At 24.5% G+C, this 47,780-nt stretch carries 55 protein-coding genes, 3 tRNA genes and 1 riboswitch (1 of these 59 only partly in view); of the genes, 51 read left to right on the top strand and 7 right to left on the bottom strand.

Going from position 1 to position 47,780, the window contains the following annotated elements:
• Positions 1-24: 24 nt before the first annotated feature.
• From BUE91_RS01720 to BUE91_RS01685, 8 genes are all read left to right on the top strand, one after another.
• A complete protein-coding gene (locus BUE91_RS01720; protein ID WP_143605274.1) occupies positions 25-1,119 on the top strand; it encodes a hypothetical protein in 1,095 nt (364 codons plus the stop codon).
• A gap of 137 nt (positions 1,120-1,256) precedes the next feature.
• Positions 1,257-1,709, top strand: a complete 453-nt coding sequence (rpiB, locus tag BUE91_RS01715) for a ribose 5-phosphate isomerase B (RefSeq protein WP_066900759.1) — start codon at positions 1,257-1,259, stop codon at positions 1,707-1,709.
• Complete coding sequence (locus tag BUE91_RS01710; RefSeq protein WP_073507747.1) at positions 1,709-2,047, top strand: histidine triad nucleotide-binding protein; 339 nt, start codon at positions 1,709-1,711, stop codon at positions 2,045-2,047. The genes rpiB and BUE91_RS01710 overlap by 1 nt, the downstream gene beginning before the upstream one ends.
• Positions 2,047-2,811: a TrmH family RNA methyltransferase gene (locus tag BUE91_RS01705; RefSeq protein WP_073507746.1), complete on the top strand. Its 765-nt coding sequence runs from the start codon at positions 2,047-2,049 to the stop codon at positions 2,809-2,811. Before BUE91_RS01710 ends, BUE91_RS01705 begins: the two co-directional genes overlap by 1 nt.
• A gap of 204 nt (positions 2,812-3,015) precedes the next feature.
• Positions 3,016-4,059 (top strand): alcohol dehydrogenase AdhP, encoded by a 1,044-nt coding sequence (adhP, locus tag BUE91_RS01700; protein ID WP_066900753.1) that lies wholly within the window; start codon positions 3,016-3,018, stop codon positions 4,057-4,059.
• 96 nt (positions 4,060-4,155) lie between these two features.
• Positions 4,156-4,857: an ABC transporter ATP-binding protein gene (locus tag BUE91_RS01695; RefSeq protein WP_073507745.1), complete on the top strand. Its 702-nt coding sequence runs from the start codon at positions 4,156-4,158 to the stop codon at positions 4,855-4,857.
• Positions 4,858-4,868: 11 nt separating this feature from the next.
• Positions 4,869-5,927: a patatin-like phospholipase family protein gene (locus BUE91_RS01690; RefSeq protein ID WP_073507744.1), complete on the top strand. Its 1,059-nt coding sequence runs from the start codon at positions 4,869-4,871 to the stop codon at positions 5,925-5,927.
• A 10-nt stretch (positions 5,928-5,937) separates the two neighbouring features.
• Entirely contained in the window at positions 5,938-6,429 is a 492-nt protein-coding gene (locus BUE91_RS01685; protein WP_073507743.1) for a J domain-containing protein, read from the top strand.
• Positions 6,430-6,478: 49 nt separating this feature from the next.
• On the opposite strand, the gene BUE91_RS01680 is transcribed toward BUE91_RS01685, so the two are convergent.
• From BUE91_RS01680 to BUE91_RS01665, 4 genes are all read right to left on the bottom strand, one after another.
• On the bottom strand, positions 6,479-6,910 hold the full coding sequence (locus BUE91_RS01680) for a hypothetical protein (RefSeq protein WP_073507742.1): 432 nt from the start codon (positions 6,908-6,910) through the stop codon (positions 6,479-6,481).
• Positions 6,910-7,521 carry a Panacea domain-containing protein gene (locus tag BUE91_RS01675; protein ID WP_073507741.1) on the bottom strand — a complete coding sequence of 204 codons (612 nt, stop codon included), beginning with the start codon at positions 7,519-7,521 and terminating at the stop codon, positions 6,910-6,912. Before BUE91_RS01675 ends, BUE91_RS01680 begins: the two co-directional genes overlap by 1 nt.
• A gap of 250 nt (positions 7,522-7,771) precedes the next feature.
• Positions 7,772-7,848: transfer RNA gene (locus BUE91_RS01670), tRNA-Arg, on the bottom strand.
• An 11-nt stretch (positions 7,849-7,859) separates the two neighbouring features.
• Positions 7,860-7,953: transfer RNA gene (locus tag BUE91_RS01665), tRNA-Ser, on the bottom strand.
• A gap of 95 nt (positions 7,954-8,048) precedes the next feature.
• On the opposite strand from BUE91_RS01665, the gene BUE91_RS01660 reads away from it, so the two are divergent.
• Together BUE91_RS01660 and acpS are read left to right on the top strand one after the other, a co-directional pair.
• The gene (locus BUE91_RS01660; protein WP_073507740.1) at positions 8,049-8,819 is read left to right on the top strand and encodes a TatD family hydrolase; all 771 of its coding nucleotides are present in this window, start codon (positions 8,049-8,051) and stop codon (positions 8,817-8,819) included.
• Positions 8,807-9,151: a holo-ACP synthase gene (gene acpS, locus BUE91_RS01655; RefSeq protein ID WP_066900740.1), complete on the top strand. Its 345-nt coding sequence runs from the start codon at positions 8,807-8,809 to the stop codon at positions 9,149-9,151. Before BUE91_RS01660 ends, acpS begins: the two co-directional genes overlap by 13 nt.
• 104 nt (positions 9,152-9,255) lie before the next feature.
• Here the strand turns inward: acpS and BUE91_RS01650 are convergent, their stop codons facing one another.
• Complete coding sequence (locus BUE91_RS01650; protein WP_073507739.1) at positions 9,256-10,011, bottom strand: IclR family transcriptional regulator; 756 nt, start codon at positions 10,009-10,011, stop codon at positions 9,256-9,258.
• 125 nt (positions 10,012-10,136) lie between these two features.
• Here BUE91_RS01650 and BUE91_RS01645 point away from each other — a divergent pair, with 125 nt between their 5' ends.
• From BUE91_RS01645 to dnaN, 15 genes are all read left to right on the top strand, one after another.
• Positions 10,137-11,315, top strand: coding sequence for a M20 metallopeptidase family protein (locus BUE91_RS01645; RefSeq protein WP_073507738.1), 1,179 nt, complete (start codon positions 10,137-10,139; stop codon positions 11,313-11,315).
• On the top strand, positions 11,305-12,672 hold the full coding sequence (rlmD, locus tag BUE91_RS01640; protein ID WP_073507737.1) for a 23S rRNA (uracil(1939)-C(5))-methyltransferase RlmD: 1,368 nt from the start codon (positions 11,305-11,307) through the stop codon (positions 12,670-12,672). The genes BUE91_RS01645 and rlmD overlap by 11 nt, the downstream gene beginning before the upstream one ends.
• A gap of 133 nt (positions 12,673-12,805) precedes the next feature.
• A complete protein-coding gene (locus BUE91_RS07265; RefSeq protein ID WP_219335343.1) occupies positions 12,806-13,126 on the top strand; it encodes an ATP-binding protein in 321 nt (106 codons plus the stop codon).
• A 2-nt stretch (positions 13,127-13,128) separates the two neighbouring features.
• Positions 13,129-13,389, top strand: a complete 261-nt coding sequence (locus tag BUE91_RS07260; RefSeq protein WP_219335342.1) for a winged helix-turn-helix domain-containing protein — start codon at positions 13,129-13,131, stop codon at positions 13,387-13,389.
• 320 nt (positions 13,390-13,709) lie between these two features.
• On the top strand, positions 13,710-15,146 hold the full coding sequence (locus BUE91_RS01630) for an AAA family ATPase (RefSeq protein ID WP_073507736.1): 1,437 nt from the start codon (positions 13,710-13,712) through the stop codon (positions 15,144-15,146).
• Between the two features lie 126 nt (positions 15,147-15,272).
• Positions 15,273-15,419 carry a hypothetical protein gene (locus BUE91_RS07040; RefSeq protein ID WP_156470631.1) on the top strand — a complete coding sequence of 49 codons (147 nt, stop codon included), beginning with the start codon at positions 15,273-15,275 and terminating at the stop codon, positions 15,417-15,419.
• Positions 15,420-15,476: 57 nt separating this feature from the next.
• Positions 15,477-15,773, top strand: a complete 297-nt coding sequence (locus BUE91_RS01625) for an LlaJI family restriction endonuclease (RefSeq protein ID WP_073507735.1) — start codon at positions 15,477-15,479, stop codon at positions 15,771-15,773.
• Positions 15,721-16,035 carry an LlaJI family restriction endonuclease gene (locus tag BUE91_RS07670; protein ID WP_083573714.1) on the top strand — a complete coding sequence of 105 codons (315 nt, stop codon included), beginning with the start codon at positions 15,721-15,723 and terminating at the stop codon, positions 16,033-16,035. Before BUE91_RS01625 ends, BUE91_RS07670 begins: the two co-directional genes overlap by 53 nt.
• Positions 16,005-16,598 carry an LlaJI family restriction endonuclease gene (locus BUE91_RS01615; RefSeq protein ID WP_073507733.1) on the top strand — a complete coding sequence of 198 codons (594 nt, stop codon included), beginning with the start codon at positions 16,005-16,007 and terminating at the stop codon, positions 16,596-16,598. The genes BUE91_RS07670 and BUE91_RS01615 overlap by 31 nt, the downstream gene beginning before the upstream one ends.
• Before the next feature lie 535 nt (positions 16,599-17,133).
• Complete coding sequence (locus tag BUE91_RS01610) at positions 17,134-17,865, top strand: ATP-binding cassette domain-containing protein (RefSeq protein ID WP_073507732.1); 732 nt, start codon at positions 17,134-17,136, stop codon at positions 17,863-17,865.
• Entirely contained in the window at positions 17,865-19,382 is a 1,518-nt protein-coding gene (locus BUE91_RS01605) for an ABC transporter permease/substrate-binding protein (RefSeq protein ID WP_073507731.1), read from the top strand. Before BUE91_RS01610 ends, BUE91_RS01605 begins: the two co-directional genes overlap by 1 nt.
• A 12-nt stretch (positions 19,383-19,394) precedes the next feature.
• Positions 19,395-19,997, top strand: a complete 603-nt coding sequence (plsY, locus tag BUE91_RS01600) for a glycerol-3-phosphate 1-O-acyltransferase PlsY (RefSeq protein ID WP_073507730.1) — start codon at positions 19,395-19,397, stop codon at positions 19,995-19,997.
• A gap of 8 nt (positions 19,998-20,005) precedes the next feature.
• Positions 20,006-21,007 carry an NAD(P)H-dependent glycerol-3-phosphate dehydrogenase gene (locus tag BUE91_RS01595; protein ID WP_073507729.1) on the top strand — a complete coding sequence of 334 codons (1,002 nt, stop codon included), beginning with the start codon at positions 20,006-20,008 and terminating at the stop codon, positions 21,005-21,007.
• A gap of 10 nt (positions 21,008-21,017) precedes the next feature.
• Positions 21,018-21,863, top strand: a complete 846-nt coding sequence (locus BUE91_RS01590; RefSeq protein ID WP_066900714.1) for a sigma-70 family RNA polymerase sigma factor — start codon at positions 21,018-21,020, stop codon at positions 21,861-21,863.
• 15 nt (positions 21,864-21,878) lie between these two features.
• Positions 21,879-22,994 carry a DNA polymerase III subunit beta gene (gene dnaN / locus BUE91_RS01585; protein ID WP_066900712.1) on the top strand — a complete coding sequence of 372 codons (1,116 nt, stop codon included), beginning with the start codon at positions 21,879-21,881 and terminating at the stop codon, positions 22,992-22,994.
• Positions 22,995-23,050: 56 nt separating this feature from the next.
• Here dnaN and BUE91_RS01580 read toward each other — a convergent pair whose 3' ends face one another.
• On the bottom strand, positions 23,051-23,524 hold the full coding sequence (locus BUE91_RS01580) for a hypothetical protein (RefSeq protein ID WP_073507728.1): 474 nt from the start codon (positions 23,522-23,524) through the stop codon (positions 23,051-23,053).
• A 15-nt stretch (positions 23,525-23,539) separates the two neighbouring features.
• Positions 23,540-24,265 carry an HAD family hydrolase gene (locus BUE91_RS01575; RefSeq protein WP_073507727.1) on the bottom strand — a complete coding sequence of 242 codons (726 nt, stop codon included), beginning with the start codon at positions 24,263-24,265 and terminating at the stop codon, positions 23,540-23,542.
• Between the two features lie 150 nt (positions 24,266-24,415).
• Between BUE91_RS01575 and BUE91_RS01570 the strand changes: the two genes are divergently transcribed.
• The 26 genes from BUE91_RS01570 to BUE91_RS01445 form a co-directional block, all read left to right on the top strand.
• Positions 24,416-24,628 (top strand): DUF1858 domain-containing protein, encoded by a 213-nt coding sequence (locus tag BUE91_RS01570; protein ID WP_066900771.1) that lies wholly within the window; start codon positions 24,416-24,418, stop codon positions 24,626-24,628.
• 1 nt (position 24,629) lies between these two features.
• A complete protein-coding gene (locus tag BUE91_RS01565) occupies positions 24,630-25,262 on the top strand; it encodes a helix-turn-helix domain-containing protein (RefSeq protein WP_066900706.1) in 633 nt (210 codons plus the stop codon).
• Positions 25,255-26,616 carry a phosphoglucosamine mutase gene (gene glmM / locus BUE91_RS01560; protein WP_073507726.1) on the top strand — a complete coding sequence of 454 codons (1,362 nt, stop codon included), beginning with the start codon at positions 25,255-25,257 and terminating at the stop codon, positions 26,614-26,616. Before BUE91_RS01565 ends, glmM begins: the two co-directional genes overlap by 8 nt.
• A complete protein-coding gene (locus BUE91_RS01555; RefSeq protein WP_073507725.1) occupies positions 26,613-27,320 on the top strand; it encodes a class I SAM-dependent DNA methyltransferase in 708 nt (235 codons plus the stop codon). Before glmM ends, BUE91_RS01555 begins: the two co-directional genes overlap by 4 nt.
• 7 nt (positions 27,321-27,327) lie before the next feature.
• The gene (locus BUE91_RS01550) at positions 27,328-27,738 is read left to right on the top strand and encodes a hypothetical protein (RefSeq protein ID WP_073507724.1); all 411 of its coding nucleotides are present in this window, start codon (positions 27,328-27,330) and stop codon (positions 27,736-27,738) included.
• Positions 27,710-28,147 (top strand): dUTP diphosphatase, encoded by a 438-nt coding sequence (gene dut, locus BUE91_RS01545; RefSeq protein WP_066900700.1) that lies wholly within the window; start codon positions 27,710-27,712, stop codon positions 28,145-28,147. Before BUE91_RS01550 ends, dut begins: the two co-directional genes overlap by 29 nt.
• A 49-nt stretch (positions 28,148-28,196) precedes the next feature.
• A complete protein-coding gene (locus BUE91_RS01540; protein ID WP_066900698.1) occupies positions 28,197-28,910 on the top strand; it encodes a tRNA1(Val) (adenine(37)-N6)-methyltransferase in 714 nt (237 codons plus the stop codon).
• Positions 28,882-29,589, top strand: a complete 708-nt coding sequence (gene uppS, locus BUE91_RS01535; protein WP_425319018.1) for a polyprenyl diphosphate synthase — start codon at positions 28,882-28,884, stop codon at positions 29,587-29,589. Before BUE91_RS01540 ends, uppS begins: the two co-directional genes overlap by 29 nt.
• On the top strand, positions 29,583-30,503 hold the full coding sequence (locus tag BUE91_RS01530; RefSeq protein WP_073507723.1) for a phosphatidate cytidylyltransferase: 921 nt from the start codon (positions 29,583-29,585) through the stop codon (positions 30,501-30,503). Before uppS ends, BUE91_RS01530 begins: the two co-directional genes overlap by 7 nt.
• Positions 30,504-30,512: 9 nt before the next feature.
• Positions 30,513-31,913: an ATP-binding protein gene (locus BUE91_RS01525; protein WP_073507722.1), complete on the top strand. Its 1,401-nt coding sequence runs from the start codon at positions 30,513-30,515 to the stop codon at positions 31,911-31,913.
• A 1-nt stretch (position 31,914) separates the two neighbouring features.
• Positions 31,915-32,976, top strand: a complete 1,062-nt coding sequence (locus BUE91_RS01520) for a hypothetical protein (protein WP_073507721.1) — start codon at positions 31,915-31,917, stop codon at positions 32,974-32,976.
• A 66-nt stretch (positions 32,977-33,042) separates the two neighbouring features.
• The gene (rph, locus tag BUE91_RS01515; protein WP_066900690.1) at positions 33,043-33,738 is read left to right on the top strand and encodes a ribonuclease PH; all 696 of its coding nucleotides are present in this window, start codon (positions 33,043-33,045) and stop codon (positions 33,736-33,738) included.
• Between the two features lie 7 nt (positions 33,739-33,745).
• Complete coding sequence (gene rlmN / locus BUE91_RS01510; RefSeq protein ID WP_073507720.1) at positions 33,746-34,807, top strand: dual-specificity RNA methyltransferase RlmN; 1,062 nt, start codon at positions 33,746-33,748, stop codon at positions 34,805-34,807.
• Positions 34,791-36,788, top strand: a complete 1,998-nt coding sequence (locus BUE91_RS01505; RefSeq protein ID WP_073507719.1) for a transglycosylase domain-containing protein — start codon at positions 34,791-34,793, stop codon at positions 36,786-36,788. Before rlmN ends, BUE91_RS01505 begins: the two co-directional genes overlap by 17 nt.
• Before the next feature lie 90 nt (positions 36,789-36,878).
• Positions 36,879-37,051: riboswitch (Lysine riboswitch) on the top strand.
• A gap of 66 nt (positions 37,052-37,117) precedes the next feature.
• Positions 37,118-38,650: an ABC transporter substrate-binding protein/permease gene (locus BUE91_RS01500; protein WP_073507718.1), complete on the top strand. Its 1,533-nt coding sequence runs from the start codon at positions 37,118-37,120 to the stop codon at positions 38,648-38,650.
• Between the two features lie 2 nt (positions 38,651-38,652).
• Positions 38,653-39,384 (top strand): amino acid ABC transporter ATP-binding protein, encoded by a 732-nt coding sequence (locus BUE91_RS01495; RefSeq protein ID WP_066900683.1) that lies wholly within the window; start codon positions 38,653-38,655, stop codon positions 39,382-39,384.
• A gap of 80 nt (positions 39,385-39,464) precedes the next feature.
• A complete protein-coding gene (locus tag BUE91_RS01490; RefSeq protein ID WP_073507717.1) occupies positions 39,465-41,291 on the top strand; it encodes an OmpA family protein in 1,827 nt (608 codons plus the stop codon).
• 74 nt (positions 41,292-41,365) lie between these two features.
• Positions 41,366-41,448 (top strand) — tRNA-Leu (locus BUE91_RS01485).
• Positions 41,449-41,470: 22 nt separating this feature from the next.
• Positions 41,471-42,253, top strand: coding sequence for a hypothetical protein (locus BUE91_RS01480; protein WP_073507716.1), 783 nt, complete (start codon positions 41,471-41,473; stop codon positions 42,251-42,253).
• Positions 42,254-42,259: 6 nt separating this feature from the next.
• Positions 42,260-42,955 carry a tRNA (guanosine(46)-N7)-methyltransferase TrmB gene (gene trmB, locus BUE91_RS01475; RefSeq protein WP_073507715.1) on the top strand — a complete coding sequence of 232 codons (696 nt, stop codon included), beginning with the start codon at positions 42,260-42,262 and terminating at the stop codon, positions 42,953-42,955.
• A gap of 173 nt (positions 42,956-43,128) precedes the next feature.
• The gene (locus BUE91_RS01470; RefSeq protein ID WP_066900677.1) at positions 43,129-45,267 is read left to right on the top strand and encodes a transcriptional regulator; all 2,139 of its coding nucleotides are present in this window, start codon (positions 43,129-43,131) and stop codon (positions 45,265-45,267) included.
• A 14-nt stretch (positions 45,268-45,281) separates the two neighbouring features.
• Positions 45,282-45,713, top strand: coding sequence for a hypothetical protein (locus BUE91_RS01465; RefSeq protein ID WP_066900675.1), 432 nt, complete (start codon positions 45,282-45,284; stop codon positions 45,711-45,713).
• Positions 45,714-45,721: 8 nt separating this feature from the next.
• Complete coding sequence (locus tag BUE91_RS01460; RefSeq protein ID WP_073507714.1) at positions 45,722-46,468, top strand: hypothetical protein; 747 nt, start codon at positions 45,722-45,724, stop codon at positions 46,466-46,468.
• A 1-nt stretch (position 46,469) separates the two neighbouring features.
• Positions 46,470-47,156 (top strand): FHA domain-containing protein, encoded by a 687-nt coding sequence (locus tag BUE91_RS01455; protein ID WP_073507713.1) that lies wholly within the window; start codon positions 46,470-46,472, stop codon positions 47,154-47,156.
• Positions 47,157-47,167: 11 nt separating this feature from the next.
• Positions 47,168-47,677, top strand: coding sequence for an FHA domain-containing protein (locus BUE91_RS01450; RefSeq protein ID WP_066900669.1), 510 nt, complete (start codon positions 47,168-47,170; stop codon positions 47,675-47,677).
• On the top strand, positions 47,677-47,780 hold the beginning of the coding sequence (locus BUE91_RS01445) for a coiled-coil domain-containing protein (protein ID WP_073507712.1). It continues 1,660 nt past the right edge of the window; only the first 104 of its 1,764 coding nucleotides appear in the window; the start codon lies at positions 47,677-47,679; its stop codon lies beyond the right edge, outside the window. Before BUE91_RS01450 ends, BUE91_RS01445 begins: the two co-directional genes overlap by 1 nt.

Below are 47,780 nucleotides of genomic sequence, written 5' to 3'. Positions count from 1 at the left end.
AGATGGTAGTGGAAGGGGAGATTGATGAAGAGAATATTTTTATTAATCATGATATCAAGCTTAACACTATCTAGTAGTGAGATATTTGATTTTAATAACTCAAAGAAGGTAAAGGTTGAATTAAGTTCTAACATACATAGTGAAATTTCTTCATATTCATCTAATGAACAAATACGATATAGTAAGGACTTTAATGGATCAGTAACTTTATATGAATTTTTAAAACTATCAGGAGGAATAGGTTTAAATAAGCTTAATGATAAAGTATCATTAAATACATTAGAAACATGGTTATCATTTGGATTAAATTTTAAAGAGTTTGGTAATGCTGAATTAAAATTAGAGTATAATAAAATAAGGTTTAAGTATGAGTATAATAAAAAGATAAAAGATTTGGGTATAAATGTTAAAGGTGGATATAGTTCATTTTATGTAGATTATAATTTTGGAGTTTCAAATAGTCAAAAACAAAAAGAAAATAGATATGAGTTAGATACTAAGTTAAAGTATGATTTTGGTAAAAATTTTAAATTAGTTAGTGATTTTGATTTATGGTTATCTATGTGGCATTCAAATACAAATGGAAGATTAATTCCATACTATCTATTAATTGGTACAGGAGTGGATTACAAAAATGATTTGTTAAAAGGTGAAGATTACAAGGGTACATTAATATCTGGTATATATTCTAATTACTATAGTAAAAGAAACCAAAATATTACTGTTAATAGCAATAATATGAGTAATAGCAGTGGAGGAAGTAATGATAATGTTACTTATGCAATAGAATCTGAATATTATAATGGATTTGTAGTTGAAACATATATAGGATATGAATTTGAGAAAAAATTAGGAAATGATTCTAGTATAAGTGTTCTGGGAAAATTATCTGCTTATTTAGATAATAGATATGAGATTAAAAAAGCAGCACAAAATAATGAAGGTATTCAATATAGAATGGATGCTGAACTAACACCAAGAATAAAATTGGAGTATAAGTTTAATAATAGAATTAGTATAGACATGGAATATTTTAGTAGTATAGGATTTATAGACACTGGATATATAGGAACTAATAATAAAATAAGAACAGGAGTGAAATATACTTGGGAAAAATAGGTTAAAATGTAAAAAAAATGTTAAATGATTTAGATTATAAAAATTTTTTAAATTAACAAAAAATGTTGTTATTTCTTTAAAATTCAATTTATATATGTTAAAATTAGTTTATATTAAATAAACGAAAGGTGATGAATATGAAGATTGCAATAGGAAATGATCATTCAGGTGTTGATTTTAAAAATCAATTAGTAGATTATTTATTATCAAAAGGAATTGAAGTATTAAATATAGGGACTGATAGCATAGATTCTGTAGATTATCCAGATATAGCTAAAGGAGTTTCAAAAAATATATTAGATAAAAATGCAGATTTTGGAATATTGATATGTGGAACAGGTATAGGAATATCAATAGCTGCAAATAGAATATCTGGAATTAGAGCAGCTTTGGTTACAAATGAATTATGTGCAAGATTATCAAGACAACATAATGATGCAAACATATTAGTATTAGGTGCAAGAGTTACAGGAATTGAACTTGCAAAATCGTGTATAGATGCCTTTTTAAGCTCTGATTTTGAAGGTGGTAGACATAGTGATAGGGTTTCAAAAATTGAGTGTTCTTGTGGAAATGGAGTGATAGAATAATGTCAACTATATTTAAAAAAATAATAGATAAAGAATTACCTGCTAAAATAGTATATGAAGATGACGAGTTTTTAGCTTTTGAAGATATTTTTCCCGCAGCTAAAATTCATGTACTAGTAATACCTAAAAAAGAAATTAAAAATTTAGATGATGCGACTGAAGAAGATGTAATTTTATTAGGAAAATTACAATTAACAGTAGCAAAAGTCGCAAGATTACTTGGTGTAAATGAAAGTGGATATAGGGTTGTAACTAATATTAATTCTGATGCAGGTCAAACAGTATATCATATTCATTATCATATATTGGCTGGAGAAAAACTAGGAGTAATGGCCTAATGAAAGATGTAATAGTAAGTACAGATAATAGATATTATAAATTAATTAAGAAACTAAATGATAAGAAATATAGAGATGAATCAGGTGTATTTTTAGCTGAGGGAGAAAAATTTTTAGAAGAAAAGAATAATTTTTCTAAAGTTATAGTAAAAGAAAGTAAGTATACATATTATGAAAATAAGTATAATATATCAAAATATGAAAATTTAACTGTACTTTCTGATAAATTATTTGATAGTATTACTACTCAGACTAATAGTCAAGGAATATTGTTTATATATTCTAAACATTTATCTAATTTACATGAATTATCTGGAGATTTAATTATTTTAGATGCTATACAAGATCCTGGAAATATTGGAACTATTATTAGAACATTAGTAGCTACTAATTATAGGACACTTATATTAACTAAATCATCGGTTGATGTTTATTCACCTAAGGTTATTAGGGCAACTATGGGGGGCATATTTAATGTTAATGTCATATATGAAGAAAAAGAAAATATTATAAAATTTTTGAAAGATAATGAATATAATATTGTTTCTACAGCTTTAATTAAAGAAAGTATAGATTATAGGGAAATTAAATTACAAAAAGATAAGAATGCATATATTTTTGGTAATGAAGGTGGAGGAGTTTCAGATGAGTTTCTAGAAATTTCACATCAAAAAGCAATAATACCTATATATGGTAAAATTGAATCTTTAAATGTATCTATAGCACTCGGTGTTTTCCTTTACAAAATGAGAGAGATTGGTTAACACTGAATTTGGTTTTTAAGTTAAATAAAAAGAAAAAATCTAAAACACAGGTATTTACTTGTGTTTTTTTCTTATAGAATTATCTATTGCTATTTATAGTTAAATAATTAACACTGAATTTTAAAATTTTCTATTTGAATATTCAGTGTTAGTATGGTATATTATTAGTGAAAATATTATTTTGTTTGAAAGGATGATGCTAAAATGAGAGCAGTAGTAGTTAATAAAGAATCAAATGGTGTTGAAGTAGTTGAAAAAGTATTAAGACCATTAAAAGCAGGAGAAGCTTTAGTAGATGTTGAATATTGTGGAGTTTGTCATACAGATTTACATGTTGCACATGGAGATTTTGGTAAAGTATCTGGAAGAGTATTAGGACATGAAGGAATAGGGATAGTAAGAGAAGTTGCTGAAGGTGTTACTTCATTAGTTCCAGGAGATAGAGTTTCTATAGCATGGTTCTTTGAAGGATGTGGAAGATGTGAATATTGTGTTACAGGAAATGAAACTTTATGTCAATCTGTTAAAAATGCTGGGTATTCAGCAGATGGTGGAATGGCTGAAGAGTGTATAGTTACAGCTGATTATGCAGTTAAAGTTCCTGAAGGATTAGATCCAGCTCAAGCAAGTTCAATTACATGTGCAGGAGTAACTACATATAAAGCGATTAAAGTAGGAAGACCTCAACCTGGACAATGGGTAGTAATTTGGGGAGCAGGAGGACTTGGAAACTTAGCAGTTCAATATGCTAAAAAAGTATTTAATACTCGTGTAATTGCAGTAGATATTAATGATGATAAATTAGCTTTAGCTAAAGAAGTTGGAGCTGATTATGTAATAAATGGATTAAAAGAAGATCCAGTTAAGAAAATTATGGAATTAACAGAAATTGGAGCACATATTTCAGTTGTTACAGCTGTATCTAAAGTTGCTTTCAATCAAGCTATAGATTCTGCAAGACCAGCAGGAAGAGTAGTTGCAGTAGGATTACCTTCAGAAACTATGGATGTTTCAATTGTTGCAACAGTATTGAAAGGAATAGAAATCATAGGATCATTAGTAGGAACAAGAGAAGATCTTAAAGAAGCATTTGATTTTGGAGCTATGGGATTAGTAGTACCAGTAGTTCAAACTAGACCAATTGAAGATGCATTAGATATATTTGATGAAATGGAAAAAGGAACTATTCAAGGACGTATGGTTATTGATTTCAAAAAACATGAATGTGGTTGTGGATGTAAACATTAATATTAATGTATTAGGCTAGATTTTTCTAGCCTTTTTTATTGAATTATACATTTAAATAATGCTATAATTGAATATATTATCTGAAAGGGGTATTTCATGAGTTATATTAAAATCGAAAATCTTAAAAAAAAATATATAATTGGAGAAAATGAAATAATAGCTAATAATGATATAAATTTTGAGATAAATAAAGGTGAATTTGTTGTAATACTAGGTTCTTCTGGTGCAGGAAAATCAACTTTATTAAATATTTTAGGTGGAATGGATATAGCTGATTCAGGAAATATATTTATAGATAATAAGAATATTGCTAATTACACTAGAGAAGAATTAACAAGGTATAGAAGAAATGATGTTGGATTTATATTTCAATTCTATAATTTATTACCTAATTTAACTGCTAAAGAAAATATTGAATTAGCATCAGAATTAGTAAAAGAGGATATAGATGTTACAGAAGTTCTTAAAGATTTAGGACTTGAAAATAGAATGAATAATTTTCCTTCGCAATTATCAGGGGGAGAACAACAGAGAGTTTCTATTGCAAGAGCTATTGCCAAAAATCCTAAAATATTATTATGTGATGAGCCAACAGGTGCTTTAGATTTTAATACAGGTAAACAAGTATTGAAGATATTAGTAAATTTAAGTTTGGAAAAGAATGTTACAGTAATAGTTGTGACACATAATTCTGAAATAGCTAAAGTGGCGGATAAGATAATATATATGCAAGATGCTAAAGTGAAAGAAATAGTAATAAATGAAACTAAATTAGATGTTTCTGAAATAAAGTGGTAAAGGTGAAATAAATGAGAATATTAAGTTTAGATGGTGGAGGATTAAAGGGTATATATACAATAATGATGTTAGATAAAATACAAAAGGATTTTAATATTGAGTATCATGAATATTTTGATATTATTATAGGTACAAGTACAGGTTCTATTATTGCTACATTATTGGCTTCAGGTATACAACCCAAAGAGATATTAAAGATATATAATGATTGCTATAAAGAAATTTTTAATGAAAAATCAAATGGAAAAAAAGCTTTATTTGGTTCTTTGTATAAAAATCATAATTTAGAGAATGTAGTAAAAAAATATATTAATGATTTAGATTATTCAGATTTAAAAACTAAATTGGTGATAACAAGTGTTAATTTAAGTGACTCAAAAATTAATATTGTTAAAAGTTATGATGAAGTTATAAAGAATAAAAATGAACAATTTTCTTTAAAAGATGCTATAATTTCTTCTGCAGCTGCACCTGGATATTTTTCACCACATATATTTAAAAACAAAATGTATGTAGATGGATCATTATTTTCAAATAATCCATCATTAATAGGACTTGCAGAATCATTTAATCTAGGAGTAAATAGTTTAAAAGAAGTTAAAATACTTTCTCTTGGTACAGGTAAAGAAAAACTTAAATTCAATAAGGCAGATATTTCTAATGCTAATATAAGAAAGATGTTTAAAATTAATTCTTTTTTAGATAATATGATTATGAAATTTTTGAAAATTGATGAAAAAGATTCTGGATTGATTTCAATGGCTTTTCCATTAATTAAAACAACAATGAAAACATCAGTAGAAAATACAGAATACATTTTAAGTAAAATTCTAGAGGAAAAGAATTATGTAAGAATTAATGATGTTTCTAGAGATTTAAAAATAGATGAAATTCCTACTGAATTAATAGGTAAAATAGATGAATATTACATTAATCATCATCATTATGATAAATTAAAAATATTCTTTGAAGAAGAATTATCTGAATTTGAGATAATAAAGAAAAAAAGTTGGTTTAAGAGACAAATGTATATTTTATCTGAAAAAATAAGAGAATTTTCAATGAATTGAGAGGTATAAAATGAGAAATATTATAGCAATATTATTTGGATTATTTGCTATGTCATTTTTTAGAAAGAGTAATAATACTACTTTAACTGGAGTATTATTAAGAATCATGTTTATTTTAATTGGAATAGTACTTTTTATTCCAGTGATAACTTTTGCAGTATTTGTTATTTTTATAGCATATATAATTATTAAATTTTCTGGAATAAAATTTAACACTACAACATATACAGAACAAGATTTCAATAATTTTTATAATAATAGAAATGGTAACAATTTTTATCAATATGATCAAACAAATTACGAATATGAAAAAGCTTGTGAATATTTGGGAATTAGTCCTTCTGATTCTTTTGATGTTAAGAAAAAGGGTAGGAATACGATGCTAAAAAAATATCACCCAGATTTTTTTAAAGATAAAAATGAAAAAGAAAAAGCCACTGAAATTACAAACAAAATAAATAATGCGTGGCAAATAATTGAAAAGTATGAAAATATAAAATGAAAAAGGGCTTTAAGCCCTTTATATATTATTAAATGCTCAAGGAGTATTTTTAATACAAACTTGAGCATTTAGGATTATATTTTTTAAATTTTTCTGGGTCAATACTGTATTCAGTATAATTACCCTTTTTCTTCACATCTTCGATTTTTTTTAATATTTTCTTTTTTAGATCTTCATCTATGTTTCTATTATCTAATTTAGTTATGTCTATATCATCACTTAACATTAAAGAATGAGCTTCGGAATAATTTATAAAAGATGGGACTTTAAAATTACATTTGATATAATTATCATCATCTAATATATAATAATTAGGATTTTCTTCACCGTCTGGGTAAACTTTATATTCTTTTTTTAATATTGATGAAATAGAATAGAATATTATTAAATTATTATCTTGATATCCTATGAAATGCTGGTGAGGATTTAGAGATTTAGTTGGATCAGTTGAATATTTGATTTTAAATATACATATATCCATTAAGAAAAAATCAGCTCCCCGTTATAAACTTCTAAAAATATGTATTCCTCATTTGTAACATTATTTTCTAGTTGTTTTATAATTTCATCTGTAATTTCAAGTTCATTTTTAAAATAATAGTATTTAACTTCATTTACAACTTTTAATTTCAAGTTATCAAAATCAATATTTTTGTAACAAGAGTAAATTTTTCTCATTAATTTTTTTTCTTTTTCATCGATTCTTGAAAAATCAATATATCCATTTTTATGTTGCTCTATCCAAATACTATGATTATGTGTTTCATCTGATAAAGCGTTAGCAGTTTTATCTGAATATACAAAATTTATGATATCTATTACTTTTTTAACTTTATCATCAAATTCTATGGATTTACTTGATTTTATTTCTTTACAATCATGATATCTATAATCCACATATATACTTTTTATTACAGGACCATTATCCCATTTTGTAAATTTATCATCTATTAAATTTTCATCATACAGAGTGTAATACATTAGATTAGAAAAATACAATAATTTATTTAATTTTACATTACCATCATAAGTTCCGAAACACAAACTTGGATTTTTTTCTAATATCCATTTACTTATTTCAAATGCTTTCATACAATTACACCTCCAATATTTTCTAATTAATTATATCTTTTTAGTATAAAAATGTCAATTTTAAATATGGTTATATAAAATTCTAAAAAATATAATTTTTGTGGTTTTAGTTTAATGATATCACTGTTTAGAAAATTATTAAAGAAAATAGAAACATTGTTGAAAGGTAATTTAGAAATATGAAAATAATATCAACAAATATAAAAAAGAGCTTTAAGCTCTTTATATATTAAGTGGTTTAATGTTTTAATGGCGTACCTAGTAGGAGTCGAACCCACAACCTTTTGATCCGTAGTCAAATGCTCTATCCAGTTGAGCTACAGGTACATACGAAAAAATGGCGGACAAGGTGGGATTTGAACCCACGATCCAGGTTTATGCCCGGATGCTTCCTTAGCAGGGAAGTGTATTCGGCCTCTCTACCACTTATCCACACGTTCTTTCATCTCAATAAGTATACTATAATTTTTTTGCATTGTCAATAAAAAATATGATATTATATATATAAAAAATGAAAGTAGGTCTTTATGAAAAATTTAATTGATACTCATTTACATATATACAGTGAACTATATTTAAATAATAGAGAAACGATAATAAATGAAATGAAAGAAAAATTAGATTTAGCTGTAAATGTATCATGTGATATGGAAAGTATCCTTGAATGTATTAAATATGCTGATAAATATGATTTTATGTATGCTACAGTAGGATATCATCCTTGTGATATATCTAAGTTCGATAAAAAAGATTTTGAAGAAATGTTAAATTTAGCAATTAATCATCCAAAAGTTGTAGCAATAGGAGAAATAGGTTTGGATTACTATTGGATGAATGACCCTAAAGAAGAACAAGAAAAATATTTTAGATTGCAAATAGAAAATGCGATAAAGATAGATATACCTGTAGTTATTCATACTAGAGATTCATTAGAAGATACTATTAGAATAATAAATGATTATCCTAAATTAAGAGGTATATTTCATTGTTATTCTGGTAGTTATGATATGATAGAACATTTATTAGATAGATTTTATGTAGGTGTAGGTGGAACTGTAACATTTAAAAATAATAAAATAACCCATGAATTAATAAAAAAAATAAGTTTAGATAAAATAGTACTTGAAACAGATTCGCCATATTTAACTCCAGCACCTTTTAGAGGTAAGTTAAATAATCCAATTTATGTTTCATATGTTGCAGAAAAAATTGCTGAATTAAAAGAAGTGGACGTAGAGGAAGTAAAAAGAAAAACTACTGAAAATGCTTTGAAGGTGTATAATATATGTTTAAAATAGGAGTAGACATAGTTGATGTAAAAAGAATAGAGAAAGCAATAAAAAAAAGTGATCATTTTTTAAAAACAGTATTTAGTGATAAAGAAATAGAGTATTGTGAAAAAAAAATAAATAAATATGAATCATATAGTGCAAGATTTGCTGCAAAAGAAGCATATTTAAAAGCTTTGGGTACTGGAATAACTGATATTAGTTTAAATAAAATTGAAATAATTAATTCCGAATCAGGTAAACCATTTTTATATGTAAATGGAAAATTAATTGATGGAGATATTTCTTTAAGTCATACTGAAACACTCGCTATTGCAAATGTTATATTAATAAATAATTAAAGTGATGGTTTATAAATGTATTTATTAAATATTAAATAAACTAAAAACCAGAGACATGTCTCTGGTTTAAATTTTTTTTTGTGTCACCTTAATAAATGTTACTTTTATGATATATCATAACCTAATTTTTTAGATATTTTTTTAGAACATTCTTTAATTTTTTCAACGAAGAAAGCTTTGGAATTTTCTTTTTCTGAAAGTGGTATAGAAATACTTAAAGAACCACATACTTCATCTTTTGCATTAAAAATAGGACAACCAATACAATATAATCCAAGTTCATATTCTTCATATTCTACAGAATATCCATTTTTCTTTACAAGTTTAAGATTATCCATTAATATATCAAGATTAACTATAGTTCTTGCTGTATATTTTATTATATCAGTTTGATTCCAAATATTAATGATGTCTTCTTCACTGCAGTAAGCAAGTATTGCTTTACCTGCTGATGTACAGTGCATAGGAGCACGTCTACCTATTTTTGACCATTCCATATTATTTGAAGTGTTTTCAGGTGAAAATTTATCGATATATAATATTTGACTTCCATCTCTAATAACTAAATGTATAGTTTGATTTGTTTCGACTGCAAGCTTTGTAATATAGCTTTTTGCTGGTTGAGTAAAGTCAATATTTTGAATGATCCTATTTCCAACTCTAAACATTTTAAATGTCAGACAATATTGTCCTTTTTTATTTTGTTTAACATATCCATTTTCCTTTAATGAATGTAGTATACGGAAAGTAGTCGTCTTATTTAATTTACTTTTTTTACATAACTCAGATAATGAAAAATTTGTTCCTTGAGATAGTATTTCAAGTAAATTCATAGCTCTATCAATTGATTGTACGTACATAATTTAATACACTCCCTTCTTCATAATTATATATTATAAATATCTTAAAATCAAGTATTTACGCATACTTAGTTGATAAACAATTTTATTTGTGTTAAAATATGAAGAAAATGGAGTGAAGGATTATGAATGATTTTATAAAAAAAATAGTGGATGATATTTATGAAGAAATAGTGCTTCATAGAAGGTATTTACATGAAAATCCAGAGTTAAGTGAATGTGAATATAATACATCAAAATATATAGAAGAATTTTTAAAAAAACAAAATATAGAATATGAGAGAGTTGCAGATACTGGAATATATGCGTATATAAAAAATGGAAAAGGTAAAACAGTTGCATTTAGAGCAGATATGGACGCATTACCAATATTAGAAGAAAGTGATTTTGAGATTCAATCGAAAAATAAAGGTGTAATGCATGCTTGTGGGCATGATGTACATACAAGTGTACAATTAGGAGTAGCTAAAATTTTATCTGAAAACTTGGATAAATGGAAAGGAAATGTTAAATTTTTCTTTCAACCAGCTGAAGAAACTATAGGTGGTGCGAAAAGAATGCTTGAAGAAGGAGTTAATGATGATTTTAAAGCAGATGCTATTTTTGCATTTCATGTTGCACCAGAAATAGAAGCAGGGAAAATTGGTATAAAATATGGGAAATTACATGCCACTTCATCAACTTTTAAAATAACTATAAATGGGTTTGCATCGCATGCAGCATTAGCTTATCTAGGGATAGATACTGTAGTTGTAGGGTCAAAGGTTGTAGAATATTTACAATCTTTAATTAGTAGAAGAATAGATGCAAGAGAATGCGCTTTAATAACTGTAGGAACATTTAATGCTGGAACTGCACAAAATATTGTTGCAGATAAGGCTGTATTAACTGGAACTATTAGAACACTTACTCTTGATTTAAAAAAATGGTTAGTAGATGAAATAAAAAATAATTTACCTAAATTTGTTGAAAGTATGGGAGCTACAGTAGATATTGATTTTAAAGATAGTTATATGCCAGTTATAAATAATGAGGAGAAAACTAGATTCTTGGAGAAAAATGTAAAAGATATTTTAGGTTATGAAAATTGTGTGATGATTGAAAAATCTAGGATGGATGTAGAAGATGTAGGATATTTCTTAAATGAAATAGAAGGTTCATTTTATAGATTGGGAGTAAAAAATGAAAAAATAGGTGCTATATATGATTTACATCATCCAAAATTTAAGGTAGATGAAAATGCAATAAGAATAGGAATGATGGTTCAATTAAAAAATGCTTTGGAGTTTTTGAATGAAAATTAATGATATAGTTGATGTTAAAATAGAAAAGTTAGTATTTGGTGGAGAAGGTATAGCTAAATATGAAGATTTAGTAATTTTTGTACCGATGTCAGTGCCAGGAGATGAACTTAAAGTAAAAATAATATCTATAAAAAAAACATATGCAAGAGGTTTAATATATGAAATTGTTAAACCTTCTGTAGATAGAATATCACTTGATAAAATTACTTTTGAAGATTACTCAGGTTGTGATTTTGCAATGATGAATTATGATGCACAAATTAAATGTAAGTCTATGATTTTAAAAGATGTGATGCAAAGAATAGCGAAAGAAGATATAAAAGAAGATATTTATGTTGAAAAATCAGATGATATTTTTAATTATAGAAATAAAGTTGCTGAACCATTTATTAAGATAAATGGTGAGATAAAAACTGGATTTTTTAAAAAGAAATCACATGAAATATTTGTTAGTAATGAAGTAAATTTAAGATCTAATATTGCAACAAAAATATTAGAGAAACTATTATATAAATTGAATGAGTATAAGGGAATTAAAAAAGAGTATAAGGTATTTAATGATGTAACTAATACAGGATTTTTAAAAACATGTGTTATTAGAAATAATGATATGGGTGAAGTGATGTTAGTGTTAGTTGTTAACGGTAAATCATCTATTAGTCGTTTGAAAAATACTTTAATGGAATTGTATAATGAAAATTCTGAAATTAAATCAATATATATATCAATAAAAAATAAAATTGATAATGTAATTTTTGGAGAAGAATTTATTAAAATAGCAGGTTCTTCATATATTGTTGAAAATTTATTTGGAATTAATTTTAAAATATACCCTAATTCATTTTTTCAAATTAATAAGAAACAGACTGAAAAACTGTATTTAAAAGCATTAGAGCTTTTGGGTGAATATGATAATAAGAATATTATAGATGCATTTTCAGGAACTGGAACTATTGCTATGATAATGTCACAGAAAGCAAGTAAGGTTATAGGACTTGAAGTAGTTCAGGAATCTGTTAGTGCAGCAATAAAAACAAGAAATGAGAATAATATAAATAATGTTGAATTTATAGTTGGAAAAGTAGAAGAAACTATATCTAAAGTTTTAGAGAAAAATAATATAGATTATATAGTTTTTGATCCAGCAAGAAAAGGAATAGATAGTTTTGTTTTAAAGAGAGTAAGTGAGAGTAATATTAATAAATTAATATATATTTCATGTAATCCAACTACACTTGCTAGAGATATTGCAATTTTAAAAGAATATGGATATAAGTTAAAATTTATAAAAGGTTTTGATATGTTTCCACAAACACATCATGTGGAGTGCATAGCGTTGATACAAAGAGAGAAATAGTGAAAATCTTTAATTTTAAGTAGTTTTACAAATATTATGTAAAAAAGTCCATAAAAATTATATTGATGTGAATGTTTGCATTGATATGGTTTGTGGAGATACAAAGAACAATTTAGAAACGTAGGATTACTAAATGATGAGATGGATAATAATTAATCTTAAGTATCCTAACATCATTTATGACAGGCCTGAATATGTAGGAATATACATTTACAAAGATAGAATTTCTTTTGTGAATCATAATAGACTACTTCCGCCAGTAACCATTGAGGCTCTTAACAGGGATAGAAGTTTTGATAGAATACAGTATCTTAACAAAGAACTTAAAGATATGTTCTTTTCACTTAATTTGATAGAGTCTTATGGATCAGGCATAAGGCGTGCAAAGGATGCACTATTAGAAAATGGCTTTCCTGAGCTTAAATTTTATTCGAATAATGAAGAAGATTTATAAGCGTGAATGAAGAATTTTTGAAAGAGTTTAATGGTAGTACTACCAAAGAAACTACCATGAAAACTACTACTAAAACTACCATGAAACATGAAGATATTATTAAGATAATTGCTAAAAATCCGCATATAAGTTCGAAAGAAATGTCAGAGAAACTAAATTTTACTGTTGATAGTGTGCGTTATCATTTAACTAAAATGAGGAAAGCTGGACTTATTAGATATGAAGGTTCAACTAAATTAGGTCAGTGGGTAATTATGAAGTAGTGGTGAGTTGCAATGCATAGAACAAAAAGGTGATTAGAGTAAAATCTAATCATTTTTTGTTTGTAAAAAATAATGCTAAGTTTTGCATGTTCGTTATTTATAGATTATATTATATTTTTTATGCCAATCAGATGTAGAGTTTCAAGACTTGTTTTTTTCTTTAAAAAGGGGAAACATTAATTTTAATCAATGTTTATATATTGGAAATAAGCTGTATAATTACTTGTTGCCATAAATGGTATATGATATAACATTATAAAAATATTTTTGTAAAATTATGAAGTATTCTAAGGATTACTAATGATAGAAGGAGGGATAAAATGGGGAAAATAATAATGTCTAAGTATAGTGTTACATTAGATGAAGTTAAAACTGTTCTTCATATATTTTATGAGGCTGATGATTGGATTACAAATGAGGAATATAAAGCTAAATTAAATACTATAATTAGAGATAACCAAGAAATTCAAAAAGATTGTGTAAAGATAACTTCATATTTTGGATTTACATCTAAAGAAGATATTAAAAAATTAAATTCAAAGATACGAATAATAACTTTTGGGAAAAAGATGTATGAAGCGATTAAATCTAATAGTATTACTAAAGTTCAAGAAGTAATTATGGATGTTTTGGAAAAAGTAAAATTTGGAAGAGATAACCATGGATCTCCTAAAAGTTTTTCAAATGTTGAGCCACTTTCAGTATATGTTAGAGCTATTTTGGATATGGGATATTTAACGTATCGTGAATTTTCGTTTTTACTCTGGAAATTAGTAGACTTAGATATGAGCTATACTGATGTACTTTCTCAATTGAAAGTTATACATAATAAAGATAGGAAATATCCTGATGGCTTTTTAAAAGATGATTATAGATTAAGCAGAGAAGAAAAAAATTATGTTTCTGGTGTAGCAACTATTATAACTTTGGTTAAATTTGGATTTTTTACAGAAGAAACAAGATTTCCAATTGGAACTAAATGTATTAAAATTGCTCCAGAAGTTTTATCAAAATATGAAACACGTCTGCGTAATCTTGAAATATATAATGATAAATCTATAGAAAATTTTGAAAAAAGAGAAAATATAATAGATAAATTAGATCGTCTTAAAGGTGGAATAAATGTTTTATTATATGGTGTTCCTGGATGTGGTAAAAGTTATATTATAAAAAATAAATATTGTAAAGATTCTGATGAAATTGAAAGAGTTGTTTTCCATCCTGATTATACATATGGAGATTTTGTTGGTCAGATATTGCCATTTACAGATTCAAATACAGGAAAAATAAAATATGAGTTTTCAGCAGGACCATTTACAAGAATATTATCTGCAGTATATAATAATCCTACAAAAAAATATTGTTTGATCATAGAAGAAATTAATAGAGGTAATGCTCCAGCAATTTTTAGAGATATTTTCCAGTTGCTTGATAGAGATAATCATGGAAATAGTGAGTATGAAATTAATAATATAGATGTAGCTAAAAAAGTGTATATACATGGTAATATATCAGAAAAAATTAAATTATCTTCAAATTTATTTATTTTTGCCACAATGAATACATCTGATCAAAATGTTTTTACATTGGATACTGCATTTCAAAGAAGATGGAATATGCGTATGGTTGAAAATGATGTTAAAAAATCAAAAATTGCAAATAAGGAAATTCTTGATATAGAAATTAAGTGGTCAGTTTCTGCTGATATAATTAATAACTTAATTATAACGAAAAATGTTGGTATGACATCATCTTAGGATAAGCGACTTGGAGCTTATTTTATAACAGAAGAAGATTTATATTTTTATATTACAGATGATGGTATTACTCAAGATGAAGCCGATGATAAAAATCATAATTTTCCTGAAAAAGTATTAAAATATTTGTGGGATGATGCATTTAAATTTACAAGAGATGATGTATTTAAGAGTGAATATGATAGTCTTGAAAAACTAATTAAAGCTTTTGAAACATCAAAAGGTAAAAAAAGATTAGATATTTTTAATAATGATATTTTTGGATTGAATTAGTATTAGTAAAGGAGATATGATATAGAAATAGAAACATCCCCTTTATATGAGTGTCATGTGAATACAAATGAAGGAACAGATACTTTTGTTGGAATTCGTTTTGATGGAGATCTAATTAAAATATGTTTTCCTATTGGGTATAATCTTGGGAAAACAGTTGATGAACAAAAAAAGGACATTAAACTTTTGATTAGAGTTTTAACTAATTTTTCAGGAATAAAGGAAAGATTACTACCGCAATTATTTATAGAAAATTCTGAAGAAGTTAACTTTCCAATTCAAGCTTATATGACTGTTCTTAATGATTATTATAATCGTGGTTATTATACAGAAAATGAACGATTTTACTGTTAATGGTAAAGGACCTAAGAATTGGACTAAGACTATAAAAACTCAGAGAGCATATCCACAAGATGATTGTTTTGTTTATCTTAAAACTATATCACAGGAATCAAAAGTTGATATGGCAAATTATATTACAAAGATAAACGAATTTTGTGTTTATGAAGCTTATAAAAAAATTGGTTTTCTTTTTTTTGAAAATATAATGCGAAAACCATCTATAGTATTTGAAAAAAAAGTTTTGTGGTTTCACTTAAGGAAAAACTTCGTGTAGAAAATAATACTCAAAATAAAGCGTTACTTTCTGGAATGCTTTGTATGATACAATATATTGGGTGGAAAGGGCGCAATACAAGGTTTTTCTTTGGGACTAATAATTTTGAATATGTTTGGGAAAAAATGATTGATTTTAATTTTGGTGAAGATAATAAGAATTTATATTTTCCAAAAACATCGTGGTATCTTATTAATGAAGGTAAACGATCAAAATCTGCACTTGAACCAGATACAATCATGAAAGTAGATGATTCTATATTTATTATTGACGCTAAATATTATAGATATGGTGATAGTAAAGATCATATTGAATTACCGCATTCAAGTTCTATTAATAAGCAGATTACTTATGGAGAATATGTTGCAACTTCTCCAAAATTTAAAGACAAGAATGGACAATCACCATTAGTTTATAATTTATTTTTAATGCCATTTAATAAGGAAGGTAAAATGTTTCCTTCAAAAGAAAATATGCTTTATATTGGTGAAGCACGAGGAGACTGGAAAAGTTCTGCATCTCCATATGAACGAGTACAGGGTATTTTAATAGATATTAAGTAGATGATGTCAAGGACAGTTGAACACAATAAAAAAGATATTGATGAGTTAGCAAAGTTGGTTGAAAAAACGGTTACACTTGCAAATAAGACGAATATATTATATTGAGAAAGAGTAATTAACATAAAAAAATTGCTCTTTTTTATTTTTGAAAAAATAATTTATTTAATCTAGTATTTATCATTGTAAACTAATTGAATATAGAGGTTGAAAATAAAATTATTTAAAATTAGTTCGATAATGTGAAATATCTACAAATATATTTAGTATTCTATAGTGATTATGATAAGTTAGAATTATTAGAGTAATTTAAAAATTACAATTAAAATATAATGTAAACATTACTAGAATATATTGATTATTATATTTTTGGTTAATTGTAATGTAAAAAATATTAAATTATGATATAATGTGTGTGAATTATGTTTAATTTCATATAAAATTAATAACATTTATATATAGTTGATCATATTTTATTATAATACACTAAAAATTAGATTAATCTGGGTATTATAATGATATTATGAAAGGAGAATTTATGATTGAATATAAAAATGTGTCTATTATATGTCCAATAGCGGGAGTTATTTTAAATAATATTAATTTACAAATTCAAAAAGGAGAATTTTTTGTTATTATTGGACCAAGTGGAAGTGGAAAAACTACAATGTTAAAATTAATTAATAGACTTCTTAAACAAACAGAGGGAGATATATTCTTTCAAGATAAGAATTTGAAAGAATATAATCTTAGAGAACTTCGTTTGGAAATAGGTTATGTACTTCAACAAATAGCACTTTTCCCTAATTTAACAGTTGAAGAGAATATAGCTTTAATTCCAGAAATGAAAAATATGGATAAAGAACTTATAAAAAAGAAAACAATAGATTTATTAGAAAAAGTTGGACTTGATCCTGAAAAGTATATGAAAAGATTACCTAAAGAATTATCAGGAGGAGAAAAACAAAGAATAGGGATTTTAAGAGCTATTATTTCTAATCCTAAGATTTTACTTATGGATGAACCTTTTTCTGCATTAGATCCTTTAAGTAAAACACAATTACAAGATTTAATTAAGATGTTACATGAAGAATATAAAATGACAACAGTTTTTGTAACACATGATATGAATGAAGCTTTGAAATTAGCTGATAAAATTTGTATAATGAAAAGTGGAGAAGTTATTCAATGTGATATATCTACAGAAATTAGAAATAATCCTGTAAATGATTTTGTAAAAGAATTTTTTTATGTAAGGGAGTGTGAATAATGAGTATTATCAATGTTTTTATTGATAAAAAATTAGAATGGTTTGTAGCTTTATTTGAACATTTACAAATTTCTTTATTATCATTACTTATTGCAATTATTATAGCTGTTCCATTAGGGATATGTGTAACAAATTATAAGAAGACAAAAGAATGGACATTACAAGTTACAGGAATATTTCAAACTATTCCATCATTAGCTTTATTAGGACTTTTTATACCTCTTATAGGTATAGGAACACTTCCAGCCGTTGTTACTCTTGTTATATATGCAATATTTCCTATATTACAGAGTACTATTACAGGGTTATCTGAAATAGATTCATCACTTGAAGAAGCTGCTACAGCTTTTGGAATGACTAAGTGGGAAAAATTAAAAAAATATCAATTAGCTTTATCAATGGGGATATTAATGTCTGGTGTGAGAACAGCAAGTATTATGATTATTGGTACAGCAACGCTTGCAGCTTTAGTTGGTGCTGGTGGTCTTGGATCATTTATATTATTAGGGATTGATCGTAATAATACAGAACTTATTTTTATTGGAGCTATTTCTTCAGCAATTCTTGCTATAATTTTTGGAGGGTTAATTAAATTTTTACAAAATAGAAAACCTAAAACTATACTAATTGCATTAATACTTTCTATTTTTTCAGTAACTTTAAGTTTCATTCCTTTATCAAGTAGTTCTGAAAAAATATTAGTTATTGCTGGAAAACTTGGGGCTGAACCTGAAATTATTATAAACATGTATAAATTACTTATTGAAGAAGAAAGTGATATAAATGTTGAGCTAAAGCCTAATTTTGGAAAGACTAATTTCTTATATGAAGCATTAAAATCAAAAAGTGTTGATATATATCCAGAATATACAGGAACAATTGTGACAACACTTTTAAAAAATCCTATAGAGAATATATCAAATGATGCACAAAAGGTATATGAAATAGCAAGATATAGAATATTTGAACAGGATAATTTAGTTTATTTAAGACCTAGTATATTTCAAAATACCTATGCTATAGCTATAAAAACAGATTATGGAAAGATTCATAATTTAAATAAAATTTCTGATTTAAAGAAAATAGAGAATAATGCTATGGCTGGATTCACTTTAGAATTTAATGATAGAAAAGATGGTAATATGGGATTAAAAAGCCGTTATGGATTAAATTTAAAAGTAAGAACAATGGAACCTTCTTTACGTTATAGTGCTATAAATAGTGGGAATGTAGATATTATTGAAATTTATTCAACAGATAGTAAAATTTTGACATACGATTTAAAAATATTAGAAGATGACAAAGAGTTATTCCCTCCTTATCAGGTTGCACCATTATTAAGAGAGGAAACATTAAAAAAATATCCTGAATTAAAAATGATTCTTGAAAAATTATCAAATAGGATTAATTCTAAAGAGATGATAGAAATGAATTATAAGGTAGATGTTGAAGGTAAATCAGCAAGAGAAGTAGCTAAAGAATACTTGATAAAAGAAAATTTAATAAAAGAAAAATAGAAAGGGAGTAATATGTTTAAAGTAACAATATTAATTGTTTTAGCATATTTATTAGGTTCTATACCTAATGCGTTGTGGATAGGTAAAATATTTAAGAATATAGATATTAGAAAATATGGAAGTGGTAATCTTGGTTCAACTAATGCAGCAAGAGTTTTAGGTTGGAAACTAGGAATATTAACATTGATATTAGATGTGTTAAAAGGATCAGTTTTTGTAATAATTGCCAAAAGAATGAATTTAGATGATATACATTTAATACTTATAGGTATGGCTGCAATTTTAGGGCATAGCTACACTATATACCTTGGATTTAAAGGAGGAAAAGCTGTTGCTACTTCATTAGGGGTTTTTATTATTTTAATACCTAAAGTTATTTTATTTTTATTAATAATATTTTTCATTATAGTTTTTATTACACAATATGTTTCTTTAGCTTCTATAACTTGTGCTTTTTTACTTCCAATTTTAACATATATATTGTATAATAATATCATGTACACTATTTTTGGTTTAATTATTGGTATTATTATTATAATAAGACATAAGCCTAATATTATTAATTTGATAAATAGAAAAGAAGCAAAATTCTTTGATAAAGTAGATAAAAAGTGAGGTTTCAAATGAATATATTGATAATTGGTGGAGGAAGCTGGGGTACAGCTTTAACATATTTATTAGATAATAAAGGACATAAATGTTTTTTATGGGAATATAATGAAAATTATCGAAAACAAATGAAAGAAAAAAGAGAAAACGAAAACTTTTTAAAAGGCTTTAAATTAAGCGAAAGTATTGAAATAATAGATGATTATGATTTGATTCTAAAAAATGAAAATATAGATATTATTTTACTTGCAACACCTACACAATTTTTAAGAGATACACTAAATAAATTAAAAGAAAGTATGACTAAAAAATATATATTAGTTAACGTTGCTAAGGGTATTGAGATTTCAACTGGATTAACAATTTCTAAAATTTGTGAGGAAGTACTTAAAGATAAAGAATATGAATATGTATTACTTGCAGGACCAACACATGCTGAAGAAGTTGTTAATAATATGCCTTCTGTAATACTTTCAGTATCTAAAAATATTGAAGCATCTAAAATAGTTCAACAAACTTTTAATAATAGTTCACTTAGAGTTTACACTGGATCTGATGTTATAGGATCAGAATTAGGTGGAGCAATTAAAAATTGTTTAGCTATATGTGCAGGTATTTGTGATGGTTTAGGTTATGGAGATAACACTAAAGCAGCATTATTAACAAGAGGTATGAATGAAATAGTATTAATCGGAACTACACTTGGTGCTAATCCTTTAACTTTTATGGGACTTACAGGTTTGGGTGATATGATAGTAACTTGTACAAGTAAACATAGTAGAAATAGATATTTAGGAGAGCAGATAGGTAAGGGTAGAAAATTAGAAGATATAGTTAATGAAATGAAAATGGTATCTGAAGGAGCTACAACTATTAAAGCTCTCTACCAAATTATCAAGAAAAATGAGATAAGAACACCTATCTTTACAGCTTTATATGAATTATTATATGAAGGCAGAGATATAAGGACTATTACACAAATATTTATGGAAAGAGAATTAAGATCGGAATTTTAATGAGGTGAAAATGGAAAACGATAAAATAACTAACGGGTCTGATAATCATATTAATCTGATTTCTCTATATATTTCAGATTTACAAAATCATGAATTATTAACATCAGAAGAAGAAGTTGAATTATTTAAAAGAGTTAGAGAAGAAAATGATGAACAAGCTAAACATTTATTAATTTTATCAAATTTAAGGTTAGTTGTATCTGAAGCTAAAAAGCTTTTAGGTAATGGATTACCTTTAATTGATTTAATAAGTGAAGGAAATTTAGGATTAATAAAATCTATAGATAAATTTGATTATACTAAAGGATTAAGATTTAGTACTTATGCTGTATGGTGGATTAAACAAACAATAAAAAAATCAATAGTTAATTTAGGTAGAGATATTAGAATCCCTTCATATAAATATGAGCAACTATCTAAAGTAAATAAAGTTATTGAAAGCTATCAAAATGAGTTTGGAGATATTCCTTCTGTGGAATATATTGCTGAAGTTTTAGGGATGAAACCTTCTAAAATAGTATTATTACAAAATGAATTTCAAGAAATAATATCATTAAATGATGCAATAGGAGATAATATATTTTTAGAAGATGTTATTGGACAAAGTGATAATGTAGAAGATGATATTATTAGAAATGATCAATTATCTGAAATGTATGACTTATTTGAAAAAACTTTAAATTCAAGAGAAAAAGAAATATTAGAATTAAGATATGGATTAGCGAATAATAAAATACATACTTTAAAAGAAATAGGAGAAAAATTAAGTATAACAAGAGAAAGAGTAAGGCAGATAGAGAAGAAAGCTATAACAAAATTGAAAAAAAATTTAGAAGAATATAAATATATGTATTAAAAGGGAGAGTAGTTTATGTTAAATATTAGACTTAATAGAAAAGAATTTCTAAAAAAAATACAAATTGTTGAAAATGCAATTGTTGATGATAAAGCTAATGGAATAAATTCAGGTATTTTTATAGAAACACTTGATGATAAATTACTTTTAAAAGCTATGGGAGATGGTTTATATATTAAAGCTGAACTGCCTTGTGAAGTTATAGAAAAAGGTGAATTTATAATAAAACACAAATTAATGGAAGAATTTTTAAAACAATTAGATCAAGAAATAATTGAAATAAAAGAAGCTAATGGTAAAATTTCTATAATTTCTGGAAAAAGTAGCTCTGAATTTTCTGTTTATGAATATGAAAAAAGAAATGAGCCATATATTACAAATGGGTTAGAATTTTCTTTTAAAAGAGAAGAACTATTTAATGATTTAGAAAGAGTTAAATTTGCTGCTTATTTAAACTTAGATAGACTAGCAGTAAACTGTATTAGATTTGAAATAGATAATAAAGGTTTAAAATTTGTCTCATCTGATGCACATAGATTGATATTTTTAAATAAAGAATTTGCAGAAAAAGCCAATATTGAAACTTTAAGTATAAGTATACCTTTGAGATCTGTTAATAGTTTAAGTAAAATATTAAAAGTTATGGAAGATGATGTATTAATATTTAAATCTGAAGGAACTAGAATATTATTTAAATTTAAAGATGTTGAAATATTAACTAAATTAGTAGAAATGCAATATCCTGATTACAAAACATTATTAAATTCTGTAAGAAATAATAAAAAGGCTTTGTTAAATACTAAAGATTTAATCAGCATTTTAAGAAGAGTTTCTGTATTTGTTAAAGATAATAATGATAAAAAAGATATAGCTATATTTAAATTTAATGATAATCAATTAGAAGTAGTAGGAAGTAATGATTTAGCTGTTTCAAAAGAAAAAATTAATTGTATATATGAAGGAGAGAGTTTAAAAATAGCTTTAAATGTTAAATATATACTAGATTATTTATTGACAATATCTGAAAATAATGTAGTTGAAATGAAAATGTTTGATGAAAGAACACCAGTATTATTAAATGTTGAAAATAATGCTGAAAGTATATATTTAGTTGCACCAACACAAGTATAATTAATATAAATAAAAAGGTAAAATTGATATAATTCATATCTATTTTACCTTTTTTATTATAATTCTATTTCGTTATTTTCTGGTTTTATTTCAGAAATAACTTCTTTTTTGTTCATAGTCTTTTTAATTTCGAATAAAACTATTATGAAAGAACCTAGAGTTCCTAAAAATAATATTATCCATCCCCAAGAATATGAATAATTTATATTAAGTAATTTAATTGCTAAATTTTGACTGAATATTTTCTTAACTTCCATTCTAAATATTAAAGAAACAATTGTTACTAAAACTAAGTTTAATGTAACAAAAACAATAGATATTTTTTCTTGTAAAAAATCAGATAAATAAAACATATATAATGCTAAACCAGCTATAATAAATGCTATAATATTTGCTTTAAATCCTAAGTTTATAAGTCCTAATGTAAGAGTTTTAGTTCCAAAACCTACTGGACTTATTGTTATTTTTAGTAATGGTAATAATGCTCCAAAAGCTGTCAAAATTCCTAAAATCTTTTTAATGTTTTTCATAATACTCCCTTCAAATTACATAAATTCAACATTAGAGTCAAAAATGTATACCATGTCTTTTCTTTCAACGACTATTTTGATTTTTTCTCTAATTTTTTTATGATTTAATATTTTTTTAAATAATCTTTTTGCAGGATTTATTGCAACAGGGTTACCTACCATTTCAAACATTCCAAAATCACCTGTTGTATCTCCGTAAGCGTAAGAATTTTCTAAATCAATATTATATTTTTTTTCAAAATTTTTTATAGCGTTTATTTTACTTTCACTATCCCACATAGGTATATTTTTACCATTATATTTGTTGTTTTCATCAATTAAATATTCTGTAGCGATAAAATCAGTTGCATTCAATTTTTTAGCCATTTTATCAACTAAAAAAGATGGAGAACCAGAAATAATGATTATTAAATGTCCTTTTTCTAAATGTTCCTTTATCTTATTTCTTGAATAGGCATAAATTTTCTGTGCTCTATTTTCTATAACTCTTTGAGCCACATAGTCTATATCTTTTTGATCAATGTTTTTTATACAATCAACATATATGTCAACTAATTCATCAAGATAATCATCATAACTACCTTTTCTTTCTTCCCACATTTTAAATTTATGCTTTATATCACCTACAAAGCTTGCTTCATCAATAAATTCAAATTTAGTTAACATTTTAAAATGTTCTATTAATAAGGAATTTCTAAATATGGTACCATCTACATCAAAAAAAGCTGCAATTTTCTTCATATATATCACCTTCAAATATTTTTTAAAAGTATAGCATATGTTTATATTAAAAGCAAATTTTACATATAAAACAAAAATTGAAAAAAATACTAATTTATAGTATAATTTAAAGGCGAGGTGATTATTTTGAAAATTAGAGTTCATGAAGATATGAATATTGATGAAGTAGTTGAAAAATATCCTATAGTTTCACATATTTTAATGCGTTATGGATTAGGGTGTTCAGGTTGTATAATTTCAACTGCTGAGACTATTGGTGAAGGAATAGAATTGCATGGTTTAGATTCAGATATAATACTTGAAGAGATTAATATGATATTAGAAATGGAAGAAGAAGAAAAAAATAAGGAAAATACAAATTAATATGATAACTACAGGTGAAATAATTTCTAAATATCTAGAAATTAAAAATATAAATCAGATATTTTTAGCTAAAAGTGTTGAAATAACACCGCAATATATAAATGGAATTATTAAAAATAAAAGAAGTGCTTCTCAGAAAGTTATAGATAAAATTATTAAGTTTTTAAAAATTTCAGAGACGGATGTTGATATGATTAAAAAATATGAAATTTTTAGGAAAACAGGTTTAATAAAAAAAGAAGCTATAAATATAAAGGTTGAAGCAAAATATACAGATTATGGTTACATTACAGAATATGAAGAAGGATTAGTTATTTTAGAGCAGTTTGGAAATATTTATTCTAATAGTTATATTCTTAAAATTGAAACATATAATCTTAGACATTTTATTTTTGGAGATTATGTTGTTATAAAAAAAGAAAATAAAGAATTAACAGAATATCTTAATAAATATTTTTTAGTTAAATTTAATGATGAAATTGATTTTTGTAAGCTAGAAAAAATTGATGATAAATTATTATTAACTTATTTAAATAAGAATAAAGCTAAAAAAATAATAAGACTTAATAAAAAAATAGATATTATAGGAACTATTATTGGTAAGTATAGTCCATGGAAGGAAGAGGATGAGTAGAAAATATTTTGGAACTGATGGAATAAGAGGAGAAGCAAATAAAGACTTGAGTATTGATCTAGTAACAAATTTAGGATTAGCTTTAGGATATTACTTAAGAAAAGATAAAAAAGAAAATGAAAAAACTAAAATAATATTAGGTACTGATACTAGAATATCAGGTTATATGATAAGATCAGCACTTTCAGCTGGACTTACGGCTATGGGTGTAAATATAGATTTTGTTGGAGTTTTACCTACACCTGGAGTAAGTTTTTTAACTAGAACTTTAAATGCTGATGCTGGAATTATGATTTCAGCTTCTCATAATCCAATAAAAGATAATGGAATAAAGATATTTTCAAATACGGGATTTAAATTAAGTGATGAAGATGAAATACAAATAGAAGCACTTATGGAAAATAGAGAAAAATTAATGGATAATTTAGTACAGGGTGAAAAATTGGGTAGATTCATTTTTATAGAAGATTATTTAAGAATGTATAGAAAATTTTTGCAGACTACTGTTAAAATTGATTTTAAAGGGTATAAGGTAGTTATAGATACTGCAAATGGGGCAGCATACAGAGTGGCAGCTAAAGTTTTACAAAATTTAGGTGCAGAGGTTCAGGTTATAAATAATATACCGACAGGTAAAAATATTAATGTTGACTGTGGTTCTACAAATCCTGAAAAATTATGTCAGGCTGTAAAATTATTTAATGCTAATATAGGGATTGCATATGATGGTGATGCAGATAGATTAATAGTAGTAGATGAAGAAGGAGAGATTTTAGACGGAGATATAATAGTTTCTATCCTTGCCTTAAATTTACAAAAAAAAGATATGCTTAATTCTAACAAAGTTGTAATGACAGTTTTATCAAATATGGGTGTTGAAAGATATCTTGAAGAACATGGAATTAGAATGATAAGAGCAAATGTTGGAGATAGATATGTTTTAGAAAAAATGAGAGAATTAGGATTAAATCTAGGTGGTGAACAATCAGGACATGTAATAATGTTAGATCATAATACTACAGGAGATGGAGTATTAAGTAGTATACAATTAATGCAAGTATTTATTGAATCTGGGAAAAAATTAAGTGAGCTTAGAAAAGAAATTAAATTATGGCCACAATCTATGGTAAATGTACCTATTTTAAAAGATAAAAAGAAAGATTGGGATAAAAATATTAATTTAATTAATTATATAAATGAAAAAGAAGAAGAGATATTAGGAGAAGGTAGAATTTTAGTTAGGCCTTCTGGAACAGAAAATCTAATAAGAGTTATGGTTGAAGCTAGAAATAAAGAAACTATGGAAAGAATATTAAATGAAATAGTAGAAAAAGTTAAGGAAGAATTATCATGAAACACAAAAGATTTGCACATATATATGATGAATTTATGAATTTTGTTGACTATAAATCATGGTTTAAATTTTTAAAGTCGTTTTCAAAAGGTAAAAAATTAAAAGTATTGGATTTAGGTTGTGGTACAGGAACTATAGCTTCAATGTTTTCAAAAGAAGGTCATAATGTAGTTGCTGTTGATTTTTCAAATGATATGATAGAAATTGCACAATCTAAATATAGTGATTTAGATATAAATTTTATAGTTGGAGATATTACTAAGGAAAGTTTTGGTAATGATTATGATTTAATTATGTGTAATTTTGATACTGTAAATTATTTTAATGATTTAAATTCATTTAAATCTTTTTTAGAAAATGTAAAAAATAGCTTAAAAGATAATGGTATTTTTATATTCGATATAGTTGAAGAAGGAATATTTGATGAAATATTTGAAAATGATTTATTTATTGATGAGACTGATAAATATTTATGTATAATGAGACATGAAAAAGTAAAAAAATTTAAGCATTTAGTTGAGATGACTATATTTGTAAAGGAATATGATAATTTTTATACAAAATATTCAGAAACACATAATAAGATAATATATGACACTGATTTGGTATTAAATACTTTAAAAGAGAAAAATTTAAAATTATATGATAGTGCAAGAAATTCTGAGTATGGAGAATCAAGATTATTTTTAGTATGTAAGAAATAGAGGTATTATGAAAAATATAGAAGATATGAAAGAATTTGAATTTAGTGAATTATTATCTAAAACAAAATTCAATTCAACTATTGAAGAATCAGAGATTAATAAAGGAATAGATGAAGATGGAGATGAGATTAGAGAAGAGTTTATTTATAATACTAAGGTAGAAAGCAAATCAAAATTGCGTAAGTATTTATCTTTTGCTACAGGATTTGTATATACTATTTTATCTCCTGTTGTTTTACTTTTAGGTATATATTTTGTAGCTGAGAATATTCTATCTTTTAAAAGAAATGAAATAGTTATTATTTCACTTATATTACTTGGTATTTTAACTGGATATTGGACTTTATATAAAGATATTAAAAAAATTACATCTAAAAGGGAGAGGAAAAATGAAAGTAAAAATAAAGAAATTAAATGATAATGCTATTATTCCAACATATGGTACTGAGTTTTCAGCAGGTGCAGATCTATATTCATGTATAGATGAAAATCTATTAATTAAAAGTGGAGAAACAGTTATGGTTAAAACTGGAATTGCACTTGAAATACCCGAAGGATTAGTAGGATTAGTGTATGCCCGTAGTGGACTTGCATTTAAAAAAGGAATTGCACCATCAAATAAAGTAGGAGTAATAGATAGTGATTATAGGGGAGAAATAATGGTTGCATTACATAACCATAGTAAAGAGGATTATATAATTGAAAAATTTGAAAGAATAGCACAACTTGTTATTACTCCATATATTAAGGTAGATTTTGTAGAAACAGATATATTAAATGATACAGTAAGAAATAAAGGTGGATTTGGGAGTACAGGTAAAAAGTAAATAAACTATACTTAGGTATAGTTTTTTGTCTATGTAAGGAGAATAAATTATGGAAAAATATATTGTTGATGTTGCTGGAATGAAAATTGAGCAAATAAAAGGTTTGCAATCTTTTACACTTGATTCTATGTTAATTGCTGATTATGTTAATATAAATAGAAAATCAAAAAAAATTCTTGAAATAGGTTCAGGATTTGGAATAATTTCCATGTTACTTAGAAGAAAAACATCAGCTGAAATTACAGGTGTTGAAATTAACAAAGATTCATATGATATATCTTTAGAAAATTTAAAAAACAATAATATTGACAATGTATTTTTTATAAACGAAGACATTTTGAATTATAGGAAATTTTTACAAGAGCAAACATATGATATTATAGTATCTAATCCACCATATTTTACTCATAGTGATGAAAATCAATTAAAGAAGAATATAAATTTAAGGAATGCAAGGGTTGAAAATACTTTAAGTATAAAGGAAATACTTAATATTTCTACTTATTTATTGAAAAATAATGCAAGTCTTTACTTAATTTTTAGAACAGAAAGACTTGCAGAAATAATAGAGTTATTAAAAGATACTTGTCTTGAAATTAAAAGAGTTAAACCTATATATACTAAAATTAATGATGATAAGGCATTAATTTGTATGGTAGAAATAGTTAAAGGGGCTAAAAATGGTTTTGTATTAGAAAAACCAATATATGTATATAGAAACGATGGTGAAATAAGTGAGTATATTAAAAAATTATATAGATAAACTTCCTAAACATATTGGAATAATAATGGATGGAAATGGTAGATGGGCTAAACAAAGAAATTTAGATAGAACAGAAGGTCATAAAGCTGGAGCTAATAAATTAGAAGAAGTAATAGAATATATTATTAATTTAGATATAAAATATTTAACAGTTTATGCATTTTCCACAGAAAATTGGAAAAGACCAAAACTTGAAGTATCAGCTATTATGAAATTATTCACAAGATATCTTAAAATAAATGAAGAAAAATTTATGAAAGAAGAAATTAGAGTTTGTATTAGTGGAAGTAAGCTTAATTTATCTTCATCATTGATAAAACAAATTGAACATATTGAGAATCTAACAAAAAAAAATAATAAATTAGTATTAAATATAGCATTTAATTATGGAGGTAGGCTAGAAATTGTAGATGCTTTAAAAAAAATTGTTGAACAAAATTTAGAAATAAATGAAAATAATATTTCAAATAATATGTATAATAGTTTTATACCTGATGTTGATTTGGTTATTAGGACGGGTAATGATTTTAGAATAAGCAATTTTTTACTTTGGAAAATAGCTTACTCAGAAATATATGTAAGTGAATTACTTTGGCCTGATTTTACTCAAGAAGAATTATATAAATCAATATTTTCATTTATAAGTAGAGAGAGAAGATTTGGAGGAATAAAATGTTAAGCAGATTATTTGTGATAATATTAGCATTACCTTTATTGATATATATTTTACTTTCTGGTGAAGTATCATTTTTAGTATTTAATGTGATAGTAATAGCGATAGCATTACATGAATTTTACACTATACTTAAAAATAAAGGTAACATAGTATATTATAAAACAGGAATATTAATAGGAATGTTTTTACCTATTTTTATATATTATAGAGAAGATATTAGTTTTTTCTTTAGATATATAAAAATATTGAATAAAGAAAGTATTATCTTTGATGTTGGAGGATATATTATCTTTGCTACATTGCTTATAGCAACTATGCAAATATTATCATCAAGAATTAAAAATTCTACTAATGAATTGATGCTTACATTATTTGGTATTATTTATATTCCTTTATTTAGTTCATATATGGTATCTATTAGAGAAGGTCTACATAATGGTAGAATTATATTGCTATATTCATTTTTTAGTATATGGGCTGCAGATACATTTGCATATATAGTTGGAATGTTAATTGGAGGTAAAATATTTAAGAAAAAATTATCTGAAAAAATAAGTCCTAAAAAGTCTATAGAAGGATTTTTTGGAGGTATTTTAGGAGTGTTTCTTGTAGGGCTTTATTTTGAATATATATATAATTTTTTAGTAAATTTATTATCATATTTTAAAATATTAACTTATGTTGAAAAAATTGACAGAGTTTTTATTTCTCAAAATGTTATTAAATTATTTATTTTATCAATATTAATAGCAATATTTTCAGTTTTAGGAGATTTATTTGAATCTAAATTTAAAAGAGAATTTGGAGTTAAAGATAGTGGTAGAATACTTATGGGACATGGAGGTTTTTTAGATAGATTTGATAGTGCATTATTTGTGTTGCCCATAGTTTATTATTTTATTAAATACTTTATTTAGGAGTAAAAAATGAGTGAAAATTTTATAGTAGAAGTATATTTTAAAGATGATATAGAGATTAAAAATATTAGGTATGATGAAATTCATGATTTTTTAGATAAAAACTGTAAAATTATAAAAAAAGATTATATTTTTTATGAAAATGTTAAATTAGAATATTATAATCCATTTAAACTATATTCATACATTAAATATGAGGTTGTAAATTTTGATAAGGATATAAACACACAACTTTTACTATTTCCTGAAATAAAATTAGTAAAATCTAAAACTAAAGTAAGTAATGATGGGACTCATAATATCAGTGTTTCTATAGAACAAATAAATAATATAATAGAAAAAATTGATGATATTTATTTTATTAGAAGAAATTTAAATAAATTTACTAAATATATAGATGATAAAAAGAAAAATGATTTTTTAAAAGAATTAAAATTATTATCTAGTTTAAAATATGATTTAAAGCGTGAGACTTTTTCTTTAAGAATAATAGATATTAAAAAAGAAACGTATGCAATTGAAAAAATAATAAAAGAATATATATCTTTATTGGGATTGAATATAAAATTTAGTATTAGTCATAATGATATAAAAATAGATAAAACGATGTTTGATAAGATTAAAGAACCATTAATTGATGTATTGCATAATTCTGTTTTATCATTTTTTGAAACTAAAAATTCAAATATTAATTGTAAAGAAAAGTATAGTTTAGAATTAAATTTAAAACAAGAAAAATATAATTTAATTATTGAGATAGTTGAAAAAGGTAATGATTTAGATATTGATAAAATATATAATAATGCTTTAAAATCAAATATATTAAATAATAGTGAATCATATACTAAAAAGGATATATTATTAAGTATATTAAATAAAAATTATATCAATGCTTTAGAAGATTTAGAAGAAAAAGAAAAAATAATGAACTTAATTAAAATAAATAATTTAATAAATGAATTAGATGGAAAAGTTTCTATATCATATATTGATGATATTATGAAATTTAATATTAATATACCATTTAAAATATTATTTATTAATGGTTTTATTTTTAGTGAAATTAATAAAACGTATGTAATAAATACTGAATATATAGTTGATACCTTTGAGTTTGATAATAAGAATATAAGTAATTTAAATGGATATAATTATTATAAGTATAAAAATAATGATATAGAATATATTAAATTACCAATAGAAATTGAAGAAAAGGATAGACTTGGATTGTTAATTAAAACAAATAATAAATATACGATAATAGATGTAAATAAACAGCATTATTTTGAAGATATATTTTTTAATAAAGATGAGAAATCAAAAATATATATGGGAGAGGTATTATTAAGATCGGTTAAAAAAGCTAAAATATTAAATATAGAAAGTATAATTGATATATTGAAAGGTTAATATGAAAATTAAATATATAAAGGAAATTTTAGAAAAAATTAATCAAATAGAAAAAATATTAGTTCAAATTCAAAATCCAAAAGAAGAAGAATTTGTATATTTAACTAAGATTATTAATGAGGTTGAAAATAATATATATTTTTTAGGAAATAATGAGGATATTAGTATAGTTTCTACACTTAAAAAAATATTTGTGTATATTGAAAGATACCCTTATCAATTTTTCGTGTTTAAATATTTAATATTTGAAACGTTGCTAAATTTTGAATCATTATATAATTTGTATAGTACTAATGATGTAGAAAAAATAATGGATTTAAGATATAAGTTAAATTTTAACATGTTTAATTTAAAAAAAGAGCTTGAAATAATAAATAAAAATAAAAATTATTATTATATCAATTTCACTTTAGATAAAAATACACCTTATTTTTATCTTTCAAGAAGAAATATTTTATCAAGATTAAATGAATATGGTAAACCATATAATTATATTCCAATTTCATTAGATGATGATAGATATACATACTTTATATTAGATTTTAAAATAGAAAATAATATAAATGTTTTATCATTACTTGAAGAAATTAAAAATGATGATGAAGGTATACTTGATTATAAGTTTAATAAACTTGAAAATGATAAAAATATATATAATGTTAAATTGTATTTAGATGAGATAAATGATGAAATATATGAAAATATTTCAGAAAAAATTAATAAAGAAATATTACTTGATATTATATCTTATGAAAATATGTATGATATTTATGTATATGCTAAAAATCAGTTAGAAATACTTAAAATTATTAATTCTATTAATAATGAAAAGATATATTTTGTTTTGTCTAAAAATATTAATAATAGGGAAACAAAAGGTATAGCAGTAAATGGAATTAATGCAAATAATGTAGAAAAAATTAGGAAATTAATTTCTATAACTATGCTTGATAAAAAAATTTTAGATATAATACATCGTAATTTTGTAGATTTTGTTGGTAAACAATTTTTAGAATATTTGAAAGAAAATTATAATATAGAAAATGGTAAATACATAGTTTAAACAGTGTAATTAAATTGTATTTACCATATATTTATGATATAATAATAAGAAAAAAAGAGGTAATTAATGAGGAATAATAATAGAAAAAATAATGAATTAAGAGAAATAAAAATAACTAGAGAATATATAAAATATCCAGAGGGTTCAGTTTTAATAGAATTTGGAAATACTAAAGTAATTTGTAATGTTACTATAGAAGAAAAAGTACCACCTTTTCTTAAAAATTTAGGACAGGGGTGGGTAACAGCTGAATATTCAATGTTACCAAGATCAACTAATACGAGAAATAAAAGAGAATCAAGTCAAGGTAAATTAAGTGGTAGAACTATGGAAATACAAAGACTTATAGGAAGATCATTAAGGGCTGCACTTGATTTGAAAAAATTAGGTGAAAGAACAATAATTGTAGATTGTGATGTAATTCAAGCTGATGGAGGAACAAGAACAGCCTCAATTACAGGAGGTTATTTAGCTATGGAAATAGCTATTAATAAATTACTTTCATCAGGTGTGTTGAATGAAAATCCTATTAAAGCAAAGGTCGCAGCTATAAGTGTAGGAAAGGTTTCAAATGAGTTACTTCTTGACTTAGAATTTTATGAAGATTCACATGCTGATGTAGATATGAATATAGTTATGAATAACAAGGGAGAATTTATTGAAATACAAGGAACAGGTGAAGATACTACATTTACAAAAGAGGAGTTAGATAAATTTATTGAACTTGCAAATTTAGGATTTGAAAAATTATTTGGATTATAGGAGAAAAATGATTAAAATTGATATTTTAGATTTATCTCTAAAGGAATTAGAAGAAATATTTTTAGAATTAGGTTTAAAAAAATTTAATGCTTTACAAGTTTATCAATGGTTACATAAAAAATTGGTGTTTAACTTTGATGAATTTTCTAATATCTCTAAAGAAACAAGAGAATTATTAAAAGAAAAATTTGAAATAGGAACATTAAAATACGTTACACATCAAGTATCTAAAGATAAAGAAACTATAAAATTCTTATTTTCATTACCAGGTAAAAAATTAATTGAATCGGTTTTATTAAAATATAGAAATAGATATAGTATATGTGTTTCATCTCAAGTTGGTTGTCCTTTAAAGTGTGATTTTTGTGCAACGGGTATGATGAAATTTGAAAAAAATTTAAAAGCTTCAGAGATATTAATGCAATTTTATTATTTACAAAATTATTTGAAGGATAAAAATGATAAAATATCTAATGTTGTATATATGGGTATGGGTGAGCCATTTTTAAACTATGAGGCAGTTAATAAATCTATAAATATACTTAATTCAAAGGAAGGCCAAGATTTTTCTAAAAGAAATTTCACTGTGTCAACTTCAGGATTAATTAAAGAAATAGATAAATTTTCAGAAGATCAAAAACAAGTTGGACTAGCTATTTCATTACATAGTATTAACGATGAAAGAAGAAGTGAATTAATGCCTATTAATAAGATTAATCCATTAGATAAATTAAAAAATTCATTATTAAATTATCAAAATAAAACAAAAAATAGAATTACGTTTGAATATATATTAATTGATGATTTTAACTGTGAAAAAGAAGATGGAGTTGCCTTGGTGAAGTTTATGAAATCATTTAATCATTTAGTAAATTTAATACCATATAATAAGGTGGAAGGAAAACCATATAAAACACCTAGCTTACAAAAACAAAGAGAATTTTATAATTACTTACTATCACATAAGATAAATGTTACTCTTAGAGAAACTAAAGGTGAGGATATACAAGCTGCATGTGGACAGCTTAAAGTAAAAAAAGAGGAGATTACAAATGAAGAAATTAATTAAATATTTTTCACTGCTTATAGCAAGCTTATTTATTATAGGATTTTTTAGTTTAGCCTATATAGTTTATGAAGTTAATAAGAGTTATCCACCTGAATTAATAGAAAATTATAAACCACTAATACCATCAACTATATATGATATTAATGGAAATCAAATTGATTTAATAACTATTGAAAAAAGAGATCCTATAAGTATAAGTGAAATTCCTAAAATGCTTCAAGATGCTTTTATTTCTGTTGAAGATAAAAGATTTAGAGAACATAATGGACTTGATTATATAAGACTTACTAAAGCTTTAATATTAAATGTTACAAAAACTGGTCGTGAAGGTGGATCAACTATAACTCAGCAATTAATTAAAACAATATTTTTAACACCTGATAGATCTTTAAAAAGAAAAATAGTAGAAGCAGTTTTAGCAACTAGAATGGAAAGAAAATATACAAAAGATGAAATATTAGAACTATATTTAAATACTATAAACTTTGGTAGAGGAGCTTATGGTATTAAAAATGCTGCTAAAAATTATTTTGGTAAATTACCTTCAGAATTAACTGTTGGAGAAGCAGCTATATTAGCTTCAATACCAAAATCACCTGCTAAATATTCAAAATTAGAAAATGCTTTAGAAAGACAAAAGGTTGTATTAAATTTAATGTATAAAAATGGAGCTATAACTAGAGAAGAATATGAGAATGCAAAACAGGAAAATATATTTTTTGTTAATTTAGATACTAAACATTTATCAGATGATGAAAGAATATCTAAATCTAATATTTCTCCAGAATTTACAACTATAGTGATTAATGAAGTTAAAAAAATTCTTCAAATTACTACAGAAGAAGATGAAAAATTATTATTTAATGGATATAAAATTTATGCAACAGTAGATATTAACATGCAAAAAGCTGCTTATAAAGCATTTGCAAGTAATAATAATTTAAGAAATAGAAAAAATTTAGAAGCTGCACTAATTTCTATTGATCCTTCAAATGGATTTGTTAAAGCAATGGTTGGAGGTAAAAAATATCAAAAAGGTGATTTTAATAGAGCATTAAATGCTAAAAGACAGCCAGGTTCATCTTTTAAACCTTTTATATATTTAGCAGCACTTTTAAATAATTATACTATGGCAACCACACTTGAAGATTCACCAAGTACATTTGGTAAATGGACCCCTAAAAATTATGATTGGAAATTTAGAAACAATTTAACACTTCTTAAGGCATTAGAAATATCTGATAATATTGTTGCTGTAAAAGCTTTAGATTTAATTGGTCTTAAGAAATTTAATCCACTTTGGGAAAGTTTTGGATTTTCAAAAGAAGATATACCTCAAGATTTAACTACATCTTTAGGTTCTATAACTCTTTCACCTATAGATATGGCAAAAGCTTATTCAATAATTGCAAATGGTGGAAATAAAATTGAACCTCAATTTATTTATAAGATTGAAAATAGATTTGGTGATGTAATATATGAAGCAGATACAAGTAAAGAAAAGGTTTTAGAACCTGAATATGCTGCGTTAATAACACATATGATGGAATCAGTTGTTAAAAATGGGGGAGGTAAAGGAGCACAATTATATGCAAAAGGTGATGATGTACCAGTAGCAGGAAAAACAGGTACAACGAGTGATTATATTTCTGCTTGGTTTACTGGATATACACCTACTTTAGTAACTGTAGTTTATGTTGGAAATGATGATAATAAATCTATGGGACGTGGAATGAGTGGAGCTAGTGCTGCATTACCTATATGGAAAAATTATATGCAAACTGTTGTTAATTTAGGAAACTTTGATATAGGTAGTTTTGAATTTATTAAAGATGGAATTGAAACAGAAAAATTAGTTAAGAAAATCATAGATTTAAAATCAGGATTACTTGATAGTGATGGTGTTAATGCTAGAGAAGCTTTATTTATTTCTGGTACAGAACCAGTTGAATTAGAAAATATTATATATGAAGGCTATTAAAATGAATATCATTAGTGTAAATTTTACATTAATGATATTTTTTATTTATTTTCTTTACATTTTAGAAATAATATGCTAGTATATACCAAATAACGAGATAGAGGTGCAAAATTCAACAGTAAAATTTATGAACTAGTCAATGTGATGATTAAATTTGAAAGGGGAAATTGCCGAACTTATGTATTTGACAACTACATAGGTGGGATTATAAATAACATTTATAATACTGTCATTATAAAATATAATGTTGAGCTATTGGTTAAGTATAGTTATTTTTTTATACTTACTGATAGAATTCTATCAGTTTTTTTATTTAGAAAGGAAAAAGTATGAAAAGAAAAATTGTATTATTTGTATTTCTAATATTATCTGTTTTTTCTTTAGGTATGGATAAGCTAAGGGTAGGAATGGAAGCAGGATATGCACCTTTTAATTGGTTTCAAAGTGATGATAGAAATGGTGCAGTAAAATTGAGAAATGGTTATGTTGGTGGCTATGATGTAGAAATAGCAAAAATTATTGCAGAAAAACTTGATATGGAACTAGAAATAGTACAAAGTGATTGGGATTCATTATTAGGACCAGCATTAAATTCAGATAAAATCGATGTCGTAATTGCAGGAATGTCACCCACTAAAAAAAGAAAAGAAAATTTAGAATTTACAAATCCTTATTATGAATCAGATTTAGTAATAGTTGTAAAAAATGATTCTAAATATTTAGCTGCTAAGAATATACAAGAATTTTCTAATAGTAAATTAACAGCACAGTTAAATACGTTTCATTATACTGTATTAGATCAAATAATGGGATTAAAAAAAGAAAATGCAAGTGAAAATTTTTCTAATATGATTGTTGCATTAGCATCAGGTAAAATAGATGGATATATTTCTGAAAAACCAGGAGCTTTATCAGCTAAAATATCCAATCCTAATATATACTTTGTTGAGTTTTCTAAAGATAATGGGTTTAAATATGATAGAGATGATGTAAATGTTGCTATAGCATTAAAAAAAGGTAATATTGAACTTAGAAATAAAATTAATAGGATATTATCTGAAATTTCTATTGAACAAAGAGAAGAAATAATGAAAAGAGCAATAGAAACACAACCTAATCAAAGTTCAGATGTATTACCTGTTAATTTCTTTGGTTGGATAAAATATTTTATTGTTAATTATTGGAAAGATTTTTTACAAGGAACATTAACTACAATTAATTTATCTTTAATAGGAACTTTTTTTGGATTTATTATCGGATTAATATTATCTTTATTAAGAGATGAAAGAAATGTTAATAAAAACTCGTGGTTATCAATATTTACATACAACATATTTAAATATTTTGTATCAATATATGTAACATTTATTCGTGGAACTCCTATGATAGTTCAAGCAATAATATTCTATTATGGATTTTCACAAATAACTGGAATAAATATTCCAGCACTAACATCAGCTTTAATAATAGTTTCATATAATACTGGGGCATATATTACTGAAATTATTAGAGGTGGAATAGACTCAATTGAAAAAGGTCAATATGAGGCAGCACAGGCATTGGGGATGAATCATTTTAATATTATGAGAAAAGTTATACTTCCTCAATCCATTAGAAATGTAATGCCATCTGTTGCAAATGAATTTATTATTAATATAAAAGATACTTCTGTACTATTTTCTATAGGTGTTACAGAATTATTTACTACTTCAAAATCTATAGTAGGTTCACATGTAAGATATTATGAAGTTTTTGTTATTACTTGTGCTATATATTTTGTATTAACTTATTCATTATCTAAATTATTTAGATACTTAGAAAAGAAAATGGATGGAAATAAAGAATATGAAATTGAGGGATAAATATGAGTATAATTAAAGTTATGAATTTAAAAAAGAGTTATGGTAAAAGAAATATATTAAATGGAATAAATTTTGAAGTAAATGTTGGTGAAGTTATTTCAATTATAGGTTCTTCGGGATCAGGAAAATCCACTTTATTAAGATGTTTAAATTTACTTGAAACATATGATGACGGTAATGTTACATATAAAGATATTGATATTAAGGATAAGAAAATATCACTTAATAAATATAGAAGTAAGGTTGGGATGGTGTTTCAACAGTTTAATTTATTTAATAATTTAAATGTACTTGAAAACTGTATGTTAGCACAAATAAGTGTTTTAGGTAGAACAAGAGAAGAAGCAAGAAATAACGCTATAAAATATTTAGAAAAAGTTGGAATGTCCAAATTTATTAATGCCAGACCAAATCAATTATCTGGTGGACAAAAACAAAGAGTTGCAATAGCAAGGGCACTTTCTGTAAATCCAGAATTATTATTATTTGATGAACCAACATCTGCGTTAGATCCTGAAATGGTTGGAGAGGTTTTAAAAGTTATAAAAGAACTGGCAGATGAAGGTTTAACTATGATAATAGTAACACATGAAATGGATTTTGCAAGAGAAGTCTCTGATAAAATAATTTTTATGGATAGTGGAATTATTCTTGAAGAAGGACATCCAGATGAGATATTTACTAATCCTAAAAACGAAAGAACAAAAGAATTTTTATCGAGAATATTGAAATAAAAAACTATTTAAGAATTTTATTATAATATTCTGTATAAGTTGGTAGTTTAAAAAATATAATAAAAAGAAATGAGGTTAATATGAAAAAAAATAAATCATTATTTAACATACTATTATTATTTATTACATTTTTGACAATAGAAAATATTTTTGCAAATAGACAAACTACAGATTTAATGCCAGAAGGATTAAAAAAACGAAATGGTATGAATTATGAAATAAAACCAATATATTATGGAATAGGAGATCAAAATAAAAATAGTATTAGTGTGGGTTCTAAAACAGAACATGGTGGAGAATACTCAATAGCAATTGGAAATAAAAGTTCAAGTGAAGGATATGCTGCAGTAACACAAGGGTATGAAGCGCAAGCTGATGGATACGCTTCAATATCACATGGATATGGAGCAAAATCTGGAGCAAATTATGCAATAGCACAAGGATATAAAGCACAAGCTGAAGGAGGGACTTCAATATCAATAGGAAGTAATTCAAAAGCTGGAAAAGCCTTTTCAATAGTACTAGGAAATGAAGCTAAAACTAAAGGAGAATATTCAATAGCAATAGGTGATCAAGCAGAGGCCAATTCAGAAAAATCAGTAGCTATAGGATCTAATAGTAAGACAACAAATGCAGTAAAAACAAATGAAGTTACAATAGAAAATATAAAATATAATGGATTTGCAGGAAATAATCCTGTTTCAGTAGTATCTATAGGAGATAAAGATAAGGAAAGACAACTACAGAATGTTGCAGCAGGACAAATAAGTAGCACATCTACTGATGCAATAAATGGTTCACAACTTTATTCAACAAATAAGATTTTTGGATATTTTGCAAGTTCAGTTAAAGATATTTTTGGTTCTAATGCAAATTTGGATATAAATGGTAAAATAACTATGTCAAATATTGGTGGAACTAGTAAGAATACTATACATGATTCAATAAAAGAGAATTTTGATAAAAATAAAGAAACGAGTGAAAAATTAGAGAAATTATCTACAAATACCTTATCATTTGATGGAGATAGTGGAACTACAGAAAAACAAATGTTAAATAAAAATAGTGGACTGAATTTTAAAATTAAGGGTTCTGATCATATTATAACAAAAGCAAATGGAAATGAAGTTAATGTAGATTTATCAGATAAAATTAAAAAAGATATAGAAAAAGGAGTTGCAGCAAATAGTGGAATAGCAAATGCAATAGCAATGGCAAATTTATTACAAGTAAATAAGAAAGGACATAATCTTTCAGGATCATATGCTTACTATAATGGAGAGAATGCTTTTGCTTTAGGATTTTCTGGAACAAATGATAATATAGTGTATAGAGCAAGTGGATCACTTAATACAAAAGGATATTTAGCATTAGGAGCAGGAATAAGTTATCAATTTGGAGGTTATGATAATGATTCAAAAGAAAAAGATACAACTATTAATATTTATTTAGAAAGATTGAATGCTTTAAATGATAAATTAGATAAACAAAATGGTAACATATGTCAAGAGCTTGAAAGATTTAGAGAAAAATTAAAAAATTATGAAAGCATTAAAGTAAATGAAGATGATCTATATACATTAAATGGATATAAGATGGGAGCATCAGAATTAACAAGTTCACAAATAGATATACTTAGGAATATTGTGAAAGAATTAAACATTAATTTTAAGAACAGAAAAATATATATAACAGGGTATACAGATAATGTATCAAATGAAAATTTCAATCTTGAATTGGGGTTAAGGAGAGCAAATAAAGTTGCTGAAAAATTAAGAGAATTAGGATTAGATGGAAGTATATCTATAAGAAAGGTAAGTTCATCAGGATATAGTAATATTGTGGAAACAAATAAGAATTCAACAGGAAGATATTTAAATAGAAGAGTAGAGATTGCATTAAGATAATATTTTCTGATAAATAAGATAGAACATTGTTCTATCTTGTTTTTTTGAAAAAATTATGTTAAACTATTGTAGATGGCTGGGTGGCGAAATCGGTAGACGCAGCAGACTCAAAATCTGCCGAGAAATCATAAGGGTTCGAGTCCCTTCCTAGTCACCATTTTTTTTGAAAGGATGATACTATGGAATTAAAGTTAACTAAAAAAGAAATAGAAATATTCAATAAAAATGAAGAAGCAATAAAAATGAATTTAGTTTCGAAAGCTATATATAATGAAAGTTTAAATTATGAATTTGATGAAAGTGATAAGAAAAATATATGGTTTAGCGAAGAAAATTTAGTTTTAGAATTATATATGAGAAAAAAAGTTGAACCAAGAGTTATGGTTAATGAAAATTCTATTATAGAAGTATATAACAAAAATAAAGAATATTTTGAACAAAATAAAATACCATTTAATGAAGCAAGAGAAATTATAAAAAAAGATTTAACCGAACAATCAAACTATTTATTATTTGAAGATTTAGTTAAAAAATTGATGAATGAAATGGATAATAATGTTGTTTTATCAAAAGAAGATATATTATTTACAAAAGGAAATGAAAATTTAATTAAATCTATATTATTAATAAATGTATTGAAAGAAAATGCTAAAAAAGATAATTTTTTTGAGGAAAATAATGAAGAAATAGAATTAATTAAAAAAGATGCAAGACTTAATTATTATTTAAATAAATTAATTGAAGAAAAAGCAATAATTTCTAATCAAACTGTATTAGATGAAATGCAAAAATTCTCAAAAGAAAATTTTGAAGCAGTTAAAAATTATTCTCAAGAAGAATTATTTAAATATGTTGGAGATAATTTACTTAATGCAAAAATTGCAGAAGTTAAAAATGAAATAGTTGAAAGAGTAATTAAGGAATATGATATAGAAAAACTTGTAAAGGAATATATAAAATAAATAAACATGAAATTTAGGAACAAAGAACTTTGGGAATACTTTTTTGATAAGCCCAAAAAACATTATAATATATACATGTATGAAATGCCAAAATATCCTAATCATTTAATATTTGATGATGAAGAAATTTTGAATGCAAAAGGTATGTGGAATGAAATTTATTTTAAAAATAATAATGAATTACATTTAGAAATTGGAAGTGGAAGTGCTAATTTTACAAATAATAAAGCATTACAAAATCCTAATATTAATTTTTTAGGTGTTGAACTTAGATTAAAAAGATTAGTTCAAGCTGCGAGAAAAGCAGAAAAAAATAATTTGAACAATTTACTATTTCTAAAAAAGAGAGTGAATTCACTTAAAGAATTTATAGGTGATAATGAACTTTCAGGTCTGTATATTAATTTTCCAGATCCTTGGGAAAACGAGGAACATAAAAGAATATTTGGACCTAAACTTTTAAATGATTTAGATGTAGTATTAAAATCAGGTTCAAAAATATATTTTAAAACAGATCATTTGAATTATTATTTAGATATTTTAGAATTAATAAAAGATAGTAAAAACTATGAAGTTGTTTATCATACGGATGATTTACATAATTCCGAAAAGACTTTGGATAATATAAAAACAGAATTTGAACATTTATTTTTATCTAAACATAATATGAATATTAAATATATTGAGATAATTAAAAAATAATATAAATGTACCTAAGATGGTACATTTTTTATTTCAAAAATTACTTTAATTAAAATAAAATTAAAAAATACTTGACATTAAAATTAAAAAATAATATAATGAGTTATCAATTAATGGAAGGAGGTTAGTTGGGAAATTTTAGGGGGTTAATTGATATATAAGGGGGAGAGTTATTGGAGGTTATAAAACAAACAAATCGTACATTACTGTTCGAAAAATTTAATGAAGAGGTTTATGATATATTAACTTTAATAGGTGATGTTGAAAATATTAGTAGTTTAGATGATGAAAAAATTCAAGAAATAAATAAGCATTTATTAGTATCAGATTTTAATGAATTTTTAGAAAAATTTGAACCAAAAATTTATTCATATATGGATGTTGAAAATAAAAGAATTGGATATACACTTACAAAAAATGAAAATATTCCAGATTCTATGTATACAACAATATATATTAATAATGAAAATACTTTTATAAGAATGTTATCAACATTGATTGAAAATAGAAAAAATTTAGATCAGAAAAATGTAGATTTTAAATTTGAGGATATTTTAGAGTTAATATCACCGAGAAAAATAATAGAAAATATAAAACAACAAAGAAAAGAAATCAATTATCTATTTGCAAAATATGAAGCTTTAAGCGATAAAAGTCCTAAAAAACTTGATGTTGGAGATTTATTAAATTATAAATTTCAAGAAGCATCAAAAAATTACAATAATATTTTAGCGATGTTACCATTAGCTATAGAAGATATAAAAACTAGACTTGAAATTGGAGAGAATAAAGAAAATGTAAATATTGAGGAAATAAAACTGGGTTATTTAGAATTTTCAGATGGAGGAGAAATAGAATTTATAGAGGATCAGTTGGAATTAGAAACTGTAAAACTTTTACCAAATAATAGTCAAAAATTATTAGAAATATTTGAAAATGATTATTATGAAAGTATTGAAAAGCCAAATAATTATGTAGCTAATTTAATTAAAAGAACATATGTTCCGATAACGACTAATAATCTTAAAATTGATTTTGAAAAAGAAGTAAATAACTATAATCAATATTTAGAACTGTATAAAAATTCTCAAGAAGATTTTATCAAGATTGCTAAAGAATTAATAGAGAAGGTTATGGGGGTTAAATTATTCTTTGATCAATATTCAGTAAATACTAAAGGAATGCTACCAAAATTACTTATTACTAATGTTGACAATGAATTATTAATTCAAGTTAAAAACAGAGAAAAAATAGAAAAATATTTAAGAACTGTTAATGATAAAAATGAATTTGAAAATACAATATGGTTTTCTATTTTTCCAAACATTTCATTAAAAGATGACTTCAAGAAGAGTAGTAAAAATATATTTAGTGGTAATAATGATATTAAATCAAAAAATGTAAATACTGTACAGGATTTATCTAATTTAATGGAAATACTTTATAAACATAAAGTACAGACTTTTATTAGTTTTGAAAGAAATAATGAGAATACTTTTGAAAATCTTGCTATATATGGAATTAATAAGTATGTTGAAAAAACACAGGTATTAGAAAATAGTAAATTTTCAGAATACATTATACCAGTTTTACCTAATTTAACTTTAATACCAAAAGATAAATCTGGAATTAAAATTGATAAAAAAGCAATTATAAATGAAGATGGAGTATTTTTCAACGATGGAGATAATTTAGAATTTTTCTTAGACGGGATTTATATAGATGCTGCATATATAGCTGCTGGATTAGTTGCAGCATATCAATGTCCTATTTATTTAAAAGAAAGATTTAAAAATGTATCAAATAATCCAGGTGTTAGATTTAACATAGAAGCAGAAGATAATTCATTAATTGTAAGAACAGTAATGGCACGTGAAATTAGTGGATTTACGGTTGGAATAAAAGAAGAGATAAATAGTAAAAATTATGGATTTATTTTTGCATCTGAACAAGCACAAATAAATAATGAAAAGGTAAAGAATATAACAGTTTATAAGGCTAGAAATTTATATAAAACAAGTAATAATAATTACGAGAGTATATATAAAACTTTAACAACGACCTATATAGAAAGACTATTAAGATTTATGAGTAATGATTTTAAATCAGATAAATTAAATTATTTTTTTAGTAATAGTCCAAATAGCCAAAAGAGTATTTGGTTAAAAGAATCTACAACAGTAAATGCAATATTAAGACAGGGTGATGATATATCACATGTAATAGATGAACAAAATAATACTTGTCAATTGAATTTAGTATTCCTTGGAGAAGTTAAAAATCTTAAAATTGAAATAAATAAAACTAATTAAAGGTGGGGTAATTAATGGGATTTAAGTTGAATTTAAAAGGAAGTAGCGAAGAATTTACAGTAGAGCAAGAAAATATTGTAAGTGTTAAGTTTTTATCAGATACAAATGATAGCTCTAATGCAAGATCCACAGATCTTAGTATAGGACTTGAAATAGAAGGTAAGATAATACCTAGTATAGGTCAAAATGATGTTGAAGATCCGACAAGAAAACTATTACTTTGGTCCTTGGTTAGTGCAGAAGACTTAGAAGCATATAAAAATGTTACTCTTGAAATAATTTTAGCTGGAAATGTAGTTAGAAAAGTAAATTTAACTAATGCATTTCTAATAGATTATAATGAATATTTTGATGAAAAGAATGGTAATGGAACTTTCTTATTAAAAATTAGGCAAAAAAAGGAAAAAATAAAAGAAATAGTAATTGAAGGTGGATATCAAAAATAGGGGGTTAAATGTTAGAAAATGAATATATTGTACCTAAGTTTTCAACTAAGACAGTATTAAGAAGTGTAGATTTATTATCAATAAATAAAAATATAGATAGTGCTAACTTTTTAAAATATATTGATTATGAAGAAGGAATAATTTCAGGATTACATCCTACAACTGATGGTGAAAAGATATTTATAGATAAAGGAATATATAAATTTAGCAATGAAGTTATATTATTAGATGAAAAAATTTATATTAACATTCCTGATGATGAAGGTGAATTTATAGTATACATAGTTACAGAAAATTATGAAAAAGAATATACTGTAAATAAAAAGATATATTTAAAGATAAGTAAAATTGAAGAAATTGATTCTATGGAAGTTGTAAGATTTAATTTAAGAAATGGTGCAACTTTAAAAAATTATGATTATGAATTAAAAAAATTCTCAAAAGAATATAATTCTTTAAACATTAATGAAGTTAAATATTCTAAGACAGGAATTAATCCCAAATTACTTAAAATATGGTCTAATAAAATGATGGAATTAAAACTTGAAGAAAGTATGGATTTATGGATATCATCTTTATGTAATATAGAAACAATTAATATTGAAGTATTGAAAAAATATATATTTACTAAATTTAAATATTATAAAGAAAAAATGACAAATACAGAAATATTAATTAAACTATATGAAATATTAAATATGTTAGCAAAATCTAACAAAGAATTTGATTTTGATAAAAAAGTAGAAGTAGAGTAATATGAGAAAATTGTTTACCATATTTAAAGTGAAGTTATTTAAATATATTATGCCAAATTCAAAAATTTATGGTAAAGTTAAATTTAAAAAAATTAATTCATACACACAATATATGATATTTTTGATTATTTTAATACTAATATTTATATTATTTATATCAATTAGATTCTCATACAAAGGTTTACTTATTTTTTATTCACTACTTAATGTTTATATACTGTATTTTTTTCTTTTTTATTATCCTTATGAAAGAAAAAGAAATATTAGATATATTAATAAGATCTTACAAGAAAAAAAAGAGGAATATATAAAAGAATTAAATGATGAAAAAATAAAATTAAGTATAGATACCATAAAAAAATTAACACTTAAAGATGATTTTGATTATGATATATATTCTTGGGATATTAAAAATAAAGCTTCAATAGTAATAGGTAAAAAATCTGAAAAAAATTATGATATAGATATTGATTTATCTAATCATGAGTATTCACATTTAATAAGTAGAATACATGGATTATTAAATAAGGTTGATGGAAAATGGTATTATGAAGATTTAAATTCTAGAAATGGAAGTGGAATAGAAAGAAAAAATAAGATAAAGGAAAAATTATTACCAAATAAATCATATTTAATTGAGGTAGGGGATATTATATATGTCGGTGTGATAAAGATATTGGTTAATTAAGGTGTGATTTAATGAAATTATTGAAATGTAGTAATGGACATATGTATAATACAAGCAAATATTCAAATTGTCCGTATTGCGATGGAAATAAAATAAATATTGAAAAAGAAGAAGAAAAAAAGCCAATAATATTAGAAGGCGATACTAAAACCTCAGTTTTTTGGATTAAGGAAACTAATGTTTCACCAGTAGTAGGATGGTTAGTATGTATTTCTGGATCTGAAAAAGGAAAAGATTATAGATTAATAAATGAAAGAAATTTTATAGGTCGATCTTCTGAAATGCATGTATGTATTGAAAATGATCAAACAATAGCGAGGAAAAATCATTGTTCTATAACATATAATCCTAAACAAAGAGTTTTTGTAATATCTCCAGGTGAAAGTAGTGGATTAGTATATTTACAAGGAAAAGCTTTATATGAAAGTAAACAAATTTTAAACTTAGATATCATAGAAATGGGGGAGAACAAATTCATATTCATAGAACTTTGTGGTGTGAATTTTGACTGGAATTATTGATGGATAATAAAAAGTTAGATATTTTACCCTGTTGTATAAATGAAAAGGATACCCATTTTGTATATTATGAAACTGAAGAATTTACAATAGGGGTATCTATTTT

This window comes from Streptobacillus notomytis (assembly GCF_001902585.1).
GTDB classification, from domain to species: domain Bacteria; phylum Fusobacteriota; class Fusobacteriia; order Fusobacteriales; family Leptotrichiaceae; genus Streptobacillus; species Streptobacillus notomytis.
The sequence above is the reverse complement of the archived record's forward strand: the minus strand, read 5'-3'. Positions and strand labels throughout refer to the sequence as shown.

Bases quoted from the DNA above. Each gene is read 5' to 3' on its own strand.
- BUE91_RS01720 (WP_143605274.1), top strand. From the start codon at position 25: ATGAAGAGAATATTTTTATTAATCATGATATCAAGCTTAACACTATCT.
- rpiB (WP_066900759.1), top strand. From the start codon at position 1,257: ATGAAGATTGCAATAGGAAATGATCATTCAGGTGTTGATTTTAAAAAT.
- BUE91_RS01710 (WP_073507747.1), top strand. From the start codon at position 1,709: ATGTCAACTATATTTAAAAAAATAATAGATAAAGAATTACCTGCTAAA.
- BUE91_RS01705 (WP_073507746.1), top strand. From the start codon at position 2,047: ATGAAAGATGTAATAGTAAGTACAGATAATAGATATTATAAATTAATT.
- adhP (WP_066900753.1), top strand. From the start codon at position 3,016: ATGAGAGCAGTAGTAGTTAATAAAGAATCAAATGGTGTTGAAGTAGTT.
- BUE91_RS01695 (WP_073507745.1), top strand. From the start codon at position 4,156: ATGAGTTATATTAAAATCGAAAATCTTAAAAAAAAATATATAATTGGA.
- BUE91_RS01690 (WP_073507744.1), top strand. From the start codon at position 4,869: ATGAGAATATTAAGTTTAGATGGTGGAGGATTAAAGGGTATATATACA.
- BUE91_RS01685 (WP_073507743.1), top strand. From the start codon at position 5,938: ATGAGAAATATTATAGCAATATTATTTGGATTATTTGCTATGTCATTT.
- BUE91_RS01680 (WP_073507742.1), bottom strand. From the start codon at position 6,910: ATGGATATATGTATATTTAAAATCAAATATTCAACTGATCCAACTAAA.
- BUE91_RS01675 (WP_073507741.1), bottom strand. From the start codon at position 7,521: ATGAAAGCATTTGAAATAAGTAAATGGATATTAGAAAAAAATCCAAGT.
- BUE91_RS01660 (WP_073507740.1), top strand. From the start codon at position 8,049: ATGAAAAATTTAATTGATACTCATTTACATATATACAGTGAACTATAT.
- acpS (WP_066900740.1), top strand. From the start codon at position 8,807: ATGTTTAAAATAGGAGTAGACATAGTTGATGTAAAAAGAATAGAGAAA.
- BUE91_RS01650 (WP_073507739.1), bottom strand. From the start codon at position 10,011: ATGTACGTACAATCAATTGATAGAGCTATGAATTTACTTGAAATACTA.
- BUE91_RS01645 (WP_073507738.1), top strand. From the start codon at position 10,137: ATGAATGATTTTATAAAAAAAATAGTGGATGATATTTATGAAGAAATA.
- rlmD (WP_073507737.1), top strand. From the start codon at position 11,305: ATGAAAATTAATGATATAGTTGATGTTAAAATAGAAAAGTTAGTATTT.
- BUE91_RS07265 (WP_219335343.1), top strand. From the start codon at position 12,806: ATGATGAGATGGATAATAATTAATCTTAAGTATCCTAACATCATTTAT.
- BUE91_RS01630 (WP_073507736.1), top strand. From the start codon at position 13,710: ATGGGGAAAATAATAATGTCTAAGTATAGTGTTACATTAGATGAAGTT.
- BUE91_RS07670 (WP_083573714.1), top strand. From the start codon at position 15,721: ATGATTATTATAATCGTGGTTATTATACAGAAAATGAACGATTTTACT.
- BUE91_RS01610 (WP_073507732.1), top strand. From the start codon at position 17,134: ATGATTGAATATAAAAATGTGTCTATTATATGTCCAATAGCGGGAGTT.
- BUE91_RS01605 (WP_073507731.1), top strand. From the start codon at position 17,865: ATGAGTATTATCAATGTTTTTATTGATAAAAAATTAGAATGGTTTGTA.
- plsY (WP_073507730.1), top strand. From the start codon at position 19,395: ATGTTTAAAGTAACAATATTAATTGTTTTAGCATATTTATTAGGTTCT.
- BUE91_RS01595 (WP_073507729.1), top strand. From the start codon at position 20,006: ATGAATATATTGATAATTGGTGGAGGAAGCTGGGGTACAGCTTTAACA.
- BUE91_RS01590 (WP_066900714.1), top strand. From the start codon at position 21,018: ATGGAAAACGATAAAATAACTAACGGGTCTGATAATCATATTAATCTG.
- dnaN (WP_066900712.1), top strand. From the start codon at position 21,879: ATGTTAAATATTAGACTTAATAGAAAAGAATTTCTAAAAAAAATACAA.
- BUE91_RS01580 (WP_073507728.1), bottom strand. From the start codon at position 23,524: ATGAAAAACATTAAAAAGATTTTAGGAATTTTGACAGCTTTTGGAGCA.
- BUE91_RS01575 (WP_073507727.1), bottom strand. From the start codon at position 24,265: ATGAAGAAAATTGCAGCTTTTTTTGATGTAGATGGTACCATATTTAGA.
- BUE91_RS01570 (WP_066900771.1), top strand. From the start codon at position 24,416: ATGAATATTGATGAAGTAGTTGAAAAATATCCTATAGTTTCACATATT.
- BUE91_RS01565 (WP_066900706.1), top strand. From the start codon at position 24,630: ATGATAACTACAGGTGAAATAATTTCTAAATATCTAGAAATTAAAAAT.
- glmM (WP_073507726.1), top strand. From the start codon at position 25,255: ATGAGTAGAAAATATTTTGGAACTGATGGAATAAGAGGAGAAGCAAAT.
- BUE91_RS01555 (WP_073507725.1), top strand. From the start codon at position 26,613: ATGAAACACAAAAGATTTGCACATATATATGATGAATTTATGAATTTT.
- BUE91_RS01550 (WP_073507724.1), top strand. From the start codon at position 27,328: ATGAAAAATATAGAAGATATGAAAGAATTTGAATTTAGTGAATTATTA.
- dut (WP_066900700.1), top strand. From the start codon at position 27,710: ATGAAAGTAAAAATAAAGAAATTAAATGATAATGCTATTATTCCAACA.
- BUE91_RS01540 (WP_066900698.1), top strand. From the start codon at position 28,197: ATGGAAAAATATATTGTTGATGTTGCTGGAATGAAAATTGAGCAAATA.
- BUE91_RS01530 (WP_073507723.1), top strand. From the start codon at position 29,583: ATGTTAAGCAGATTATTTGTGATAATATTAGCATTACCTTTATTGATA.
- BUE91_RS01525 (WP_073507722.1), top strand. From the start codon at position 30,513: ATGAGTGAAAATTTTATAGTAGAAGTATATTTTAAAGATGATATAGAG.
- BUE91_RS01520 (WP_073507721.1), top strand. From the start codon at position 31,915: ATGAAAATTAAATATATAAAGGAAATTTTAGAAAAAATTAATCAAATA.
- rph (WP_066900690.1), top strand. From the start codon at position 33,043: ATGAGGAATAATAATAGAAAAAATAATGAATTAAGAGAAATAAAAATA.
- rlmN (WP_073507720.1), top strand. From the start codon at position 33,746: ATGATTAAAATTGATATTTTAGATTTATCTCTAAAGGAATTAGAAGAA.
- BUE91_RS01505 (WP_073507719.1), top strand. From the start codon at position 34,791: ATGAAGAAATTAATTAAATATTTTTCACTGCTTATAGCAAGCTTATTT.
- BUE91_RS01500 (WP_073507718.1), top strand. From the start codon at position 37,118: ATGAAAAGAAAAATTGTATTATTTGTATTTCTAATATTATCTGTTTTT.
- BUE91_RS01495 (WP_066900683.1), top strand. From the start codon at position 38,653: ATGAGTATAATTAAAGTTATGAATTTAAAAAAGAGTTATGGTAAAAGA.
- BUE91_RS01490 (WP_073507717.1), top strand. From the start codon at position 39,465: ATGAAAAAAAATAAATCATTATTTAACATACTATTATTATTTATTACA.
- BUE91_RS01480 (WP_073507716.1), top strand. From the start codon at position 41,471: ATGGAATTAAAGTTAACTAAAAAAGAAATAGAAATATTCAATAAAAAT.
- trmB (WP_073507715.1), top strand. From the start codon at position 42,260: ATGAAATTTAGGAACAAAGAACTTTGGGAATACTTTTTTGATAAGCCC.
- BUE91_RS01465 (WP_066900675.1), top strand. From the start codon at position 45,282: ATGGGATTTAAGTTGAATTTAAAAGGAAGTAGCGAAGAATTTACAGTA.
- BUE91_RS01460 (WP_073507714.1), top strand. From the start codon at position 45,722: ATGTTAGAAAATGAATATATTGTACCTAAGTTTTCAACTAAGACAGTA.
- BUE91_RS01455 (WP_073507713.1), top strand. From the start codon at position 46,470: ATGAGAAAATTGTTTACCATATTTAAAGTGAAGTTATTTAAATATATT.
- BUE91_RS01450 (WP_066900669.1), top strand. From the start codon at position 47,168: ATGAAATTATTGAAATGTAGTAATGGACATATGTATAATACAAGCAAA.